The organism is Chitinophaga filiformis, from assembly GCF_021646545.1.
GTDB lineage: Bacteria > Bacteroidota > Bacteroidia > Chitinophagales > Chitinophagaceae > Chitinophaga > Chitinophaga filiformis_A.
In genome coordinates, this window is the sequence record NZ_JAKIRP010000025.1 from 1 (window position 1) to 56,893 (window position 56,893).

Genomic DNA, 56,893 nt, shown 5'->3' on the forward strand with positions numbered 1-56,893 from the left:
TGCAATAATCTGACGCCTAATCAGGCTCATTTAGCCAGTGGAGCATTAAAGCGAAGATGGATCGCTAAAAAGAAGGTAAAAACAACAGAAATAGCAGTGTAAAGCTTAATTTGCACATCTGTAAAGCTTAATTTGCGCATCTGTAAAGCAAATAATGAATTATTTCAATAACCTGTAAAGTCAATCCTGAAACTTCTTGCAAAAACTGTAAAGTTTTTCTGTACTAAGACAATCCTGGTTACATACCGGAAACATTCCCGTCTTGATACCGCTTTGATACCGCTAATCCTACGTTGATCCTACGTTCATGAACGTAGGATCAACGTAGGATTAGCGGTATCAAAGCGGTATCAAAGCGAACCAAAACCGGCATTCAGATGCTCAAAAAACAGGGGTTAAAATCCGTTTGAGATATGGTTGAGATTCGCTTATCCTCCCTTAATGCTCCCTTTTAAAGGGAAGATTAAGGGAGGATAAGCGAATCTCAACCATATCTCAAGTACATTCAAAGTACATTTGAAGCAGAATATACCAGGATTCCATAAAGTATAACTAAGCATTTTTCATCATCCGCAAACCCAGATTTCTGCAGTTCGTCCCCATGTTTTTGCAGTTCATGCACAGGATTTTGCAGTTTGTGGACATTCCTCAAAATCGCCTTCAAATCTTTCCTAACATTGCATCACGAAGTGCCTTAAAGTACTTCAATATGAAACACTTAAATATACGCCCAACAACCGTTCTTTGACATATAGCATCTTCTAAACAATAAAAAAAACCGCCTCATTCTTCAATGAGACGGTCTATTCTTTTTACAATTCATGCGTTTATTTCCGTTGGAACCAGGCATCAGGAACGGGCTGGATCTTACCGCCATTCACCCTGTATTCCAGCTTCAGCGTATAACCGCCACCGCCTTCAACGAACTGCAGTTCGAATGGATGGAGGCCTTTCTGCAAAGCCACCTGTCCGCTCTTCTGTACAGGTGCATGCCAGCCGTCGTTATCTACGACCTTATCCCCTTCTATCAAGAGGTTAGCGCCATCATCTGCTGTCAGGAAGAAGCTGTATATAGCTGTTTCGGGAACCTCAATATAACCGGTCAGTCGGGCGCCGAAGGCTTTACCACCTTTACCCATCCCTTCAGGAATGATCGCGTTGTTGACATTCACAACGCTATCTGCTGTTGCCGGCAGCTTAGCTGCGCTCTTATAGGAACCGTTGAAATACTGCAGCTGCAAACCGCTCTGTAAGCCGCTTACATTCGCTGGCGCGAAGAATGACTGCTGACGGTAGTTCAACGTATAAATATCGCTCATGCTGCCGGAAGGGCTGAAAGAAGCCAGTTTGATAGTACCCGGACCAGGAATGATATAAGCCTCCGGCAATGCGGGAGACTTCATTGTAGGCGCAGTACCATCGGTAGTGTAACGGATGGTAATTTCCGGCGCTGGTTTCTCCAGTTTGAGTACGGTTTTGCCTACCAGCACATTGTTGTCCGTGAAGCCGTCCAGGTCAGGCATACGGTAATGCACTTTCAGACGGTCGAGCCTTTTATACTGACTGTTTAATCTTTTCACATAGTTATCGTAATCCTGACGGTGTGTCCACAGTACTTCAGCAAGTGCTGTCATACGGGGCATGAACATGAAGTCAGCACGTTTTTCAGAAGGGATCCATTCCGTCCAGATGTTTGCCTGTGCACCGATGATCACCTTTGCCTCTTCCGGCGTCAGACCTTTAGGGATCGGATCGAAGTGGTACACATTGGAAACAGAGTTGCGGTCAGGGATACCATCGAAGTACAGCGGATTACCCGGCGTCATAATCACGGTATTACCGTTCTTCGCTGCTTTCACAGGAGCATCAGGCACCCAGCTACGCCAGTACATGAGAATAGCGGTAGGACTGATACCACCTTCCAGAATCTCATCCCAGCCGATCAGCTTCTTGCCTTTGGAATTGAAGAACTTCTCCATCCTCTTCACGAAATAGCTTTGCAGTTCTTCTACGGTCGACAGGTTATTAGCCTTCATCACTGCTTCGCAGGCAGGTGATTTTGCCCAGGTGCTCTTTTCTACTTCGTCAGCTCCCAGGTGAACATATTGTGATGGGAACAGTGCAAAGATCTCCGAGTATACATTCTCTGCAAATTCAAAAGTTGATTCATTACATGGGCAGATAGGTGTGGTGAACAAGGGGCCCCAGGTGGAACCGCCTACACAGCTCAGGTAAGGATAAGATTTGATAGCCGCCATCATATGCCCCGGCATATCAATTTCAGGGATGATGTCGATATGACGGGCTGCCGCATAGGCAATCACATCTTTCATCTGCGCCTGTGTATAGAAACCGCCATAGAGGGTTTTACCATTCTTCTGAATGATATGGGATTTGTCGATCGCCATATCCGGATTGGTTTTCGCCTTCTCCATACAAACAGAGTCCTGGTTGTTGAATTCACGCCAGGCGCCCTGTTCTGTCAGCAGCGGATATTTCTTAATCTCGATACGCCAGCCCTGATCGTCTGTCAGGTGCAGGTGGAACTTGTTCATCTTGTACAACGCCAGCAGGTCGATGAACTTCTTCAGGTAATCAACCGAAAAGAAGTGCCTGGATACATCCAGGTGCATACCACGCCAGGTATAAGAAGGATGATCGGTGATCTGTACTGCAGGTACGGTGATCTTCGCCAGTTTTCCGGCTTTAACGCCTTCGATAACGGCCGGCATCAGCTGGCGGACTGTCTGCACAGCGCGGAACATACCGGTAGGCGTCTTTGCAGAGATCACCAGTTGCTGTGGCGTTACATCCAGGATGTAATCCTCTTCACCTGTCAGTTGATCATTTTGCTTCAGCACGATAGTACCTGTACCCGCTTTAGCGGCAACAGGCAATGTCTTTCCCAGTCCCTGTTTTACCAGCGCCTGCAACTGTGCAGCTTCATTACTGAAAAAAGTTTTGTTGGCGGGTAATACCAGTTTGGTATTGGCGGTGATCACAAAATCTCCCTGCCTGGCCACCAGCTCCTGCGGATAGGGCACCAAAGCATAACGTGCAGGGTCTGCCTCCTGCGCCCGGGCAACAGATACGCCCAATAGTGCGCTGAGTGCCACGACGCCTGTAAGCCTGAATGATTTGAACATAATAAATTCTTTAAGCATGATAAGGAAGCAGGCAAAATAACAAGAGTCTTAACAGCAAACTAATACCATATTGCTCATTACTGCGGCAATATTGACGCCTCTGGCTGCCAGTTCTCGATCTTCAGCAGGCGGAAAAACTCCGTTTCTTCCATTTCCCTTACACCTCCCGGTGGAAGGTCACCCAGCTCCAGGTCCTCAATAGAAACACGTATCAGGCGGTCGCAATGGTGCCTGATGGCTGACGTCATCTTCCGTACCTGGTGATACTTGCCCTCGGTGAGTGTGATCAGCAGCCAGGAATGCGGCAGGAACTCCTTCAGCGGATATTGCTCCCTTGGTTTGATATACGCCGGCTTTTCTACAATCTCTGCCTGACAGGGAGTGGTTATCCAGTCTACACCTCCCTTGATGCGGATGCTTACACCCTGCTGCAATTGTTGTATTGTTTCCTGGCTCACGATGTTCTTTACCATGACCAGGTAAGTCCTTTTATGCGGTTGCTCACTTTCAAATAACAGGCGGGTGACTTTTTTGTTGGTAGTGAGAATGAGCAATCCTTCGGAATGGTTGTCCAGTCTTCCAACGGCATGCGTGCCTTCGGGGAAATCGAAGTCAAGATCGCCCAGCAGCCTGACCTTATCGGGGCTGATGAACTGGGAGACCATGTTGTATGGCTTATTGATGATAAAATAACGATGACCGCTGTTACTCATTTTTTATTTATTTCAGATAAAATCTGATCAATTCTGATTAATATATTTCCATTAGGCTGGCATAACTATCTATAATTTTAGCCATTGCCAAAATCGTCTTCATTGTATGAAATTATTTGCTTTCATTTTCGCAGCGTTCGCTGGTTGCAGCATAATGGCACAGGCCCAGTTAAAGAAGGACTATCCCATACAGCCTGTTGCCTTTACCCAGGTGCATGTGACCGACAACTTCTGGGCGCCAAAAATACGGGTTAATGCCGATGTCACAATACCCTATACGTTGGAACAATGCAAGCGCACCGGCAGGATCGATAATTTCAAACGGGCGGCACACGTATTACCGGCCGATACAATGACCGAATATACTTTCGACGATACTGACCTCTACAAGGTAATAGAAGGCGCCTCTTACGGCCTTCAAATGAAGAAAAACCCGGACCTCGAACGCTACCTGGATACCCTGATCGCTATTATCGGCGCGGCCCAGGAGAAAGACGGTTACTTATATACCTTCCGTACCATGAATGCCCCTAAACCACACCCCTGGATAGGGACCAGAAGGTGGGTGGAAGAAGAAGACCTCAGCCATGAACTCTATAATTCCGGTCACCTGTTTGAAGCGGCGGTAGCTCATTACCAGGCCACAGGCAAAAGGAACCTGCTGGATATTGCCATCAAAAATGCAGACCTCCTGGTAAAGACATTCGGTTTCGGAAAAGAAGAACGTTTTCCCGGTCACCAGATCGTGGAAACAGGACTGACAAAGATGTACCGGGTAACTGGCAACAAATCTTATCTGGACCTGGCAAAGTTCTTCCTGGATGTACGCGGGCCCGGCAAAAAATACAGTGGTGAATACAACCAGTCGTACAAAAAAGTGGTTGATCAGCACGAAGCCGTAGGCCATGCGGTGCGGGCCACCTACATGTACACCGGTATGGCAGACGTAGCGGCCCTGACAGGCGACGAACAGTACCTTCATGCCATTGACGATATCTGGCATGATGTGGTGGAAAAGAAACTGTACATCACCGGTGGTATTGGCGCTACCGGCAACGGCGAGGCTTTTGGTAAACCCTACGAATTGCCAAATATGTCTGCCTATGCGGAGACCTGCGCGGCGATCGCCAATGTGTATTGGAACAGCAGGATGTTCCTGTTGCACGGCGATGCGAAATATATAGACATCCTGGAGCGGACCCTGTACAACGGACTATTATCAGGCGTATCGCTGAGTGGGGACCGGTTCTTTTACCCTAATCCCCTGGCTTCTATGGGTCAGCACCAGCGCAGTGCCTGGTTCGGATGCGCCTGTTGTATCTCCAATATGACACGCTTCCTGCCGTCAATGCCGGGTTACATCTATGCACAGGATAAGAATGATCTCTATATAAACCTGTTTGCCGGGAACACAGCCGATATTCAACTGCCGGCCGGAAAAGTGACTATCACACAGCAAACAAATTATCCCTGGGATGGAAAACTGGGCATCACTGTTAAACCAGCCCGTACTACCGCTTTTGCGCTGCATATCCGGATACCGGAATGGGCAAAAGGTAAGCCTGTACCGGGAAGTCTTTATTTTGATGCAGACAGCTCCGCTAAAAAGCCGATCGATATCCTCCTGAATGGTAAATCCGTAAAATATGAGATGGTCAAAGGTTACGCTGTTATACAACGTAACTGGAAGGCGGGCGACAATATCAGCCTGGAATTCCCTATGGAGGTACAGAAAGTACTGGCCAATAGCGCCGTGAAGAGCGATACCAGCCGCTTTGCCCTGGAACGCGGTCCGCTGATGTACTGCCTGGAAGGCCCGGACAATAAAGACGCTGCCGTACAGAATATTGTAGTCGACAAAAACGCCGCTGTCAACGCTGTATATAAACCTGATCTGCTCAATGGTGTGACCGTTCTGGAAATGCAGGGCACATCCACCAGCAGGCAACTGAATTCCGACCAGTTGATCAGTTCAACACAGACAGTGACCGCCATCCCTTATTACTCCTGGGCTAACCGTGGTGCTTCGGAGATGACGGTATGGATACCTTACGAAGCTTCTGCTGCACGGCCTAAACCTGCTCCGACCATTGCTTCCAAAAGTAAGGTCAGCGCTTCCGTGGCAAATAAGCGGATGTACATTGCCCTGAATGATCAGTACCAGCCACTGGATTCACACGATAATAATTCCATGTACCTCCACTGGTGGCCTAAACACAATACGCTGGAATGGGTGCAATATGATTTTGACCAGGAATATACCGTGTCTGAGTCGCAGGTGTACTGGTATGATGACAGTCCTTTTGGCGGTTGCCGTATCCCGGCTTCCTGGCGTATCCTGTACAAACAGGGCGACCAATGGGTACCGGTGAAGAACGTTAGCCCCTACACGGTTACAAAAGATAAATATGACAGTGTGCGCTTTGAGCCGGTGAAAACCAAAGCCCTGAAGCTCGAAGTGCAGTTACCTGCAGAAAATGCATCAGGCATTCATGAATGGATTGTTAAATGACTAAAATTTTTAGCTAATATTGCAGTGCTATGTCACTGCAAATTACATCACTCAATTCGGGCAGCAACGGAAACTGTTATTATATCGGGAATGCAAGAGAAGCTGTCCTGATAGATGCAGGCATCTCCTGCAGGGAAACGGAAAGACGGATGAAACGCCTGGGATTGCGTATGGACAGTGTCAAAGCGATCTTCATCTCACATGAACATTCTGACCACATCCGGGGACTGGAAGTCTTGTCGAGAAAGTATAGCCTTCCGGTGTATATCACGGAAAACACCATGCAACATGGTAACCTGAACCTGGATGCCTTGCACGTGCGAAGATTCGATGAATATGCGCCTATCGCAGTAGGAGATCTCAGCGTAACCGCATTCCCTAAGTTTCATGACGCCATAGAGCCCCGCAGCTTTATGATCAGCTGTCAGGATGTAAGAATAGGCGTGTTTACAGATATCGGCGCTCCCTGCGATCATCTGATCAGGCACTTTCAGCAATGCCATGCCGCTTTCCTGGAAGCCAACTATGATGAACAGATGCTGGAAAAAGGCCGGTATCCTTTCTATCTGAAAAGACGCATCCGTGGCGGCAAAGGCCACCTGTCCAATACACAGGCACTGGAATTGTTCAAAGCGCATAAGCCTCCCTACATGAGCCATCTGCTCTTATCGCACCTTTCCAGAGATAATAATAATCCTGAGCTGGTACTCGAACTCTTCCGCCCACATGCAGGACGGACACAGGTAGTGGTAGCCTCCCGCGATGTGGAAACGGCTGTTTATCATATAAATGCAACTCATCAACCCGCTGTTCCTAAAATAGAATATGTACAGGGACAACTCGCTTTCTAACATATATCATATCTTCAACTAACGATTGTCATATTTCAGCACCGACAGCCTGGATAATTTTGTAGTATCATTTAAACATTATACTATGATCAACATGCCATATATCACAGCTGCAGAAGCTGTAAAATGTGTTCAATCCGGTAACCGTGTATTTATTCATGGTAGCGCTGCTACTCCCGTTCACGTTCTCAGGGCCTTACAGAACAGGCATGCAGAACTGAAAGATGTGGAGCTGGTAAGCATTACCACATTGGGAGATGTTGATTTTGATAATCCATTATATCGGGAGAGTTTCTTTGTCAATTCACTATTTGTTTCTGCTGCCAACCGGTCTGTAGTGAACAGTGATGACGGAGATTATGTACCCGTGTTCCTCAGCCAGATCCCGCAATTGTTCAAAAGAAATATCCTGCCACTTGATGTGGCCATCGTGCAGGTTTCTCCGCCTGATGATCATGGTTACTGTTCACTCGGTACTTCTGTTGACATTGCCCGCGCAGCGGTAGACACGGCTAAATATGTGATTGCACAGGTCAATCCGCTGATGCCGCGTACACACGGACAGGGCTTTATCCATATGTCTAAATTCCATGCTGCCGTATGGCAGAAAGCCATACTTCCGGAGATAGATTACTCTATGCAATCAGGCGCCATTACTGAAAAAATAGGCCATAACATCGCGCAGCTGGTGGAAGACGGCGCTACGCTGCAATTGGGTATTGGCGGTATTCCGGATCAGGTGTTGAAGAACCTGACCAACCACAAAAATCTTGGTTTACATACTGAAATGTTGTCTGACGGTGTAATACCGCTGATCGAAAGTGGCGTGATCAATAACAGTCAGAAGAAGCTGAACACCGGTAAATCAGTGACCTCCTTTATGGTGGGTACGCGTAAGTTGTATGATTTTGTAAATGATAATCCGGCCATACGGGTAATGGACATCAGTTATGTGAATGATACTTCTATCATCAGACAAAATCAGAAGGTTACGGCCATCAACAGTGCGATTGAGATAGACCTGACCGGCCAGGTGTGTGCGGATTCTATTGGTACTTTTCAGTATTCCGGTATCGGCGGACAAATGGACTTTATCAGAGGGGCGTCCCTGTCAGAGGGAGGTAAACCCATCATTGCCCTGCCCTCCGTTACGAATAAGGGCATTTCCCGCATCGTGCCATTCCTGAAAGAAGGCGCGGGTGTGGTTACCACGAGAGGGCATGTACATTGGGTGATCACCGAATATGGCATGACAGACCTCTTCGGGAAAAGCCTGAAACAACGCGCAAAAGCGTTGATAGAAATTGCCCATCCGGATCACAGAGAAGAACTGGAACGGGCTTATTTCGACCGTTTCATTAAAAACAAAACAGTAGTCCCGGCATTGATATAATAGTGTTAAAGATGGCTCAGTGCATCCTGTAGGTCTAACTGATTTACGGGATGCATGATCCTTTTACGGTGGGCGCGTCCCCAGTTGGCCATTTCATCTATGATGGTTTCCAGCGTCTTTCCATATGGCGTCAGCTCATATTCTACTGTCACCGGTTTAGTATCGTAAACAGTCCTTTTCACCAGTTCATTCAGTTCCAGCTCCCGCAATTCTTTGGAGAGCATTTTCGAACCTACCCCTTCCACTTCACGCTGTAACTCCATAAAACGCTTTTTTCCAAAGCGCAGAGAGCCGATGATGGCGATCTTCCACTTTCCATTTAACACGTCCAGGGTGTCATGGATGGCACGCAGATGCTCTGTACATGCTTCAGATTTCTCAGATGTTGCTGTTTTCTTGCTCATAATCAGTATAGTTTCCCTAGAGAAACCACTTTCTTCCAGGATACCACTTTCGAAAGTAAAGCATCTTTCGGAACTTTACAAATCAAACGAGCACTATTATGAGTATTACTAATAAGATGAAAGTAGAGATCTGGTCGGATATTATGTGCCCATGGTGTTATATCGGTAAGAGGAGATTTGAGGCTGCCATGGCCCGGTTTCCCGATGCCGGCGCTGTGGAGATCGAATGGCACAGTTTTCAGCTGGACCCGACCATACAGTCTGGCCATGGGGATAATCTGTATACCTATCTGTCGAAAAGAAAGGGCATTCCCTATGAGCAGGCAGAACAGATGAATAACCAGGTGACGGCCTTGGCAGATACCCTGGGATTGACCTATAACCTGGACCAGGCAGTGGTAGCCAATTCATTTGACGCGCACCGTCTGATCCAGCTGGCTAAAAAGCACCGTCTGGGAGATGCGGCTGAAGAGCGCCTTTTCAGGGCCTATTTCACCGAAGGAAAGGATTTCAGTGATCCGGCTACCCTGGTGGCCCTGGGTAAGGAGATCGGACTGGAGGAAAGTGTTTTACAGGAACTGGTGAACGGTCAGGCATATGCCGGTGAAGTGCGTCAGGACATTGCCGAAGCAGAAGCCCTGGGTATCAGGGGTGTTCCTTTCTTTGTATTTGACCGCAAATACGGTGTATCCGGCGCCCAGGCATCCGAAACCTTCCTGGAAGTGCTGAATAAGTCTGTCGGGGAATGGAAACAAACGCAGCCTGCCGGTCTGGATATAATTGAAGGACAATCTTGTGGTCCTGACGGAAACTGCTGACATACTGTTGTCATCTTCGTATCTTTCCTTTGTACTGTTAACTTAAACAGCGCTACGAATGACAGCAAAAGACCTCCTTCAGCAAAGACTGGCCAACCAGCAATTGATACATCCCGCCTTTGGTTCCGCACCTGAACTTGTACACTGGTGCGGGGCCGTGCAGGCACAGGACTATGAAATGTCTAAATGGGCAGTAGGTATGCGCCTGCCCGCGGCTACAACGGAACAGATAGAAGCTTCCATTAGCAAGGGGGAACTTGTTCGCACCCACGTTTTACGCCCCACCTGGCACCTTGTACATCCACAAGACATCCGCTGGATGATGACACTGACAGGGCCTCAGATAGCGCAGGCCATGGGCACTTATACCCGGAAACTTGAGCTCGACGACACCGTCTTCCGGAAAAGTAATAAAGCGTTCGAAAAAGCCCTCAGAGACGGCAAACAACTGACCCGGCCCGAACTGACGGAGATAATGGAGAAAGCGAAGATCCCCACCAATGAGCTCCGGATGAATTTCCTGCTTATAAAAGCGGAACTGGATATGGTGATCTGTAATGGAGGAAAACGGGATAAGCAGATCACATATGCCCTGTTTGACGAACGTGTGCCTGCTACAAAACCATTGACAAAAGAAGAATCCCTCGCGACATTGGCGCTCCGCTATTTCAAGAGCCATGGTCCTGCTACCCTCAAAGATTTCACCGGCTGGAGCGGCTTACCGATTACGGCTGCAAGACAGGGGCTCAACCTGGTGAAAGATCAGCTGACTAAGCATATCGTTTACGACCTCGAATACTGGGGACCAGCGCACGTACCGGATATTAAAACGACTGATCAGCAGGTCCAGCTGCTACCGAATTACGATGAATATCTCGTTGCCTATAAGGACCGGGATATCATCTACGACGGACAGCATGACGATCACCTGAGCAGGGAAGGCAATCCGCTGTTCAATAACATCATCCTCATCAAAGGACAGATTGCAGGGGTATGGAAACGTACTATCAAAAAGAAGGAAATCGTAATGGATCTGCAGACATTCACCCCACTCAATAAAACGGAGCAGGCTAAACTGGATAAGGCAGTTGCAAAATATAAGCAATTCATCCACTTACAATAATATGCGTTAAATTGGGTACATGTTTACCCGTTTGATCAAACTACTACCTGCTGCTGTCATCATCTGCAGTTCCCACTTCGTATCAGCGCAACGCGGTGATTCTCTGAAGGCTGACCTGCAGCTGCTGAAAACGAAACTGGAGACGATCCATCCGGCGTTATATGCATATACTTCACAAACACGGATGGAACAGCTGTTTGACAGTTGTTACAAAGAGCTGAACGACTATACGGACGACAGGCAGTTTTATGGCGTTATCAAGGTCATGTTAAGCGCTGTAAAGGATGGTCATCTGTCGTCAAGCCCTTCGCCCGGCTTTGCCCGGTTCATTCATACTGAAAACCGCTATTTGCCGCTGATGACCTATTTTAAAGGCGACAGCATCTTCATCGTTAACAGTATCGACAATAAGATACCTGCCGGCAGTCGTTTGATCCGTATTAACTCTCACCCTGCTGATGCGATGCGGCAAAAGATGTACGACTACCTGATGTCGGACGGGTACAGTACGAGTAAGAAAGCGCTGATCCTAAACCAGATCTTTTATTTCTACTATTATCTAGCCTACGGCTATTCGTCAGGATTTACCGTGGAGTATACCGCTCCCTCCGGGGAATATTCAACTGTGGCGCTGCCGGCAACCGAAGAAAAAGTCATCAATACGCTGAAGGTGAAGGAAGAAGAAAAGCCTTTGTTGTCCGCTACTTTTACGGAAGACAATATCTGTATACTTAGTATCAGGACCTTTGGTGCGGATGATCTTGCGGAAGCGAAGCTGGATTATCCTGCTTTTCTTGAAAAGACTTTCATGAGAATAAAAAATGACCGGGTGCAAAAACTGATTATCGACCTGCGTGATAATGGTGGTGGCAGAGACGGATATGGTGTGATGTTGTATTCCTATCTCACGAAACAGGCATTCCCATACTACAGCTACCTGGAAAAGAACAAAAAGAAGTTGTCAGGCAAACCGGGACTGGGCAAACAACAACCTGCAGCAATATCTTACAGCGGGGCTGTGTGGGTATTGACTGGTGGCAATACCTTTTCTGCGGCAGCGGAATTTTGTGCTGTTGCCTATAGTAATCACAGAGGTACGTTCATCGGTGAGGAAACCGGCGGAGGCTATGAAGGGAATCACTCCGGACAACTGATAAGCGTCGAATTACCGTCCAGTAAAGCTAATGTCTGGATACCGACTACCAAATATGTCATGAATGTGATTCCCGCAAAATATCCTGGTCGTGGCATTATCCCGCATCTGCAGGTACAGCCTTCTGCAGGGGAATACCTGCGCCATGAAGACACGGTACTGGAGAAGGCCCTGTCAGAAGCCCGTTCCCGTTAGTAAGCACTAGTGCTCGTCTTCTTCTCCTGTGTTCTTTAATTTGGAGAATAATGCAAAGGCGCCTTTTACAACCACATCCGCCCCCTTAATATCAAAGCCGGGAGGCATGATCACTTCTGTATAGCCCAATTCACTGTTCCCTTTTTCAATGGGTAACATCTCATAGAGATAATTCCCTTCTGCACCCGCTTCACGGCCTTTCGCGATGAAGATACAAGGCTTGCCTTCGAACTGGATGATTGCCTCATCCGGTAAGGCATTCACCATGGCATTGCCTGTCTCGATCCAGGCAGTCAGGTACATGCCGGGCAAGAGTTCCCGGTCTTCATTGTCCAGGTGACAGTGTACCTGCACGGTACGCTCATTGCTGATCGCGCGACCGATGAGATGCACCCTTGCAGTGCGTTGTGTGGTTTCATTTGCCAGTGTGAAACGGACACGCTGTTCCAGTTTCAGCTTGGGAATGTCCTTTTCAAAGACGGTCAGTTCCGCATGCAGGTGTTCTGTATTGACAATTTCAAATAGTTTGTCGGCCGGATTCACATAAGCACCGATGTTTGTATTCACGGCCGTTACATAACCTGTAATGGGGCTATATAACTGGATCGTGCTCTGGATATTTCCTGCATCCAGCCCTGCCAGGTCTATATTAAGCAGCTTCAGTTTTTCCTGCAATCCTTTGATGCGTGCGGCATTGGAAAGATAGTTGGCCTTCGCCTGCTGGAACACTTTCTGTGCATTGACGTTTTCTTTGGCGAGGGCTTCCTGCCGCTGGTATTCTGCCAGCAGGTATTCCTGCTGTCCTTTATTCTCCAGGTAGTCCTGCTGTAACTGGATGAGATCCGGATGTTGCAGGGAAACTACTACCTGTCCTTTGCGGATAAAGGTGCCCTGCAATAATTCTGTGTTCTTAACAAACGCGCCGAATGGCGCAGAAATGGTGATCATACTCTGCGGAGGCACATCCAGTTTACCGTTAGCGCGAATGTTGCTGCTGATCTGTTTGGGCTCTATCTTACCCGTTTTCACACCAACGGTGGCATACTGCGCAGGTGTTAGTTCTGCTATCATTCCTTCAGCAGCGGCATGTTGTTCTTCCTGCTCCGCTTTTTCCGTTTTATTGCCGCAGGCAGTTAAAGAAATGATAAGGGTACTATATATAAGATACTTCATGATTTCTGTTGATTATTGTTGTACGTTCAGCATTTGTAAGGACAATACCGCATTGTTATAGTCACGGATGGTTTTCAGGTAGGCTTCGCGGATGTTGAATACTTCCTGCAGACTTAAGAGATAAGTGGTATATCCTACATCTCCTTTTTCATATCCCAGCAATGCCTGCTTTTCGATGAGCATCGCATTGGGTATGGCCGTTTCCCGGTAATAATCCAGGCTGCTCTTATAACGGGAGAACTGCGCAACGGCCTGCTGCCACCTGCTTTTCAGTTCAACATTTGACTGCTGATAGTTGAGGTCTGCCTGTACCCTGCGTTGCTCAGCCGCCCTCACTCTTGCACGGAAGGGGCCCAGCCATAAAGGAATGGAAACACCGGCATGCCATCCCTGGAAACGATCGCCGCCTTTGGCAATAGCCGTCCCTGCGCTGTTGAGTGGAGTGCCCGTTAGCGACTGATTAAAATAGCCAAGGGAGAGATCAGGTAATAACGCATTTGCTTCCAGTTTCCTCTCTTTCTCCTGTATGACCACCTGCTGTTGTTGCCATTGTAATGCAGGATAATGCTGTAGCTGGGCCGAGTCGCCGACAGCTCCCGCAGGCAAAGGCTCTAACGTTTGTTTCGCGATAACTAATGGAGTGGTACTACCGGACAATCCCTGTAGTCCTGCCAGTAATAGCTGTTCCTCATTAAGACTCTGCCTCTTGAGATGTTGTATCTCCGCCAGTCTTGTCTCTGCGGAAGTCTTTTCCAATAGTCCTGATTCGCCCGTTCTGAATTTCAGGTCAGCGGCTTTCACGAAACGTTGATAGATACTATCCTGCTGCTCCAGTAGCTGCCGGTATGCATACAGGTACTGTAGCTGATACCAGCCTTGTTTTACCTGGAATATTAGTTCATGTTTAGTGGCAGCCTGTTGCAGTCTGCTACCCTGCAGCTGAGCATCGTATAGCGATGCTTTTGCCCCAAATACAGAAGGGAAAGGGATCTTCTGGGTGACCGTAATATTGTTATCGCTTTTGACATAGCTGTTATACTGGCCGTACTGCAGGCCGATGTCTGTTTTAGGCAATTCTCCCGCCGTACGTTTGAGTTGTCTGTAATAGTCCACACCAGCTCCAGCGGCCTGCAGGCCTCTATTCTGCTGTAGTGTAAGCTGTATCAGTCCGTCCAGTGTGAGCGGCTGCTGTGCATGTGAGAGCAAGGGAACACCTGTCAGCAGCAACAGGATCATTACTGTTTTACGCATGTTTCCGGCGCCTTTTATTTTTTCAGATAAGATATACAGGCAGGGCAATACAAATAAGGTAAGCAGCGTAGCGCTTATCAGTCCGCCGATAACCACTGTAGCCAGCGGCTTCTGTACTTCCGCACCACTGCCCTGCGACAATGCCATGGGCAGGAAGCCCAGGGAAGCAACTGTAGCTGTCATGATCACAGGGCGCAGACGGGTGCCTGTGCCCCGCATGACTATCTCCCGCAGATCAGTTAATCCTTCTTTACGCAGGCGGTTAAACTCAGCAATGAGCACAATACCATTCAGCACGGCCACACCGAAGAGCGCTATAAAACCGACAGCGGCTGAAATGCTGAACGCCATCCCCCGCAACCATAAAGCAACAATGCCGCCCACTGCCGATAAGGGAATGGCTGTGTAAATGAGCAGGCCCTGCTTAACAGAACCAAAAGAGAAATACAGCAGAATGAATATCAGCAGTAAGGCTACCGGCACAGCTACTTTCAGGCGTGATCTGGCTTGTTGCAGATTTTCAAAGGAGCCACCATATGTTACATAATAGCCGGGAGACATTTTTACTTTCTGACCTACTTTTTGCTGCAGCTCATTCACGATGCTCTCGACGTCTCTGCCACGTACATTGAAACCCACGGTGATACGCCGTTTGGCATCATCGCGCTGGATCTGGTTGGGGCCTACTTTGAGGCTGACATCAGCCACCTGGTTCAAAGGTACCTGATTGCCATTGGGAGCTGTGACGTATAAGGATGATACATCTTCCAGGCCAGCCCTGTTCTGTTTATCCAGGCGCACCACCAGGTCAAATCTTTTCTCTCCTTCATAAACGACACCTGCACGTTGACCAGCGAAGGCGGTATTGATAACCGTATTAATATCTTCTATATTCAGACCAAAGCGGGCGATCTGGTCACGGTGATATTGCACGACGATCTGCGGCAGGCCGGACGACTGCTCTACATAAAGGTCTGTGGCGCCGCGTATGCCACTTACTACGTTACCTACCTTATGGGCATAGGTAGCAAGCCTGTCCAGGTCTTCTCCGTAAATTTTTACCACCACATCCTGCCGGGCGCCGGTCATGAGTTCATTGAAACGCATCTGTATCGGCTGTTGAAAGCCAAAGCTGACACCGGGGATTGCCTCTAAGGCCTCGGTCATCTTATCAGCCAGTTCGTCTCTGTTCTCTGCTTTGGTCCACTCAGAACGCTCTGTCAGGGTAATGATCAGGTCACATGCTTCTACCGGCATTGGGTCCGTAGGAATCTCACTGCTCCCTACCTTACCCACCACTTCTTTTACTTCATCGGGGAACTGTTTCAGGAGAATATCTGCCGCCTTACCGGCAACATCTATTGTTTCATAAAGGCTGCTGCCCGTCAGCAATCTAGTCTCCACGGCGAAATCACCTTCATCCAGAGAAGGAATAAATTCCGCTCCTAACCGGGTGAAGAGCAACAGACTGGCGGCAAACAAAAGGATTGATATTACGATGACGGTCCGTTTGAAACGTAATACAAATGTTAAGGCCCTGGCATAAATGCGATGGAAATAATCCATGATCCTGTCAGACAGGGTACGTTTATGCACTGCCTTTTTACTTAAGAACAATGCACTGGCCATGGGCACGTAGGTCAATGAGAGAATGAAGGCCCCTAAGATGGCAAAAGAAACCGTCTGCGCCATGGGACGAAACATCTTTCCTTCCACACCTGAAAGCGCCAGAATTGGCAGATAAACGATTAATATGATGATCTCTCCGAAAGCGGCGGATGTTCTGATACGGCTGGCAGCTGTATAGACTTCGTCATCCATTTCGGCCTGCGTGAATGCAAGACCTGATTTCCGCAATCCCAGGTGGTGCATAGTAGCTTCCACGATGATCACTGTACCATCCACGATGAGCCCGAAGTCGATAGCCCCGAGGCTCATAAGGTTGCCAGATACATTGAAGAGCTGCATCATACAGATAGCAAACAACATGGCAAGGGGAATAACGGAAGCTACGATCAGACCCGCCCTCAGGTTACCCAATAGCAATACCAGCACAAAGATGACGATCAGCGCACCTTCAGCCAGGTTACGTACAACGGTTTCCACAGCATTGTTCACCAGTTTGGTCCTGTCCAGGAAAGGTTCTATCAGCACTCCTTCCGGTAAGGTCTTCTCTATCTGTTTAATCCTTTCCTTTACGTTCCTGATCACGGCCGAGGAGTTGGCCCCTTTCAGCATCAGTACGATGGCTCCTACCCTTTCGCCTTCCGTGTTGCGCGTCATAGCACCATAGCGGATAGCGTGTCCGTAACCTACTTTTCCTACATTATCGATCAACACGGGGATGCCGCTACTGTGGGTTTTCACCACTACATTCCCGATATCTTCAAGGCTGCCTATGAGTCCTTCGCTACGGATGAACCAGGCATTGGGTCTTTTATCAATGTAAGCACCGCCGGTATTCTGATTGTTCTTTGCCAGGGCATTGAACACATCAGTGATGCTGAGGTCCATGCTACGCAGCTTTTCAGGGTCAAGCGCGATCTCATATTGTTTGAGATAACCACCGAAGCTACTCACATCCGCCACGCCGGGTACGCCCAGCAATTGCCGGCGGATGATCCAGTCCTGTATACTGCGCAGCTCCATGGCATTGTATTTCTTCTCGTAGCCTGGCTTGGTATGGACAACGTACTGGTAAATTTCTCCCAGTCCTGTGGTAACGGGCGCCAGTTCGGGATTACCTACGCCTGCAGGTATTTGTTCTTTGATGGTGGTCAGTCGTTCACTAACCTGCTGCCGGGCCCAGTAAACATCTACATTCTCCTGAAAAACTACGGTGACTACACTGAGTCCGAAGCGGGAAAACGAACGGACCTCCGTAATGCCGGGAATGGTAGCAACGGATTGTTCCACCGGGAAAGTAACCAGTCGTTCAATGTCCTGTGCAGCCTGTGAAGGTGCAGTGGTGATAATCTGCACCTGGTTGTTGGTAATGTCGGGCAATGCGTCTATAGGCAATTTCGTGAGGGCGTAAATACCCCACGCAATCAGCCCGACAACAAAGAGTATAACGATCAGTTTATTCCGTACGGAAAAACCGATGATCTTATCGAGCATGGATATAGTTTAAATGAATGAATTAAAGGGATAATATGGACCTATTATGCCCTCGGCGGGTTCCAGCATTTCGCTGTATAACCGGGAAGAGAGATGACCCGGTATTCTGTATAATGGGTGTAAATAATATTCGTAACGGGTTCTATCTGTACTGTCTTTTCCAGTACTACCGGCACAGAGCAGTTATGACAGCTGAAGAAAGGAGAGCAGATACCTTGTGGTGCATCATGCCTGTCGCCTTCGCAATTATCGAAATTGCAACAGGGGATGACTGCCATCAGCAGCACATAGATCGATATGATCAATGTAATTACTTTCATAATGCCGGGTCAAATATAGGTCAATCATCAGATTTAATTGTAATGAAAGATTGCAACACTGTTGTCGACAGGAAGGAAAGGCGCACAGATGTTGCTGTCTGACAGCCATCTATGGCCTTTCTGTTCATTTTACCAGGTGCAGTACGGCCCACAGGGCCGCACCGGAAATGGCTACCCATAAAAGCACCCCTTGTATTAATGGTCTTACACCTACGCCTTTCAGCACCGCCCGGGACAATCCTGCACCGATCAGGAACAGCGTAAGGGTCAGGCCGGTCTTTGCTACCTGTACGATCACATCGCTGACAGGCTGCATCGGTACATACGTATGTACGATCATGGCAAGCACAAACAAGCCTATAAAGTAGGGCACTTTCATCTTCTGTTTGCCTGCGTTGAAGCAAAATGCCGTCAACAATGCAACCGGGATGATCCACAGTGCACGCGCCAGTTTAACGGTAGTTGCTATTTCGAGTGCTTCAGAGCCGTATTTACTGGCAGCACCTACAACAGAGCTGGTGTCGTGAATAGCAATGGCGCTCCACAGGCCGAATTGCGTCTGCGTCATATGCAGCAGGTGGCCAATAAAGGGAAACAGGAAGAGCGCTGCCGAGTTCAGGATAAAAACTGTCCCCAATGCTACTGACAGTTGTTTTTCTTCCGCCCTGATAACCGGGGAGATCGCAGCAATAGCGCTGCCACCACAGATGGCAGTACCACAGGAGATGAGGTGTGAAGTCTTACTTTCTATCTTCAGCAATTTTCCTGTAACGTAGCCGATTAACAGCGTGCCGGTGATGGAAGCCACGGTAAACAAAAAGCCTTCGCTACCGACCTTCACGGCACTGTGGATGTTCATGCCAAAGCCCAGTCCTACGACGGACACCTGCAACAATATATGTGTAGCCTTATGATTCAGATGAAGGAAGGGATGACCTATAAACTGAGCGATGACAAGCCCTATTACCAACGCCACAGGTGGAGATACCCAGGGCGTGAGGCAGGCAGTAAGCGCTAATACGAATATCACTTCGCGTGTAGTGATACTTCTGTCCAGGAAGTTCTTCTTTATTATCTCTTCCTGAAGTGTTTTTCCATTGTGCAATATTGTACTCATATACCGATCTTTTGATGGCACAAAGTTGCGTCACATCTTGTGCGAAAGGAAATCACCATTCGTAATATCCAATAACCTGAGGTTATGCATTCAGGGTCCTGAAAGTTATCCCACCAGTCGCCAGCAAAAGATTTATTTGGTTAATAATACCGATTGGTATATTTTTACATCGTCTTAATGAACGCAATATGAGTAAGGCAGAAAGAACGAAAGAGTTTATAGTGGAGAAAACGGCCCCCATCTTCAATAAGAAGGGATTTGCCGGTACTTCTCTTTCTGACATGACGGAGGCGACTGGTCTTACGAAAGGCAGCATTTATGGCAATTTTGCCAATAAAGACGAAGTGGCCCTGGCCTCATTTGATTACAATCTCCGGAAGCTGAGAACATATGTTTATGCAGAGGAGGAAAAGGCTAAAACCATCAAGGAAAAGCTGATGGTGCGCACCATGCTCTTTGGAAAAGAGCGTCCCCTGGCTTACCCAGAAGGTGGTTGTCCGCTGATAAACACTGGTCCGGAAGCCGACGATACGCATCCGGCCCTGAAGGCAAGAGTGGCAGACGCGATTGAAAACTGGAAGGACAGGACTGTCAGCATGATAGAAGAAGGGATCAGGAACAAAGAGATCTCTCCGGATACAAACCCCGAGCAGGCGGCGCTGACACTGATCTCTATGATCCAGGGGGCGATATTCGTTGCCAGGACCACCAGCAAACTGGAATACGGCAGAAGTGTCATGGAGGTGGCCAGAAAATATATAACATCACTCTGACTATTTTTTTAACTATAAATATACCAATCGGTATAATTCACAAAGCGTAAACAAAACATCATGAAAACGAGCAACAATACTGTCCTGATAACGGGCGGTGGAGCAGGTATTGGCTTTCAGACAGCCAAACTATTATCTGAAAAAGGCAATCATGTCATCATTACCGGCAGAAATGCAGGCACGCTGGAAAAAGCAGCCGCACAGCTGAAAAATGTAACGGCTATAGTATCTGATGTATCAAAAGAAGAAGATGTAAACGCGTTGGTAAAAAGACTTCAGGCAGAATTTCCAGCTTTAAACATTGTGATCAACAATGCTGCAGCAGCGGAAGTATACAAACTGGAAGCCGGTGTAAATGCTTATGCTAAAGCGTCTCATGAAATTCACACCAATTTCCTCTCCGTAATAAGGCTGAATGAATTATTGCTGCCATTACTGGAAAAACAAGCGGAATCGGCTATTGTAAATGTTTCTTCCATCGTGGCTATCTCTCCCGGAGCCCGACTCCCGGGTTATGCCGCCAGTAAAGCAGCTTTGCATTCTTATACTCAGGTACTGAGACATACATTATCTGCCACCAATGTGAAAGTATTTGAGCTGATGCCGCCTCTTGTCAATACAGAGTTTTCAAAAGAGATCGGTGGCGAAAATGGTATGCCTCCTGCAGCGGTAGCAGCAGCATTCGTGGAAGCACTCGCTACAGACAACTACGAAATACATGTAGGCAATACTGCTGATTTCTATAAATTGTTCCTTTCCTCTCCTGCAGAGGCTTTCAAAGTCTTAAACACCAGAGAATAATTCCCTGCTTTTTTTGACAGTTATTATACCGATTGGTATAATAACTGTCACTATACAACTTACATGAAAAGGACTATACTACTGATCACCGTTATTGCTGCTGCAGTAATGGAGCTGATAGACACCTCCATCGTCAACGTAGCATTGTCGCACATGAGCGGTAACCTTGGCGCTACGCTGGAAGATACGTCCTGGGTGATCACCGCCTATGCCATTGCCAATGTGATCATTATTCCCATTACCAGTTTCCTTTCGAATAAACTCGGCCGGCGCAATTATTATATTGGCTCTATCATCGCGTTCACGTTCTTTTCATTCATGTGTGGCCAGGCTTCCAATATCTGGGTACTGGTCATTTTCCGCTTCTTACAGGGTATCGGAGGTGGCGCCCTGCTGTCGGTTTCGCAGGTCATTGTGTTTGAATTGTTCCCTAAAGAGAAACAGAATGTAGCCAGCGCACTCTTTGGCGTCGGCGTATTTGTCGGTCCTACCATTGGCCCTACCCTGGGCGGGTACATCACGGAGTTCTATGACTGGCCATGGATCTTCTTCATTAACGTGCCTATTGGCATCGTTGCGGCAGCCATCTGTTATGCATTACTGAAGGAACCGGAAGTGAAAGGAACAACGGGTAAGATTGACTGGGCAGGCATTATACTACTGGCTATAGGTATCGGATCTCTGCAGACGGTATTGGAGCGGGGCGAGACAGACGACTGGTTTGAAGCAGGATACATCATATTTCTCAGTGTCACTGCTTTCTTCGGATTATTATTGTTCATATGGTGGGAATTGACTACACCGGCACCGGTAGTGAACCTCCGGGTACTGAAAAGCCGGAACCTGAGCCTGGCGGCCATACTGACGTTCGTATCGGGTGTTGGGCTATTCAGCTCTGTGTTTCTCACGCCTGTATTTGCGCAGCGATTATTGAACTTTACGCCAACGCAAACAGGCTTGTTATTGTTGCCGGGCGCTATACTGGCTATCGGAGGACTGGTCATTTCAGCCAGGTTGTTACAAAGAGGCGTCTCTCCTATCGTTATGATCTCTGCCGGCATGCTGATGTTTGTTGTTTTCAGCTGGCAGATGTCTGGTTATAATCTCGATGTCAGTGCCGGCAGTCTGACAACCACATTGATCTGGAGAGGAGTCGGACTGGCGATGACCACCGTGCCCTTGTCTGTATTGGCGGTATCGTCACTCGCTCCGGCCGACTTTGCACAGGGGGCTGCTTTGAATAATATGATGCGACAGCTGGGAGGCTCTTTTGGACTGGCAATGGTAAATACCTATCTGGCTAACCGTAACGCGGTACACAGGGCAGACCTGGTATCGAACATCACTGCCGACAATCCGCTGGCGGTAAAGCGGCTGGCCGACTATACACAATTCTTCATATCAAAAGGCGCAGGCGCGGCGGACGCCCATGCCAGGGCATTGCGACTCATAGATGCCGGTATTACCAAACAAACTTCAGTGCTGAGTTTCGATGATGCTTATCTGTTAGTAGGACTTGTGTTTTTGTGTTCATTGCCCTTATTACTCATGGCATCACGGAAGAAGAAAGGCGCTAAGGTACAGGTAGTACTTGCAGATCACTAGGCTGTTTTCGCTTTGTCAAGTATACCAGGGCCGGGGAAGCATTTTGCTTCCTGGCCCTTTTCGGCTAATTTACAGTCTATACTTGCCGGTGAATGAAGAACAACTATGACAATATTGCCAGATATTATGACTTCCTCAGCCGTATTGTATTTCGCACCGCCCAGCAGGATGCGCAGACTGCCCTGCTGCCCTACATAGCAGCAGACAGCAAAGTCCTTATTGCAGGTGGAGGGACAGGCTGGATACTGGAGGAAATGACGAAAATATGTCCGCCCGGCTTATATATCTATTATGTGGAGATCTCTGCGAATATGATAGCACTCGCTAAGCAGCGGAAATACCAGCATGCCGTAACTTTCGTCAATATGGCAATTGAAGATTTCAACAAAGACCGTTCCCACACTTTCGATGTCATTATTACTCCCTTCCTGTTTGATAACTTCTCCCGGGAAAGAATAAAGCCTGTTTTCCTGCATCTTCACGGTATGCTCTGTCCCGGCGGGAAATGGCTGTTCACCGACTTTCACTACCAACAACACGCGCCGCTGTGGCAACGGACACTACTCCGTAGTATGTATATATTCTTCAGGATATTGTGTCATGTGGAGGCGGATGCGCTGGCGGATATTGAGCCCTTGTTCAAAGAGCATCAATACAAGGGGCTTTTTGAGGCATTCTATTTCGGCAGGTTTATCCGGACAGCCGTTTATGGTAAAGGGACATGTTAATAATTGTTAAATAACAGCTACTGCGAAACCGTTTCATGGATGATTGATGAGATTTAATAAAAATTTCATGCATTCTATCCTGAACAACCACTAATAAAAAAGAGGGATAGGCTTATTGCCTATCTCTCTTTCAAATCTCCAGACTCCCTGCCGATAGATTCGCGTTCCTTGCGGGAAGCGCTATGGCTGGAAGCTGTTCTCCCATCTTCTTTCTCTGACGGCTCCATCAGTTTACGCATGTTGACGGCGTTTGCTTCATCACTCAATAAATTCGCCATATAAACATGCATCTTTGTTTTACCGCCGGATATCACACGACTTTCTCCACTCATTAGTGCTTCGTAACCGTCCTGGGCTACTTCTTCCGGTGTTTGCAACGACTCTTCACGATACGTTTTCGTGTACTCCATATTTGCCTTATGGAAAAAGTCTGTATCCGATGCACCTGGCAACAACACTGTAACATTTACACCGGTGTCCTCCAGTTCATTGCTGATAGCAGCGCTGAATGAGATCACAAAGGCTTTTGTAGCTGCATAAACTGACAATAATGGCATAGGCGCTTTACCAGCCTCGGAGCCCAATTGTAGTATATGTCCTTCGCCTCTCGCAGCCATATCAGTGGCAAAATATTTGGTCAATGCCACCAGTGAACAAATATTTAACTGGATTATATCAAGATTGCGCTGCAGATCAATGTCGATAAACCGGCCCCATTCTCCCTGTCCGGCGTCATTCACCAGGTAATTCACTACGATGCCTCTCGCCTGTACTTCATCATATATTTCCTTTGCTGCAGTGGGCTGGAACAGATCACAGGAAATAGGCGTTACTTCTATGTTGTATTGCTGCTTCAATTCATCTGTTACTTCCTGTAGTCTTTCCTTCGATCTGGCAACCAGCACCAGGCTGAAACCATCCTTTGCAAACAATTTTGCCAATTCATATCCGAATCCGCTCGTAGCGCCGGTGATCAATGCGTATTGGTTACGGTTGTTTACGTTAATTACTGGCATACATTTCAGTTTAAATATCAACGGGAATTCTTAAGACTGTGTGGCGCTTCCTTCAGTTCATCCTTTTGTTCTTTCGCTTCGGGAGTTACCTCTTTTGCACCTTTGTTATCACGTTCCCGTTCGGTTTGTTCTATAGATGATTGTGAAGATTCAGCTGCTTCTGATTGTTCAGCTTTACCGGTAAGGTCTTCTTTTTTCATCTTAGGTTTATCCTGTCCCATAACTTAAAATTTAAGCGTGAAGAATAATCTATATAGATCAAACAACAAGCCATGTATGCCACATATGGGAACAAGCGTAGTCAACCGGCATATTTGTATACATGCTGGTACAGCAGTGTGGAAATAATTACTGGGTAAACAAACTATGGCTGAACTCTCTTCAGTCGGCAGGCTGAACGGGAGCTTCTTTCTCTGTTCCGGCAATGAGACTTTCCCTTCCGAGCAGGTTCTGTTTTTCCAACGACAACTCATCTGTGCGTGTGGTTTGCAACCAGCCATTCCTGGAGCGTCTGAACACCTGTATGGCGAGGCCCATATCGCGGTAGAAGTCTCTTTCCACTTCCGCAACGGTTCGGTGTTCACCAATATCTATCCAGCCAAAACTATGGATCAGACGGATCTCCTCAATAGGAGTATCCGCGGGGAGTTTTTTGTTGTTGGCGGTGCCTTTTCCCTGATCATGAGGACAGAGATAAAATTCCAGTTTCAGGTAAGGATATACCTCATGAAATTTATTCTGGATGTTGCGCAAAACATCTTCTTCACTGATATATATTTCCATCGTGTTGCGTTTTAATGAGTTAATGATACGCCTGACATCCTTTCCTGTGCATTCCCTTTTTTGTAAAACAAACAGGTGAATTATTAGTTGCAGGAGTAACAAGATGTTTCAAAGGTAGCCTACCAGTGAAGGCTGGGCAATGATGAAAATTATGAGGGAGGATGTTTATGGTCAGGAGTATTACTCGCCCGGCAACAACGGAAGGATGCAATCCTGCAGGTAAGAGCCCCTCAGCTGACTGTAAAGGATACCGCGCGTAATACCGGTGGCTGTCCTGGAAACGGCCCGCCCGATGTCGGGACTTATCAGGTATTCACCGTTTGTCTGTCGCGTCAGCACTCCTTCAAATGAAGAAATACCAAAACCACATGCCACGGTTGCGCTGGCAAGAGGAGGCGTATTGCCTGATTGTCTTACTGTTACAGTGGTAAATACGATTACCAGTTGTTTGTCAGCATTTATCTTTTGTTCCTGCTGAACATTGAACTCATAAACAGCCTGATTTTCCTTATTTCCGGTCGATGGCTCCGGTGCAAGGGAAAACGAAAGCAGTTCAATGCCATGTAAGTGAAAGGTGGTTTCCAATTTGAATTTATTTATCTAAGAAAACTGCCTGTTCTCAGGCGTTAACAGGGGACGGCTTTAATTGGCTATTTTGTGCAATGGCTCGCGGATAGCACCCCTTAGAGAAGAAGGAGCTACCGGAACCGTAACATTGACATTCAGCGACAGCTGTGTGTCTGTCATGTCAGTGTCCAGCAACCTGATACCCAATACCCGCTGAATATCTACTAATGTATCCATGGTGAAATTGTGGGTACCACTCAACCATTTAGATACCAGGGACGGGCTCTTTAAATGGAGCTCTCTGGCCAGATCGAGGCTTTTCCACCCTTTGGCTTTGAGGCCTGCGTGAATTTTAGCAGCCATTTTCATTTTGTGATCTGTCTGGTCTTGCTCAGCGGGACTGATATGACTCAGTAAATTGTCTACCAGCTTGCTGGTATAGTTAGTGTTGGTTGCATCAAAGTTTTCCATCATTCTGTTTTTAACGTATAAGTAATAAGTCGCCTTCCAGTTTTAACCGGTTGAGGGATATCTTTAAAGCATTGTCCTTTAGCCGGGTACGGATTATTTTCGAATAATGCATCATCTCATTCACTTCACGGGTTAGTTTGGGATCATCCTGCCAGGCCCGGACTTTTTTGGGGCCTCCACCGCCGACAATGACTATCTGCTCACTCAAACGTATGCAATACAAGCGCAGATGCTTATCAGGAATGTCGTAGAGTGCACAAACCTGGTCGTCCCATTCGAGCCCCTCATCCAGCTTGAAATAAGTACTGACGGCCCCTGTTACATTGCCAATACTTTTAAGCCTACCCATGATACTCAGCAGATCCTGAAAGAACTCTTTTTGATATTCCATGACAAACCGGTCTAAAAAAGCATACTGACTTTCTTCAGTGATAATGCTGTAAACCGAAGCTTTCTTACCTGACAGATTAGTCAGGTAAACTAATTTTGATTTCACTTAAAGATGAACTTTTACGAAGTTAACAATATAAAATCACTTAAAAGTGATTTATTCACAATTATTTTTTACCTAAAAGTAAATTACAACATATATCGGTAATTTTATCATCATGGTACTCATACATTTTCGTTTTCTTCACCTTCCTGCTAAACCCGATGATGCGCTTTTCTTAAGGTAGGTTAATGAATTACTCCCCTTTTCCGGCGTATATTTGTTGCAACATATAAATACAATCTGATCATGGCAAAAAAGATATTACATAAGGCAGCAACACGTGGACATGCAGACCACGGATGGTTAGACAGCCATCATACCTTCAGTTTTGCCAACTACTACAATCCTGAAAGGATGCAGTTTGGTGCCCTGCGGGTATTGAATGACGATATAGTAGCTGGTGGAAGAGGTTTTGATGCTCATCCTCATGATAATATGGAAATCATCAGTATTCCCCTGGCAGGCGCCCTGGAACACAAGGATAACCTGGGTAACACGGTGATCACCAAAGCAGGCGAGATACAGGTAATGAGCACAGGCACCGGCGTGTTTCACAGTGAATACAACGCCAATACCGATATCCCCGCTCACTTCCTGCAGATCTGGTTGTTCCCCAACCAGTTGAACGTCACGCCAAGATATGACCAGGTAACAATAGATATTGATAAGGCCAACCACCTGCAACAGCTGATCTCCCCTGATCCAAACGGTGCAGGTACCTGGCTGTACCAGGACGCCTGGTTCCACATGGGACGTTTTGACAAGGGCGGCGAGACCAGCTACGATGTCAAAAAAACGGGCAATGGCGTGTATTTCTTTGTTATAAAAGGAAAGTTCACCATCAACGGACAGGAGCTGGACAATAGTGACGGTTACGGAGTGGAAGGTACCAGTCACTTTACCATCCTTTCCCAGGAAGAAGACGCCCGCTTACTGGTGATAGATGTACCATTATTCAGTTGAATTTGACAACTTATTGCTGAGAAAGCATGCGTTGTTACATATACCTTTGTTTAACGTAAACATTTAAATCATATGTCTCCTATTAAGATTGCCAACACACAGAATGAAGTAATAGATCTGATCAGAAACAGGTGGAGCCCCCGCTCATTTTCCAATAAAGACCTGAACACGGCAACAGTTGAGACCATCCTTGAAGCTGGATCATGGGCGCCAAGCGCAAACAATTCACAGCCCTGGCGTTTTATATATGCATTGCGTGGTACTCCCGGTTTTGAAAAGCTGCTTTCAACGCTGGCTCCCGGCAATGTACCCTGGGCAAAAAATGCAGCTGCACTGGTAGCCTCCATAGGCATCCGTGAACTGCCTGATACCCAGCAGAAAAATCATTATTACATGCATGATGTTGGCATGGCTACTTCTTTTATGCTCTTACAGGCTTTAAATATGGATGTATACGGACATGTGATGGGTGGATTCAACAAACAACATGCGGCGGAACTGCTTGGTTTATCACCCAATGAAGAATCAGTATCTATGATGGCACTGGGATATATAGATGACGCAGAAAAATTGGATGAGCCTTACAAAACAAGGGAACTAACTCCCAGAAGCCGTAATCCGATAGCTGCGATTGCTGCCCACCTGGACTAAATCATACAATATGGAACCAACGCAACTGCGTATACTCGCTATAGGTAGAAATGCCGAGATCATGACGGTGATGCAAAGATTGCTCAATGCTCCCGACAACTGGACGGGTCTGACCGTTACCACAGACGAAGCTGCCAAAGCAGCTTTTGAAAAAGAAACGTTTGATATTGTGCTGATCTGTGCCGGTGTCAGTCCTGAAGAAGAAGCAGCGCTGAAAGCCTGGTTTAAACAGCATTCCCCAGCCGTTATTGTCAAAAGACATTATGGCGGAGGCAGCGGCTTACTGAAAAATGAAATATTACACGCACTGGAGAACAGATAAAGCTCCGGCATTATAATAAGACCTGGTATGAAAAAGAACATTGCACACATCCTTGCGGGAAGAGCAAAGAACATCACCCCCACACAGACGGTGTTACAGCCGTTGCCACATGCAGACTTCCGTTTCGCCAATCCGTTCATAGTCCTGCATCATGGAGGCCCGGACACTGTACCTGCAGGATCGGATGACAGGATACATCCTCATCCGCACAGGGGCTTCGCTCCCGTTACCTTCCAGTTACAGGGACAGGCGCATCATAAAGACACTGCAGGCAACGATCAGTTACTGAATGCAGGTGACGCACAATGGATGTTTGCAGGGAAAGCTATCCTCCACAGTGAAGGGCCTTCAGCTCAGATGCATAAAGATGGCGGCATATCAGAGATCTTACAATTGTGGGTGAATGTACCTGCTGCGCATAAATGGGATGAGCCCCGCTACCAGTTTGTGCGGAAAGAGGACATGCCCCGAATAATTGAACAGGACGGTGTCAACCTCCGCCTCGTAAGCGGACAATTCGATGGTAAAACAGGGCCGGTGAACATTTCCTTTACACCGGTTATTTCCGCCGTAGGTGAAATTGCAGATGGTAAGGAAGTAGAGTTCAACGTGACAGAAGACTACTGGACCCTCTTGTATGTTGCACACGGCCGGGTAACCATAGACGATATCACGCCGGTACCCGAACACTCCCTGATCGTCTTCAAAAGAGAAGGCACTACTTTCTCTGTAGCTGCCAATGAAGACAGCCAGGTACTTTTCCTCTCAGCTGAAGTAATTGACGAACCGGTAGCAGCCAAAGACAATTTCGTCATGAACACCATGGCCGAAGTAGACCAGGCAATGGAGGATTACAAGAATGGCGCCTTCGGCACATTAGCTTACTAAACATTAAAAACTATTTTATGGAAGATAAAATCTTAGGCCTTCATCACATTACGGCCATCGCAGACAATGCTAAAAGAAACCTTCAGTTTTATACAGAAACCTTAGGTCTTCGCTTCGTGAAGAAGACTGTAAACTTCGACGATCCCGGTACCTATCATTTCTATTTCGGCGATGAACATGGTACTCCGGGCTCTATTCTGACCTTCTTCCCATGGGAAGGCATAGGCCGCGGTCGTACCGGAACAGGTATGGCTACAGAGATCGGTTATTCCGTACCTGCCGGCAGCCTGGATTTCTGGGCAGAACGCTTTGCAGCGCTTAACGTTACCCACGGCCCTGTGGCTGAAAGGTTTGGCGAGCTGTATCTCCCCTTCGAAGATCCTGATGGTTTGAAACTGAACCTGATCGTACCTAAAACTGCTGACAACCGCCAGGCTTGGGAAACTACAGAAGTAAAAGCTGCCCATGCTACCAAAGGGTTTCACAGCGTTGTGCTGAACCTGAGAAGCATAGGCCCTACCGCCAGCATCCTGACAGATGTATTAGGTTATAAATTCCTGGAACAGGAAGGCGACCGTCACCGCTTCATTACTGATGCCATTCCGGAAGCATCTATTGTAGACCTGATAGAATCTCCCAAAGAGTCTGCCGGCAAAGGTGGCGGTGGTACCAACCACCACGTGGCCTTCCGTGTGGCAAATGACGAGATCCTCATGAATTTCAGGGAAAAAGTGGCTAAGAAAGGGCTCAATATTACACCGAAGATCAACCGTGACTATTTCTTCTCCCTTTATTTCAGGGAACCAGGTGGCGTGCTGTTTGAACTGGCTACCGACAATCCCGGTTTTACTGTAGACGAACCACTGGATCAGCTGGGACAACACCTTAAACTGCCGGTACAGTATGAATCCATGCGCGCCGACATCGAAAAAGTATTACCTGCACTCTAATAGCAACCATACATGGACGAAGTAGTAATCAGGCTCAATGCCAAAAACCACGGTGCTTTCTACCTGATGCACGAAGGAGAACAGACCGGCGAAATGATCATCAGCATTGCTGATAATGTACTCACAGCGTATCACACAGAAATAGATCCAAAGTCTGAAGGCAAAGGTCTTGCAAGGGTACTCCTGAATGGAATGGTGGCTTATGCCCGTGAACATCAGCTGAAGGTAAAGCCACTATGTGCTTATGTGCATGCACAATTTAAGCGCCATCCGGAGGAGTTTGCCGACGTCTGGCTGAAACAGGAGGCAGAGCAATGACCACACAAACACAATTTATGCATAGCAAGAAGATAATAACAGCAGGGAAAAAGACGACAGAAGCTAAGAAGGCGCTGATTATGATCCATGGTCGGGGAGGGAGTGCGGAAGATATCCTCACCCTCTCCAGCTACCTGGAGGTCAAAGATTATGCACTGATAGGCCCACAGGCTACCGGCGGCACCTGGTACCCTTACTCATTCCTCATGCCTCCGGCACAGAATGAGCCCTGGCTCTCGTCTGCCCTCTCTGTGCTGAAAGAAATAGTAGCAGATGTGGTGGCAGATGGCATCTCCCACGAAAACATCTATTTCCTGGGATTCTCACAGGGAGCCTGCCTCACCCTGGAATTTGTTACCCGCAATGCGGACAAATACGGCGGAGTGGTGGCATTTACCGGAGGATTGATCGGCGATAAGATCTATCCGGAGAACTATAAGGGCAATTTCGGAAATACGCCCGTATTCATCGGTACCAGCAATCCCGATCCTCATGTGCCGGTAGAACGTGTAAAGACGAGCGAAAAGATCCTGAAGGAAATGGGGGCTGATATTCAGGTCAATATCTATAATAATATGGGTCACACCATCAGCCAGGAAGAGATTGACCTGGCTAATCAACTGGTGTTCAGTAAGTAATATTACAACACCGGCTGTAAACACCTTGTCTGGCTATATACATGGAACTGCAGATGCCAGGGATGTTTTTTTAATCTATTGATTGTGGTAATTGAACATGGCTTTGGGATTTTAAGTAATTAAGTTTACACTATCCCGAAGCCTTCGTGTTTTACAAACAGCGGTAGAGCAACTCCACCTAATCTTCGCGCTTCGCCGTCCCTTGTCCGTCCCTTCTCCGTCAATACGAGACGCTTAAAAAATATACCTCAATGCTTCCTGTACATGGTACTCCTCACCTTACTCAGGAATTCGGGCGACACCCCGATATACCTGGCTATATGATGCTGAGGGATGCGCTGTACAATGGCCGGATACTTCTCTATAAAGGCCAGGTACCGCTCCTCGGCCGTCTGGGAAATGGAGGCATATATCCTTTGCTGCAACACTGCGGCTGTGCGTTGTAGCAGCATACGGAAAACCCGCTCAAACTTAGGCACCTTTTCGTAAAGCGTTTTCTTGTCTTCAAAAGAGATCGTCAGCAGCTCACAATCCTCCAGCGTTTCTATGTTCTGCCGGGATGGCTGCTGCTCGTAAAAACTGGCTATATCCGCTACCCACCAGTCCTCCACAGCGAAAGTCAGGTTTGTTTCCACGCCCTGCTTATCCACATAAAAGGTACGCACACATCCTTTAAGTATATATGCTTCATAATCACATATTTCTCCCTCTTTCAGGAGAAAACTCTTTTTCTTTACCTTCCTGAACTGCAGGAGCGAATGGAAAATCTCCAGTTCCTCCGGGGTAAGCTGTATATACTTTGCAACGAATTGGTCAATTGGGCCGAACATAGTAAATTGATGGGCGGTTGTCTTAAATTTTGCTTAAAAGCTTACTTTCAACCGCAATAATAAGCAAAGCACGTATCTTTTGATAGTAAATTAGATAAGTATTAATAAATCGTCCCGCATGGAATTTTCATCTCTTAAAAAGTATCCCCGGCTGAAATGGCTCATCCCTGTCCTTTCAGCGGGCATGCTGACAGCATTCTCCCTGGTGCCGGCCGACGACTGGCAGGATAAGGTTACAAACGCTCTGGCTATTTTCGGCAAACGCTTCCCGCAGGAAAAGGTATACCTGCATTTTGACAAAGACCTCTATGCCTCTGGTGAAACGATCTGGTTTAAGGCATATATCATGATACAGAACCAGCCCTCCCTCACAGCCTCTAACCTGTATGTGGAGCTGCTGGACAAAGATGGCAACGTCGTAATGAAAAAACGCCTGCCTGCAGCCGGTGCTGCGGCAGCGGGCGACTTTGAACTACCTGAAACACTGAAAACCGGCCAGTACCAGATAAGGGCCTATACCGCCTGGATGCTAAACTATGATCCGGAATTCCTGTTTTATAAGAACATTGAGATCTTTGACCCGGCCAAAAAGAATACGCTCCCTTCCCGGGACACAGCCATAGCACGTGACTTTGCCGTGCAGTTCTTCCCCGAAGGCGGTTATATGCTGCAAAATGCCGCCGGTGTGGTAGCCTTCAAAGCCATTGACCAGAACGGGTATCCGATCGCCGTTGCAGGTACAGTGCAAAACAGTAAGAAAGAGACTGTTGCAGAGATCAAGACCGTACACGATGGTATGGGTACCTTCGAACTGACACCCGCTGCCGGTGAAAGCTACAAGGCTATTGTGAGAGTCGCTACCGGGCAGCAGAAAGAAATAACACTCCCGGAAACGCAGACACAGGGCGCTGCGCTGAAAGTCTATAACCGCGGCAGCCGTATATTCTACCAGGCCAGTCTTGCCAATCCTGATGATTCCGCCTACTACCGTATGATGGTGATTGCCCAGGTGCAGAACCAGATGGTATATAAAGCAGTGCTGGATGCCAGCGAAGGCAGGATCAGCGGGTTTATTCCCACACAGTCCCTTCCCTCCGGTATCATACAGCTAACGCTGTTCAGCGATAAAGGTCAGCCGCTCTCTGAAAGACTCGCATTTGTCAGGAAGGCGGACCAGATCGATATCAGCTTCATGAATGCGGAAATAAGCACGAACCCCAGAGGTAAGAGCTCTATCGAACTGTTTGCGCCGGACAGTGTGCAGACCAGCATGTCTATCTCTATTACGGACGCTGACCAGGTGCTGAAAGATCCGGATGAGCATAACATCATTTCCAATATGCTGCTCACCTCCGATCTGAAAGGCTACATCTATAATCCTGCCTGGTATTTTAAAGACACTACGAGAGACAAGCTCCAGGCACTTGACCTGGTGATGCTGACCAATGGATGGAGAAGATTCAGCTGGCAGAAGATCCTCAACAATGACATGCCGAAGATCAGGTTCCCGTATGAACAGGGCATGTCCCTGAAAGGAACGGCTGTGACCAATACCGGCCGTTATCCGCTGGTAGGAGGTAAAGTGGATTTCATCTTCAAACAACCGCTGGATAGCAGTACTTCTTTTGCCTCGGTGCCGACCAACGATAAAGGTGAATTTGAAGTACCCAATCTCCAGTTCATGGATACCGTATTGGTATTCTTCCAGGGCAATGACAAACAAAAAAGGTGGAAAGATGTACAGGTTACCTTCGAGCCTCACTTCTTCGATAAATCACCCCAGGTGGCACTCCCCTATCCTATGCGGGTACCGGAAGGCCTGGACAATGCAGCTATGACCCGTTTCCTGAACACGGCCAGTGAAAGCAATAAGGTGAACCGCTCCATGAGCAATAAGACGGTTTACCTGAAAGAGGTAAACATCCGCGACAAAAAGATCACCCCTCAGCAGACTACAGAGCAGCGTTATACTTCCGGTATGTTCTCTTCAGGCGATGGTTATACCTTCGACCTGACAAAGGAAACAGCGTACCAGACGAACGTGTTCCAGTACCTCCAGTCGAAAGTTGCCGGTTTGAACATCAGCGGCGATCTCAATAATCCAAGTATGTCATGGCGTGGTGCGAAACCCTCCCTCTACCTGAACGAGATGCCGGCAGATGTAAGCATGCTGGCCAATGTCAATATCAATGACATCGCCCTGGTGAAAGTATTCCGTCCGCCGTTCATGGGCGGCTTCGGTGGCGGCGCTGGTGGTGCTATTGCGGTATACACCAAAAAAGGTGGTGATAACAAAGGCGACGAAACGATCCGTGGCTTCGAGCGTATGAAGAAAGCGGGATATAGCCTGGTGAAGGAATTCTATTCTCCGGATTATGCGGTAAAGAAAGAAGTGCATGCTTTGCCTGACAAACGCCTGACGCTCTTCTGGAGCCCTTATATTACGGTAGACTCTATCACCCATGCCTCCACCATCCATTTCTATAACAATGACTTCTCCAAACATTTCCGTATTGTGGTAGAAGGTATTGCTGCAGATGGCCGTGTAGGACGGGCGGAACAGGTATACTAAGACTCAATCTCAGTTAGACAATACTGATTAAATAATTAGGAATTGGGCATAGCATTGGGAAGTATTCTTCCTGATTCTACACACTCAATTCCTAATTATTTTTAGCTTTGAGCTCTTATGAGCAAACCAAGATCTGCGCGTATAGCAACAGCGGTATTCTTTTTCATCTCCGGCTTCAGTTTCTCCAGCTGGGCATCCAGAATTCCGGACATCCAACGCCGGCTTGACCTGAATAAGGCAGAGTTGGGCTTCTTTCTCCTGGCTTTACCTACCGGATTGGTACTCACCCTTCCCATTACCGGTTACCTCTTACAACGATACAGCAGCCGGAATATCATGATGATAGGCGTATTGGTATTCAACCTCATGCTCAGTTTGATTGGGGTTGTTACGCTGCCATGGCAGCTGGGTCTGGTGCTTTTTTGCTTTGGTTCTTCCCGGAATCTGATGAATATTTCCGTAAATGCCCAATCTGTTGCTGTCCAGGCGTTGTATAACCGATCAATAATTACTACTTTTCATGGCGTATGGAGCCTGGCTGGTTTTGCAGCGGCGGCACTCGGAGCTATTATGGTGGATTTCAGGATGGCGCCTTCCCGGCATTTCTTTTTTGTATCCCTGGCTATGACCATTATGGCGATGCTTGCCTTTCGCGACACTCCTCACCTGCCTCCATCCCGGGAGGCCAATACCAAACGTTTTATATGGCCTGACAGGCATTTGCTGAAATATGGGTTGATATCATTTGCGGTGATGGCTTGTGAGGGTACTATGTACGACTGGAGCAATATTTACTTTCAGGAAGCGGTGCATCCGCCGGAAAAACTGATCGCTGCCGGATATGTTATCTACATGATCGCTATGACTACCGGGCGGTTTACCGGCGACAGTGTTGTAAACAGGTTGGGGGTTCCCGCAATGATCAAGTATAGCGGCATCCTCGTTCTCTGCGGATTTATGGTATCTGCACTGGTGCCTTATACAATATCCACCAGTATCGGCTTTATGATGATAGGGTTTGGCGTGTCCTGTGTAGTACCGTTGGTATTACGCATGGCTACGCAAACAACCAGCATGGGTAGCGGGCCTGCAATAGCAGCAGTATCTACCGTAGGATATATGGGCTTCCTGATAGTACCGCCATTAATAGGTTTTATAGCAGAAGCAGCAGGATTGCGCTGGGCTTTTGCCTTAATGGCCATGTTCGGCTTACTGATCACAGTTTTGATCTTACAAATAAAGGAATCGGCACAAACAACGACGATAAAAGAAAGTATAAAAGCATAAGTATGAAAAAGCCAGGATGTATCATTTTTGATTGTGACGGAGTATTGGTAGACAGTGAGGTTATTGGTGTAAAGGTGCTGCTTGACATGGCATCCGAGTATGGCGTTACCATGGACCTTCAGGAGGCCGTGGAGGAATTTAGCGGTATCCGCCTGAAGGAAGGCATCAAGATGCTGCAACAGAAAGCCAGCAGCCCTTTTCCCGAAGACTTCGAACAGGCTTTCCGCGCCCGCTCATATGAGATATTCAAAACAGAGATGCGTCCGGTAAATGGCATTAAAGAGATCCTCGACAGCCTGACTATTCCGTTTTGCGTAGCATCCAGCGGACCAGTGGAGAAGATGAAACTGAACCTGACCGTTACAGGACTGATCTCTTACTTTGAAGAAGGCAACAGGATATTCAGTGGTTACGAGATCAACAGCTGGAAACCAGACCCTGGTATTTTCCTGCATGCGGCGAATGTAATGGGCTTTTCGCCAGCGGAATGTGTGGTGATCGAAGATAGCAAAGCGGGAGTTATTGCCGCACATAGAGGAGGCTTCCGGGTATTTGGATATGCAAAGCCCTTTAACGGCGAAGAGCTCAGAAAAGAAGGCGCTACCGTTTTCTACGCTATGAAAGAACTTCCATCCCTTCTTGCCCTCAATGATATTATCAGCCTTTAACACTTCATTATCTTTCTAACTTTTAACCGACCGGCTTACAGGCATATAGATTGATATACTGACCAGAGGATTTTTCTTTTAGTCAACGTAACTGTATTTGTATGAGTCGTAAAGAACTAAAAATTTGTGCAGAAGCTTGTGTATCCTGTTCGTTGGAATGCAGTTACTGTGTTACCGCACTGCTTAAGAGCCAGCATGCTGAAAAACTAAAAAATTGTACTGCCATATTGCTTGAGTGCATTGCTATCTGTAAAGCTACAGTAGCTGTAGCAACCCTGGATGGCGTTTTCAGCGAGCAGCAGTGCCGGCTGTGCATAGATGTATGTAATAAATGCGCCGAAATATGTGAGGCACATATGCAATGGGAGTCGGAACATTGCAGAGCATGTGCAGACGCATGCAGACGTTGTGCTGACATTTGTGAGGAATCATTCAGTGCAATCGGAAAACCAGTGTTAACCAATAATGCATAGCGTACTTCGTGGCAACAAACACACTGCTATGGAATAATCTTTGGATTCACCTTATCTCAATACATCTATATGGGAAGAAGCCTGTTTTTGTTCTTAAGCGGGTTACTGCTTACGGCCAGCCTAAACAGCTGCTATAGTACGCGTGCTTCGAAAGGCGGAGGACAGACCAAAGCCCCACCCGTCCGGAAAATTGATGTGACTGATATTGTGTTGCCTGCCGGTTACCGCATTGAGCTCGTCGCACAGGGACTCACTTTCCCAACGGCGATGACTTTTGATGAAAAAGGCAGCCCTTATGTGATCGAATCAGGATATTCTTATGGAGAAGTGTGGACACACCCCCGGTTGCTGCGGATAGATAAAGGCAACCTGACGCCTGTTGCTACTGGTGAAAAGAATGGTCCATGGACAGGTGTTACCTGGCATAATGGTCAATTCTACGTTTCAGAAGGAGGACAGATGAGCGGAGGTAAGATATTAAAGATCTCACCTGAAGGTAAAATCACTGCCATCGCAGAGGGCTTGCCAGGCATGGCTGATCATCATACAAACGGGCCTGTCATCAAAGACAATTACATCTATTTTGGTGTGGGAACGGCGACTAATTCAGGGGTTGTAGGTCCTGACAATGCCGAGTTTGGCTGGCTGAAAAGACATCCGGACCTGCATGATATTCCCTGCGGAGATATCATACTCACCGGCGCCAATTTCGAAAGTGACAATCCTCTGTCAGGCAACACAGGAAAAGCCATTACAGGCCCATATAAGGCGTTTAATACTGCCGCTAAGGACAATGAGGTAGTGAAGGGAACCGTTCCCTGTACCGGCGCAATATTGCGCGTACCACTGGCCGGAGGGAAGCCCGAACTGGTAGCATGGGGACTCAGAAATCCATACGCCCTGGCACTCGATCAGAAAGAGCGGCTGTTTGCCACGGAGAACGGCGCGGATGACAGAGGCAGCAGACCGCTCTGGGGATGCGGAGATGTGTTGTGGGAAATAAAGCCCGGGGCCTGGTATGGGTGGCCCGACTACGCCGAAGGTAAACCTGTAAACTATTTTAAAGCGCCTGGTGGACCTGAGCTTCATCCCGTGCTGAAGCAGCAGCCAGGTACGGTTCCGAAACCCGTAGCTGTGCTGGCGGTACATTCTTCTTCCAACGGACTTGACTTTTCACGGAACAGCGATTTCGGGTTTACAGGAGAAGCTTTTATCGCCCAGTTCGGGGATATGGCCCCGAATGTAGGAAAAGTATTAAAGCCAGTCGGTTTCAAAGTAGTCAGAGTAAATACAGAAAGTGGTGTAGTTGAAACGTTTGCAGTCAATAAAGGCAGAAACAATGGCCCTGCCAGCCGGCTGGGCAACGGTGGTCTTGAACGTCCTGTTTCGGTTAAGTTCAGTCCCGACGGCAAAAGTCTCTATATAGTAGACTTCGGCATACTTAAAATGATCGATGGCGCAACGATACCCCAACCCAATACGGGCGTCATATGGAAGGTCTCAATCAATCAGTAAAGAGATGAAATCACGTATCATTTATATCGTATTACTGCTTATCGTGCTTGCCTGTACGCCCCGGCGTATGCCATTAACCTCAACTGAACGAACACGCGAAGAAAAGGTGAACAACGGACATCAGAAGTATATGCAGTATTGCCAGAAATGTCATCCTGCCGGAGAAGCGGGCCTGGGGCCTGCACTAAGCAATAATCCCGCGCCTGGCTTTATTAAGCGATTTCAGGTCAGGCACGGATTGGGAGTGATGCCGGCTTTTAAAGACGATGTTATCAGCAAAGAAGATGTTAAAGACATCATGCGTTATCTGCGCACGGTTAAACATGACCCGAAGTTACCAGGATAACAGATTGTTTTCATTGTTAAAAAGTAAATCAGTTGTTATGTCTCAATCATCCAATGTTACCACAGATCATGAAACCATAAAGAAATGGGTTGAAGAAAGAAACGGGAAACAGACGGCGAAATCAGCTATTTCAACAAACTTGTAAGCAGGCACGAGAAACAATGATCACAATTTCTACTGTGTATCGTCTGAAGAATGCTCCCGCACAGTTGCGGGAGCTTTTTATGATGAAAATCGTTACCATTATGGATACACAATCAATACAGTTTAACGACTGGCAAAGAATACTTTTCGGAAACGCACCTCCCATCTTTCTTCTTGAAGTACTGATCAGGGCATTATTTACCTATGCTGTTTTACTCGTTGTTATCCGCTTGCTGGGAAAGAGAATGAGCGGTCAGCTCACCATTACCGAGATGGCGGTTATGCTGACGCTTGGTGCGATCATCTCTGTGCCGATGCAGATGCCAGAGCGGGGCATATTACATGGCGTCGTGATGTTGTTCTTCGTACTCGCCTTTCAACGGGGGCTCACCTGGTTCATTTTTAAAAGTCACAGGGTAGAAGCGTTAACACAGGGACATATGATCACCCTTGTAAAAGATGGCATCCTGCAATTGCATGAACTGGCAAAAGTGAACATGTCGCGTGAGCAACTCTTTGCTATACTGCGAAGCGAAGGTATTGCTCACCTGGGGCAAGTGAAGCGTGTATACCAGGAGGCTAACGGGAGTTTCAGTATCTATAGGAACGAGCCCTCCGCTCCCGGTTATAGCATTCTTCCACAGATGGACCATCAACTGCAGCAGGAGGTACAACAACCTGTGGAAGGCAACCTTCATGCATGCAGGAACTGCGGTAATGTGAGTAAAGGAAACGTACAGGAAGCCTGCTCAGCGTGCGGGCATCTGGATTGGGAAAACGCTGTTCAACAAAAGTGAAATGGAAAAGTCAGAAATTTTTATCACCGATATAGGACGTATCCTGTCAGGCGACACACCCGCAGGATTTTTTATCGAGATCATTATCAGGGGAATTATTGTTTACCTTATCCTGATGGGCGCTTTACGGCTAATGGGCAAACGTATGGCAACAAGGCTTAACAGAAATGAGCTGGCCGCCATATCTACACTGGCAGCTGCTGTCGGTATTCCCCTGTTCTCGCCTGACAGAGGTGTGTTGCCCGGCATTATTATAGGCGGTATCGTTGTGCTGGTACAACGTCTCATCGCTTATCTCGGCCGGAAGAATGAACGCTTTGAACGGCTCTCACAGGGCAAAATCAGTACGTTGATCCACAATGGTTGCCTGCAGATGGATGAGATGAAGAAAACACGCGTTAGCAGGGAACAGCTGTTCGCGCAACTCAGGACCAATAAGGTGATACATCTGGGAGAGGTAAAACGTGTTTTCATGGAGGCCAATGGTGCATTCACAATTGTCCGGAACGTGGAGAAACAACCCGGTCTGACCGTATTGCCCACATTTGACAAGGAATTCATCGGAGAACAAGATACCACAAAGACAATCGTTTGCAATTATTGTGGAGACACCGCATCTCCCGGTCAACCCAGTTGTCGTAACTGTGGTTGGCAGGAAACAACTAATGCCGTTATGTAAATCCGTGTACACAACGAAACACTCCATGTAAATACTTCCCCCGGTAACTATAAAAAATGTCTGGATACTGACGGACAACATGTCCCTGTATCCAGACATTTCTTTTTTCCTGCGGCTTTTATCAGTCATGCCCCTCCACCTTAACAATTTTGTTGTAAATACCCATCAGCAGAAATGGAGCAGCCCATTGCCCAATGAACAAACTGATGTGCTTCTGCCGCAGGCATTGCAATGCCAGAGAGACTCCCATAGCTCCCACTGCTGCCCATAAATAAACATCCGAAGGTAGTTTTGACGTTTGTTCTTCTATTGCCTTCGCAACTGGTCCTTCTTCATGACCCTGATTAAGTATAGAATTCATACTACATGTTTTTTAGTGATACAATCTGATTCATTACTCTATTTACAGCCATAAAACTATGCCAGTAGCTGGGTGGTATTTTTTTTGTCATTCTTTTTACTATAATTCATGTCTTATGAAAAGAATACACTTAACATTGATCATGTCTGCCATACTCATCTACGGTTGCGGAGGTGATGGTACCAAAAGCAGGGAAGAAGCAAGCAAAGACAGCACTAAAGCCATGGCAGAGAGCATGGATCACGTCAGTAATGCGGCCGTTAATTTTGCTACTGCTGTCGCCGCCGGTAATATGAAAGAAATAGCACTGGGAAAACTGGCGCTTAAAAACGCCAATCATGGCCGCCTGAAGGTGTTTGCACAGAAGATGATAACCGCGCACGAAAACGCAAATAAAGACCTGCAAACAGCCTGTTATACCGCCGGCGTTACTCTTCCATCAGGACTTGCAACAGAAGACCAGGAAGAAGTGGATAAAATGGCCGGCAAAGACGGAAAAGACTTTGACAGGGACTACATCAAAAAAATGGTCAGCGAGCATCAGAAAATGATGGAAAGACTCGATGCTGCTGCGGCTAATATGAAAGACGTTTCGTTGCAGAATTATGCAAAGAAAACACTACCCATAGTAAAAGCACATCTTGCCGAGGCAAGAAATATCCTCGAAGATGTGCGTAAAGAATACGACCCTACCCAATTTGACGATGTGGAGTCTTATCAGTGATCACTTGTCAGGATATTTCTGCTTCCATTGCGCCAATAGTTGCTCTGCATTGTCAGGATCAAGCCTGCGGATGATAAAATCCAGCTTCTCTTCCTTCCGGTCATCGCCTTCCTTTGACTGTGGAGATCCGGTGTACCACAAGAATGCGAGACCAGCCACCTGCCATATCAGTTGCAGGAACTCTGACTGCCAGTTCTCCATCGTATCCCGCATCATTTCCATGATGTAATCACTCGTGAGGACAGGCTGTCCATGCTGTGCCTGTTCTTCAACAAATACCTGCCAGCCAAAATACCAATGCAGCACCACTGAAACAATAAAAAATAACAACGTGATCCATACATAGCCTTTCCTTTTGAAGATGGAATACTTCTGTGTACCTGTAGCCATAACACTTCTTTTTAGGGTTATTAAATATGAGGTAATACGTTCTCTCCAAAATCTTTGATAAAAACATCCTGTTGCCGGTTAACATTATGAAGTATGATACGGTCGATACCCATCCGAACATACTGCCTGATCATCGTGATACACTTTTCAGGATCGGCCGTGATGACCATTTTATCCATAAGATCCTCGCGTCTCACATAGTCGCCAATGCTATCAAACTGTGTGGGTTGGCCCAGATCGTTTAGTACTTCGGTAGCAAATAGATTTGTACGCCATTGTTCAAAGGCGGCATCCAGCGCCTCCGCTTCCGACCTGGCGTAAGAGAATGCGATCTGTACGTAAACAGGTTTACCTGCTCCACCATTGTCCCGGAAAGCGTTGATGATCTGTTGTAACTGTTCCTCTTCCCCACCTACGGTAATCAATCCATCGGCCCATGTTCCCGCCCATCCTGCTGTTGGCGCTGATAACGCTGCTGCCATTAACGGCGGTACAACCGATGGCAATGAGTACAATTTCGCATCCCTCACTCTCACGAGACCATTGTGCGTTACCCTTTCACCCTGTAACAGACGGCGCATCACCTGTACACATTCCAGCAGTCGTGCATTCCTTTCCTCCTTCTGTGGCCAGACATCACCGGTGATATTTTCATTCAGCGCTTCGCCGCTACCCAGCTCTACGGAGAACCTTCCGGGAAACATTTCTGCGAGTGTTGCAACTGCCTGCGCAACAATAGCCGGATGATATCTTTGTCCCGGTGCACACACCACACTGAAAGGCACTGTGGTTGCCTGCATGGCTGCTCCTATCCATGCAAAGGAAAAGCCACTCTGCCCCTGTCGCTCGCTCCAGGGATGAAAATGATCCGATGAGTGGATAGCCTGAAATCCTGCCTGCTCTGCAGCTATGGCATACCGCAGCAATGCAGAAGGCGGATGTTGTTCGTGCGATGCGTGATAAGCAATAACTGACATACAATTATCATTACCATCTCCGTACCAAACTCACCATATGATCATGTAGCCTTGCCTTTCAGCTCCCAATGATCTTTAATACGGTTACCTTCACGATCATATTTCAGGGTACGTGCATAACGTTCTCCGCGCACATTACCTTTGTCCGTTCTTTTCCCAATAAACAACAGTATCGGATTCCCTGCCTCATCCGTTTTAAAAGAGAGATCATAACCTTTGAACGCCATATCAACCATAGAGGAAGGGACATATTGCTGTGACAGTTTTTTTACAAGTGCCTCACTGAGCTTCATATGTAAATCTTTACATTACCTTGTTCAAAAACTACACCCTTAAAAAATGACTTTCTTTTGTACCCAGCCTACGTAATTTCCATGATGACTAATAGAAACAGGTACCGGGGAATAAGTGCAGCAATTCACGAGATAGGGTACGCCATCCTGGTTTTTCATCAGGCATTTATCTGAAAAGAGATGTACGGGTAAACTACTTCCTGTGTAGATCTCGAAATGATCGAGGAAGATGTTGTGAGAGACTGCCACGGTGTGAATACAACTATCGTGGCGATAACTGATAAATGGATAATCGCGGGCTTCATACGATACACTGCCACAGGCGGTGCCTTCTTTATTGCCTGACAATGTACAGCTGAACTTTGCGGGGTTATATGTTCTTACATTCGTAAGGCGGTTAACGATCTTGTAGGCAGCTTCTTTACAGCTCCAGAGCAGCCAAACCATATCTGATGGCATGGAAGCCTGACAGATCATGTCCTGCTCGGCAGCTGTAAAGATCTTGCTGAGGTATCCTTTTCTTTGCCAGTTGCTTTCCTGGCGTGCAAGATGGAGATCTATGACGTCGTTGCCGATCATTGTGCGCCTAATTTGGCTTCAATTATCTCTATTGCAGATTTTACATTGAGCATACGCTCCATTGATTCGTTGTCGATCACAATATTGAATTGTTCTTCCACATCCAGCACCACATCTACCAGGTTGGCAGAGTTGATCTTAAGATCATTGACGAAATCTGTGTTCTCATTGATGTTCAGCAAGGCCTCCTGATTCTTCGCATAGGGTGTTACAATTTCCTTTAGTTGTTTAATCAGCGTTTCTCTATCCATTGGTTTTATTTATACTTCTTTAATATCACACAGGCATTCACATCTCCAAAGCCAAAACTGGCTTTCGCTATCAAATTTAATTCTTTATAAAGCAACTGCTGAGGTATTTTTTCCGGATCAATGATCGCTGCTATATCCGGATGCAGGTCTTCGCAATTGATATTGGGGAACAGGAAGCCTTCGTGGAGCTGTAATACGGCAGCTACCAGCTCTATACTGCCAGAGGCGCTGAGGCAATGGCCAATCATACATTTCAGCGCATTGATATAAGGGAAGTCCTTCCTTTTTCTTCCCAGCGCTATGCTCCAGTTCTCAATTTCCAGTGCATCCTTTCCCGTAGCTGTGAGATGTCCGTTAATGGCGTCTATCTCCTCTGGCGCTACGCCTGCGGCTTTAATGGCCTCCTGTATGCAGCGCTGTACAGCTGTACTATTGGGCGCTGTCATAGAGCCATCTCCTCTTTGTGCACCGGCGTTGATATGTCCGCCCAGCACTTCTGCATAGATGATTGCACCGCGTTCCAGTGCACTGTCCAGCGATTCCAGTACCAATGCCCCGGCCCCGCTGCCCGGTACAAAGCCACTGGCGGATGCGCTCATAGGGCGGGAACCTGCCGCGGGATGGTCGTTATGTTTAAAAGTACAAACCTTGAGGCCATCGAAGCCACCCCAGATATAAGGGCCTGCATCGCTGGTACTACCTGCCAGCATCCGTTTTGCATGTCCGTTACGGATACGTTCATAAGCCATCAGCACACTTTCTGCCCCGGTGGCACAGGCGGAGGAATTGGTGGTGACCTGGTTGGCCAGCGCCAGTTTCCCTCCCAGCCAGGCACTGATGCCACTGGCCATGGTTTGCGGCACTACAGTACTGCCCAGGCGACGCACCTGCAGGGCGTCTACTTTATAGATGGCTTCCCGCAGTTTATCCACGCCGGCAGACCCTGCGCCGAAGATGGTACCACTATCCCAGTCCGGCGCCAGCTCAGCGCCTACCGGCAGCTGCGCATCCTTCCAGGCATCTATACCGGCAATTAGCCCGTACAGGATACCATTGCTGTTGAAATTCCTCAGCTCGAGGGCATCCAGGTATTGTAACTGCAATATTTCGGGCACTTCAGGTTTCCCCGCTATCTGACAGGAGAACTGTAAGGCCGCCAGCTCTGCATCATGACGGATACCCGAAGTACCTGCCTTAATAGCTTCTGCAAAAGCGGGAATGCCAACACCATTAGGAGCGGCTACGCCCAGGCCTGTCACAACTACTCTTTTATTCATGTGGTTTGCTAATGATCATTCCGGCAATAGTGCCACTGCACACATCGTCCTGTGCTTCGTTTTTCAGCGTGACCCTGCACTTTAATTTTCCAAAGCGGAAATATACCTTTTCTGCATAAACCGTTACTTTCTCTCCGGGAAAAACGGGGCGCAGGAATTCAATTTCTGTGGATGTCAGTCCGAAGGTCATATTTTTCGCCAATACTTCATCGCCCAGCAGATAGATGCCCAGGCAAACCAGTCCCACCTGTGCCATTACTTCTGTCAGTAATACCCCCGGGGTAACAGGGTATCCTTTGAAATGCCCCTTATAACATTCCATGTCTTCCCTGAAAGTAAAGTGTCCCTGTACCTTTTCACTGTCTATAGCGTCCAGGCCATCTACGAAGAGGAAGGGTGGCGCAAAGGGTAATTGCTGCAGAATGTCTTGTATTGTCATGCCTGACTGATATGTTCACCTCCATTCACCGGGATCACAGCCCCATTGATCCATGCTGCTTCGTCTTTACACAAAAGGTAGACAGCATTCGCTACATCTTCAGGAGTTGTGAGGCGATGAAAGGGATTACGCTGTTTTGTATATGTGATAATGTGTTCACTGCCGGGTATCTGCTGCATAGAGCGGGTGTCAGTTACGCCGGCCTGTATGCAGTTGGCCCTCAGGCCCAGTGGTGCAAATTCGAGGGCAATCTGACGGCTGATCGACTCCAGAGCCGCTTTCGCTGCCGCTACTGCGCCATAGTGTTTCCAGGCCTTGCTGCTGCCTTCACTGGTAAAAGAGAGCACCCTCGCATCGGGTGCAAAAAGCTGCTGCTCTACCAGCTCCTGGGTCCAGTCGTACAGACTGATAGCCATATTGCCGAGGGTAATGTGGAAATCGTCGGTGCTCAGCCGGGCGTTATCACTGTTCATGGCTTTGAGATTCCCTTTGGCAATACTATGCACCACCGTTCTTACGCGTCCCTTATCGCCCATAGCCACCTTCAATGCTGCCAGCACTTCCTGGCGCTTACCTGCATTCACAGCATCGGCATTGTATGCAAGTACCTGTACACCGTAAGCCCTGATGTCTTGAAAATCGCTGTTGATACGCTCCATGTCCACCCGGGTATCCCTATGTACGATGCAGATGTTCATGCCATGCATGGCGAGTTTCCGCGCTGCAGCCAGCCCTAAACCACTGCTGCCGCCGAGTATCAGTGCCCAGTAATGATGTGATGCAAATTCTTTTACCATTGTAACAATATTCGCTGTGCAGAAAAGCCCGGGCCAAAACTCAGCATCAGTCCCTTCTCACCTGCCGGCACTCCTCTGTCCATAAAACGCTCCAGTACATACAGCACGGTGGCGCTGGACATATTACCGTATAAACGTAGCACTTCCTTTGTATCGTCAATATTCTTTCCCATCTCGCCAAACAGTTCTTCAACCGTCTGAATGATCTTCTTTCCTCCGGGATGGAAGATCAGGTGGTGGATGTCTTCTATGCGGTAACCGTAATTGTCCAGGAAAGGGTGTATAATAGCCGGAAAATGGGCGGCAATGGTATTGGGCACCTCAACATCCAGCACCATCTGTAAACCGGTATTAGTGAGCTTAAAACCCATTAAATGTTCGGCTTCGTAGAAATGGTACATCCCTTCTCCAATTATCTGCGGACCATTATCCTCTTCATGGGAAGAAAGGATCGCACAGGCAGCACCATCGCCAAAAATAGCGGCACTTACAATATTGGGCATGGAGTAGTCTTCCAGCTGGAATGTAGCGGTAGGCGACTCTATAGCGATCACCGCGGCCCTTTTACCCGGATTAGCCTCCAGGAACCTTTTGGCGTAGATCATCCCGGATATCCCCGCAGCGCAACCCATCTCCGTTACCGGCAAACGCACAATATCCTGGCGTAATTGCAACAGGTTAATCAGGTATGCATCCAGTGAGGGGATCATAATACCGGTACAGCTGACGGTGATGATATAGTCCAGGTCCATCGCTTCAAGACCCGCTTTTTCCAATGCGTTCACCAGACACTGGCTGCCCAGCTTAATCACTTCTCTTACATAAATGTCGTTCTTTTCTTCAAAGGAAGTGTTGGTAAACACTTCTTCAGGGCTCATAATAGAGTAGCGTCTGTCAACAGCTGCATTCTCAAAGATCTTTTTAACTTTTCTCGCGAAACGGTCTTCCTGGCCGGACAACCAGATATCAAGAAAGGGCATAATCTCTTCCGTGCTTCTGGTATAAGGAGGTAAGGCTTTCGATACTGCTGTTATTTTAACGCTCATACATTAGTAATTATCCACTGGTAACGGAAAGCCCATTTCCATCTGAGTGTATATTGATTGAAATTCAATTTTCGTGACAGTTGCTGTATTTCTTTTCTTTTAAATCCCCGCAGGATGGATACCAACCCATCTTCCTTTGCCATCCTTCCCATTCCCGTAAGCCTGCTGAAAAGCTGGAACAGATGGTACGCCAGCGCGCTTCTGTGCAGGTCGTTAATAATGATCCCAATGGCGGCATTCCTGCGGAAGAGTGACATCAGTTTCATGATCTGGCGGTCTTCAAAGTGATGCAGTGTAAGCGTACATAGTACAATATCGTATTGCATTTCCCTGAATTCTTCACCCAGAATGTTCATACAATAGTAAGTGATTTCCGGGTATTGTGCAGATAAAACGGACGCATATTTAACAGTATACTCGTTGGCATCAATACCCACCAGTTTTACCCGCCAGCCCTTTTTATGGGCCATTCTGGACAGTGCCCGCAACATGTCGCCATTACCACAGCCAATATCCACTATCGTCACTTCCTTTCCGGGCCGCACATCTTCCATCAGCATGCTGACCCCTTCCAGCGTGATGCTGTTGCCTCCCAGCAGCTGATTAACCTGTGCAATCTGGTCGAGCGTGTCTCTCAGCTCCTGTCCTTCCATTTGGAAGTCATCCATGATCTCGGGTGCCAGGGTTCTCTGACTGGTATTAACGAACATACGTACTTTCCATTTTAAAAGGTTTTCCATGTGTCTGCCTGACAATGACAGGCAGCAGCGCCGGGAAGAGCACCAGGCCACTCATAATGCCTGCTGCCAGCTCCTGTTTCCGGAAAACCGCAGACAGTATCTTGCCTGCCTGCATCCGTTTATTAAACTCCTTTTTCCAGGCACTGGCATAGTGCAGCTCCAGTTCCTGTCTGGAAGACTGATGGCCTGAAAAGAAAGCCAGGATCTGTTCTGCGGCAATCTTTGCACTATGTATAGCCATTGCCATGCCGTTTCCGCAAAGCGGATGGATAAGGCCGGCAGTATCGCCTGTCATCAGGATATGGTTGTCCACTTTCTGTTTTTCTGCGAACGAAACCTGGCTGATAGTAAGCGGTCGCTCAAACAGCGGCCGGCTGTGTTCCAGTACTTCTTTCAGGTGCGGGTTGCGATAGAGCACTTCCTGCTGGTGTGCTGCTATATTTTTAAAGCGCCTGAAACTGTCGTAACTGACGAGGTAGCAGATATTGATGATATTATTCTCTACTTTAGATACACCGCAATAGCCCCCCATGAAATTGTGCAGCGCTACCAACCCGTCCGGAAAATCGCCTTCATAATGGCTCTTGACCGCCAGCCACGGCGACTTCTGAGAAGAAAAGCTACGCGACAGCTGCTGGTCCAGCCCGGATCTTTTGCCGTAAGCGCCAATCACAAAGCGGGCTGTTAGCTGCCGTTCCAGGGCTGTACTGACCGTAAACCGGTCATTGTCAAAGGAGATATCCGTCACTGTATCTTCCAGCAATATTCCGCCGGCTGCCACCATCTGCTGCATCAGGAACTGGTCCAGCAGATAACGGCTGACGCCGAAACCGCCCAGGGGTAATCCCGCTTCCACACTTTTACCTGAAACAGCCGAAATCCTTACCCGGTCAATCCTGGCAGGCTGCAGTACCGCAGGATCCGCTCCCAGCCATTGCAGGTAAGGCAATACCTCGTTGGAGATGTATTCTCCGCACACCTTATGTCTGGGAAAAGGGTATTTTTCAATAACAATAACCCGCAGCCCTGCACGTAGCAAGTGCAAGGCGCCGGTTAAACCGGCTAAGCCTCCTCCTACAATGATGACATCAGCCTCCGGCATTACTAACTAATTGATTTTGAGCATTCGAACATTAAAGACAAACTATATGTTGCAACAAGTGTACGCTATTTTCCTGAAATGAAGAACCAAATGTTATTCTTTGGGCAGACCGGGGCGGCATCCGTGCTGATTCCCGGAGATTCGGGCTACAAACACATAACGCCGGGTTATTACTACGATTTGAGCAATAGAAGGGCATAAGTATGTATTCGGTACCAACAGTATACCAATGGCCTCATCTTATGTTCATCTTACGTTCAAAAACGTAGGATGAACATAAGATGAGGCCATTGGTACACCGTTGGTACCGGATTGGTACCGGAGTAGATCGGATTACTTTTATGTGCCTGAGATATAGTTGAGATTCGGTCGAGGTAGCCTCATCCTCCCTTCATCTTCCGTTCCGGAACGGAAGATGAAGGGAGGATGAGGCTACCTCGACCGAACATCGACCGAACCTTAACCCTGGTTTCGGTCTACCTGAGACTCGCTTTGATACCGCTTTGAGACTTGTACCTGTTTAAAACCTTGAGTTACTATTTTTTTAGGTAGCAGGCATAGACACAAAAAAAAGCGGGGCCGGCTATTGCCGACCCCACTCCACCCTTATCTGATAAAACCATTGCCATCGTCATCGTAAGTACTCCATTGCGCCTCACCAGGTGCAGCGGCTGCGTTAATTTCCGTACTTCTCAGTTCACTCATACTCTGATCCAGTTCTTTCACTCCCTCCATGGTACGTGCCGTTCCTTCCGGCTGAATTCCTGAAAGACCATGGGTTTCGTGCACATACCCAACCGGGTTTTCGATATACTGCCATTGTTCGCCGAGTTGTGTACTTTCTCCTTTATTCCACGAACCTCTGACTTTGTTCGTATCTGACATATTGAAATACTGATTACTGTATCGCGGATCTCCCTGTAATACTCCCGGAGGGAAGTTTGGTTGAATAGTGTCGAGGGCCGCTTCAAACATCTGGAAGTGCGCGATCTCTCTGGTCATAAGGAACATGAGCGTTTCCTTCACGTATGGATCATCTGTGAACTTCATCAGGTATTCATAAGTGATCTTTGCCCGTGATTCTGCTGCCATATCTGAACGCAGGTCGACGGTCAGATCATTATTGGCATTTACATAAGCACCAGTCCATGGTACACCCTGACTATTGGTGAGCATAGGGCCACCACCGCTGTGGACGAGGAACTCAGGATGCATCATTGCATGATGAATATACTCTTCCTTCCTGGCAGTACCCTGCATTGTTTCCATGAGCTCAGAGTTGTCGGCTGCATTCTTTAGTTCGCCATTGATACCGGTTAACAACAACTGTATGGTAGCGCCCACTATTTCAAGGTGACTGAACTCCTCCGTTGCAATATCCATCAGCATATCGTATTTATCAGGATATGGCCTTCTGGCGCCGAAGGCCTGAACAAAATATTGCATGGCTGCCTTCAGTTCACCGTTGCCACCACCAAACTGTTCAAGCAAAAGCGCTGCAAAGCGCGGGTCCGGTTTAGATACACGGACATTAAATTGTAAATCCTTTACATGATGGAACATAGTTAAATCATTTTTATGGTAAACAAATCTCCAGATGATCGTCAGTTTTCTTCGGGCGATAAACATGCCATACAGCGCTTACCGTAAGCGCTGTACAGTAACTGTTTCTCATCTTACATAGGTGTGTGGACAAGTTTTCCCTTTCACCGGAGCGAACGGCATGTTACCGACATACAAGCGTCATGGCGTAATCTTTGAACGCCTTCATATGTACCCTTGATTTGTAATTTATTCATTTCACAAAACAGATCCGTATGCAAAAAACAAACATCAAACAACGGCCATCCGATGCAAAAGAACCATTGAATGCCAGGCTGGCGGAAGATCAGCAAGAAAGAGACGAAGTAAATGATGTAGACCGCGACGATGATCTGGCCGGCGATACGGAAGAAGAATCAGACGATACGCCGGAACTGGACGAAGAAGACCTGGAAGAAAACAATCTTTCCGAAGAAGACGCAGACGACATTCAATGGGAGCCTCCAAAAGGAAACTCATAAGTAGTGTTACAGGGTGGTTCGTGGCACTACAACAAACAGGGCAATAAGCGAGGGATCGTTTGTTGCCCTTCTTACTGATATTCACCATTACTGATAAACCCATTTATTATGTACACACTTGGTATCAATGCCGCTTTTCACGACTCAGCAGCATGCATTGTTAAAGACGGGCAACTGATTGCCGCGGCAGAAGATGAGCGCTTCACACATATCAAACATGGAAAAAGACCCATTCCCTTTTCTGCTTATGAGCTGCCTTATCATGCCATCGATTATTGCCTTCAGACCGCCAACATTCATCTCGGAGATGTCGATCACATTTCTTATTCCTTTGATCCGTTTATTCTGCTGACCGAGGAAGATGCCAACAAGCATGAGATAGATATTCCGTTGAGGCAACCATCGCAATTTGTACCGGAAAAATGGATATCCCCCTGGGATCCGCTGTTCCTTTCTGCGATCATTAATGCACCGGGCCAGCTTACTGACGGTTATCCGCATCACCTGCAGAAACGTTTTCATGGCGCCCGTTTTCATAACGATCAATGGCATTTTGTAGAACATCATCTATGCCATGCCGCCAGTGCTTTCCTGCCCTCTCCCTTCGACGAGGCGGCAGTCATGACGATGGACGGACGCGGAGAAAAAGCAACCACTACGTTCAGTCTCGGCAAGGGCAACAGCCTCGATCGCATCAGTCAGGTGAACATGCCACATTCTCTTGGATTACTGTATGAAAAAGTCACTACACATCTTGGCTTCCTGCATTCTTCCGATGAATACAAAGTGATGGCACTGGCATCTTATGGTAAACCGGTTTTTGTCAATGCTTTCAGGTCTATGATCAGCTTATCCGATCATGGCGAATATAGTATTGATGATGAACAGATGGTAGAACTGCTGGGCCCTCCGAGAAAGAAAGGTGATGAGTTTACTGCGCATCACTTTAACATTGCCCACTCGTTGCAGGCGGTACTACAGGAGTCTGTACTGCAGATCAGCGACTGGTTGCAGAAGAAAACAGGCGCCGACAATCTCTGCTTTGCCGGTGGTGTAGCTTTAAACTGTGTGCTCAATGCAAAAATCAGGGATGCCGGCATCTTTAAAGATATATGGGTACAACCAGCATCCGGTGATGCAGGCACTGCACTGGGAGCTGCGTTGTGGACAGACGCTACGCTGCGCAACAGCCAGGAAAAAACTTTCCATATGGACCACGCCTATTGGGGACCTGAGTATAACGATGATGAGATCAAAACATTCCTGGACTGGACAAAAACTCCTTACCGCAAGCTTGGCAATGTAGCAGAAGAAACAGCTGAACTGCTGGCGCAGGATAAGATCATTGGCTGGTACCAGGGCAGAATGGAATTTGGGCCGCGTGCATTAGGCAGCCGATCTATTCTCGCGTCTCCCATCTCTGCAAATATGCAGGCAAGGCTGAACGAAGTAAAAGACCGTGAAGACTTCCGTCCGGTAGCGCCCGTAGTCCTGGAAGAAGTGGCCGGCGACTGGTTTGAAGGCGCGCACTTCTCTCCTTTCATGCTGTTTGTATATGATGTAAAACCCGATAAGAAAGATAAAATACCTGCAGTTACACATGTGGATGGTACCGCGCGCATACAGACGATTAACAGAAGCCAGCATAGCCGTTATTATGATTTGCTGCAGGCCTTCTACAAGAAAACAGGTGTACCTGTGCTGATCAACACATCATTCAACACACTCGGCAAACCCATTGTTTGTACGCCGCGCGATGCTGTTGAATGTTTCTGGTCATCCCCGTTTGACGCTTTAGTAATTGGTTCATTCCTCATTCAAAAATAACCCGCCAATGGAGAAGAAAATCACCGTGGTTATACCCACCTACAAACGTCCGGAGTTACTGTCCCGTTGCCTGAGGGCTTTAGAGGAACAGGAGTTTGACAAGAGCGATTTCGATGTAATTGTGGTCAGTGATGGTCCGGATAAGTATACCCGGCAACTGGCCTGCAGCTGGAAATATGCCAGTCTGATAGAGGTAAAATATTTGCCACTGCCACAAAAAGGAGGTCCTGCTGCTGCAAGAAACGCAGGATGGCGCGCGTCCGATGCACCTATCATCGCATTTACCGACGATGATACTATTCCAGACCCCAACTGGCTGCAGAGCATCTGGCAGGCATGGAAGGGAGAACGCGCGGCCGTTTACACGGGGCGCGTGGTAGTGCCCATAAAAGGACGCCCTACTGATTATGAATGGAATACAGCCCAACTTGAGAAAGCAGATTTTGTAACGGCAAATTGTGCCTGTACAAGACAGGCATTGGAAATGGTGAATGGTTTTGATGAATCTTTTAAAACGGCCTGGCGCGAAGACAGTGATCTTGAGTTCAGGTTATTACAACAAAACATTCCCATTTATCACCTTCAAAACGCCATAGTACTCCACCCCGCACGGAAAGCCCGCTGGGGGATCAGTGTAGGTGAACAGCGTAAGAACATTTTCAATGCACTGTTATATAAAAAATTTCCCAAATTGTACAGGGAAAGGATCCAGCGGAGACCTGCCTGGAATTATTACCTGATGATCTGCTTTTTCCTGCTCGGCGCTTTTTTTGCATTCGATGGAGCATACACTGCATCAGCAGTATTATTTGGCGCATGGTTATTGATGATTGGATTATTTGCAGGTAAGCGGCTGAAACATACTTCGCATACTGCGTCACATATACTTGAAATGATCGTCACATCGGCAGCCATTCCATTTGCGGCAACTTACTGGAGCCTCTATGGAGCCTGGCGCTATAAAGTACTTTACCTGTAGAATGATGCCTGATTCAATTCATAAGATAGCGGTCTTCCGCGCATTACAATTAGGAGATATGTTGTGTACTGTTCCGGCATTGCGTGCCTTACGCACGGCATTTCCGGAAGCACACATTACCCTGCTGGGATTACCATGGGCTGTTTCGTTTGTAGAAAGGTTTTCCAGATACCTGGATGCTTTTGTCCATTTTCCGGGTTATCCCGGATTGCCGGAACAGCCCGTGATTCCCGAGCAGTTCCCTCCCTTTCTGACTGCCATGCAGGAACAACGGTTTGACCTGGTGTTGCAGATGCAGGGCAATGGTTCTATTGTGAACCCGATGGTTGCGCTAATGGGTGGACGATATACGGCCGGCTACTGGCGACAGGAAGATGGTTGCCCCGATGCCGGCCTTTTTCTGGAATATCCTGAAGATGTATCAGAAATAGAACGTCACCTGCTGCTGCTGGAATATCTTGATATTCCCCGGCAGGGTACTTACCTGGAGTTTCCCATTACGGCAAAAGACATGGAGGACTTCAATCAGCTGGACCTTCCACTGGAAGCACAGGAATATCTCTGTGTACATCCCGGATCGAGAGGTAGCTGGCGACAATGGCCGCCACATATGTTTGCCGCGATGGCAGATGAATTTGCAGAGAAGGGATGGAAAATAGTACTCACCGGTACACCGGAGGAACGTCCGCTTACTGAAGCCGTAGCGGGACTGATGAAGCACAAATCCATCAATACTGCGGGACAGACCACACTGGGCAGCCTGGGAGTGCTCATTAAAAATGCACGCGCCCTGCTGTCCAATTGTACAGGTGTATCACACATGGCGGCAGCATTTGAAACACCCAGCGTTATTATCAGTATGGATGGAGAACCCGTTCGCTGGGCGCCGTTGAATAAACAACTGCACTATACAATTGACTGGACTACTGAACCGGATTATGAGATCGTTTTAAGAAAGGGCATGCGGCTCCTCGAAACTACCTGAAGAAGCGGTAGTGAGCTCCAGCATGGCCAGGGTCATTTTGGCAATATTATCAGGCGTTGCTAACGGTAGCTTTTCTGCGGAGAAAGAGCGGTATACGTGTTTCACCACTTCGTTCTTACTCTGCAGCGGCGCCGGTACATCGAAGTAAAGCACCTTGCTGGTAACACGCCAGGGAGTGTGCTGCGGATTGGTTAGTGCATATAGTACAAGTACAGGTGTGTGTACTGCAGCGGCAATATGTATAGTGCCTGTATTAACAGAGAGTAACAGCGGTGCATGTTTTATCAATATGATTAATTCTTCCAGGTCAAACAGTCCTGCCGCTGAAAATGCGCGGCTGCCTATCCCTGCGGCTATCTCACGTGCTTCCGCAGCATTGTTCTTTCCTGTTATCAGTAACTGGTAATTCGTTGCTGCGCAGATCTTTCTTCCTGCTGCGATCCAATCCTTCACAGGATACTTGCGTTTCTGTTCCGATACTTCAGGATGCAGAACGATCCATGGTTGTTGTGGATCGAGCCCTGTCAACAACAGTTTTTCACACACCACCGGCCAGAGTATTTCCTTCGCACGCACACTCAGTTGTTCCTTATCGGTAACGGCACCGATCCGTGCTACCAGCTCAAGGTCACGCGCTACCTGGTGCCTGATGAAAGTATATGGTTCTTCATCGGGTATCCAATGCGTCAGCAACTGATATGGATTTTCGCGGCAATAGGCCAGTCTGAGAGGTATCTCTGCCAGGTATGCCAGCATAATCGAAGGCATGGGGTTCTGACTGTACACGGTGAAGATGACAGCAGCGTCAAAGCGGCCGTCCTTCAGCTGATTCACCAGTTGGCTGAACTGAGCAGGATCGGGCGTACCTGTTGTCTGCACCCAGGGAACATCAAATACAATGGCATCGTCTATCTCCGGTACTTCCGGAACTACTGCTGCACCCAGGGACGAAACAAGTACTGTAATGTGACAGTTGAATGTTTGTTTTAACGCCCTGATGGCAGGTGTGCTCATTAACAGGTCTCCTATATTATCCGGCCGTATACAGAGTATGCGGCGGCATTTCTTCCATTCATTTTTCATTATCCCTCCGCTACTTTTAAAGCAGGTGTTGTGTAAATTCTTTTGATGATCAAAGTAGTTGAACGGTCGGGCACCAGTGGCAGCAATACCACTTCTCCTCCGAATTCCTCTACTGCTGCTGCCTCCGGCAGGGATTCCCTGCTATAGTCACCACCTTTAGCAAATACAGAAGGCTTTATGATGCGGATAAGTGATTCCGGGGTATCGTCCTGCTCACTTCCGAACGCAATCAGATGGCTCACAGCGCCCAGGCCTGCAAGTACCTGCACCCGGTCGCTCAGGCTGTTAATGGGCCTCTCAGGCCCCTTTAAACGCTTAATACTCTCATCTGTATTGACGCCTACGATTAGCACATCTCCCAGTGAAGCTGCCCTCTCCAGGTAGCTTACATGACCGCTGTGCAGTATATCGAA

59 protein-coding genes (1 of these 59 cut by a window edge) are annotated in these 56,893 nt (G+C 47.6%); 30 read left to right on the forward strand and 29 right to left on the reverse strand.

What is annotated here, in order from left to right; all coding sequences use genetic code 11:
- Positions 1–827: 827 nt before the first annotated feature.
- Together L3C95_RS33340 and L3C95_RS33345 are read right to left on the reverse strand one after the other, a co-directional pair.
- Entirely contained in the window at positions 828–3,146 is a 2,319-nt protein-coding gene (locus tag L3C95_RS33340) for a family 20 glycosylhydrolase (protein WP_236394997.1), read from the reverse strand.
- A 77-nt stretch (positions 3,147–3,223) separates the two neighbouring features.
- The gene (locus L3C95_RS33345) at positions 3,224–3,859 is read right to left on the reverse strand and encodes a pseudouridine synthase (protein ID WP_236394998.1); all 636 of its coding nucleotides are present in this window, start codon (positions 3,857–3,859) and stop codon (positions 3,224–3,226) included.
- A 106-nt stretch (positions 3,860–3,965) separates the two neighbouring features.
- Between L3C95_RS33345 and L3C95_RS33350 the strand changes: the two genes are divergently transcribed.
- The 3 genes from L3C95_RS33350 to L3C95_RS33360 all read left to right on the forward strand — a co-directional run bounded on the left by L3C95_RS33350 (position 3,966) and on the right by L3C95_RS33360 (position 8,615).
- A complete protein-coding gene (locus L3C95_RS33350; RefSeq protein ID WP_236394999.1) occupies positions 3,966–6,371 on the forward strand; it encodes a glycoside hydrolase family 127 protein in 2,406 nt (801 codons plus the stop codon).
- Between the two features lie 29 nt (positions 6,372–6,400).
- The gene (locus L3C95_RS33355; RefSeq protein ID WP_236395000.1) at positions 6,401–7,222 is read left to right on the forward strand and encodes an MBL fold metallo-hydrolase; all 822 of its coding nucleotides are present in this window, start codon (positions 6,401–6,403) and stop codon (positions 7,220–7,222) included.
- Positions 7,223–7,307: 85 nt separating this feature from the next.
- Positions 7,308–8,615, forward strand: coding sequence for an acetyl-CoA hydrolase/transferase family protein (locus L3C95_RS33360; protein WP_236395001.1), 1,308 nt, complete (start codon positions 7,308–7,310; stop codon positions 8,613–8,615).
- Between the two features lie 5 nt (positions 8,616–8,620).
- Here L3C95_RS33360 and L3C95_RS33365 read toward each other — a convergent pair whose 3' ends face one another.
- The gene (locus L3C95_RS33365; protein ID WP_236395002.1) at positions 8,621–9,019 is read right to left on the reverse strand and encodes a winged helix-turn-helix transcriptional regulator; all 399 of its coding nucleotides are present in this window, start codon (positions 9,017–9,019) and stop codon (positions 8,621–8,623) included.
- Between the two features lie 98 nt (positions 9,020–9,117).
- Here L3C95_RS33365 and L3C95_RS33370 point away from each other — a divergent pair, with 98 nt between their 5' ends.
- Genes L3C95_RS33370 through L3C95_RS33380 form a run of 3 tightly spaced genes read left to right on the forward strand, consistent with a single transcriptional unit; the run spans position 9,118 to position 12,308 of the window.
- The gene (locus tag L3C95_RS33370) at positions 9,118–9,837 is read left to right on the forward strand and encodes a DsbA family oxidoreductase (protein ID WP_236395003.1); all 720 of its coding nucleotides are present in this window, start codon (positions 9,118–9,120) and stop codon (positions 9,835–9,837) included.
- A gap of 58 nt (positions 9,838–9,895) precedes the next feature.
- Positions 9,896–10,960 carry a winged helix DNA-binding domain-containing protein gene (locus L3C95_RS33375; RefSeq protein ID WP_236395004.1) on the forward strand — a complete coding sequence of 355 codons (1,065 nt, stop codon included), beginning with the start codon at positions 9,896–9,898 and terminating at the stop codon, positions 10,958–10,960.
- A gap of 19 nt (positions 10,961–10,979) precedes the next feature.
- Entirely contained in the window at positions 10,980–12,308 is a 1,329-nt protein-coding gene (locus L3C95_RS33380) for a S41 family peptidase (protein ID WP_236395005.1), read from the forward strand.
- Positions 12,309–12,314: 6 nt separating this feature from the next.
- On the opposite strand, the gene L3C95_RS33385 is transcribed toward L3C95_RS33380, so the two are convergent.
- The 4 genes from L3C95_RS33385 to L3C95_RS33400 all read right to left on the reverse strand — a co-directional run bounded on the left by L3C95_RS33385 (position 12,315) and on the right by L3C95_RS33400 (position 19,289).
- Positions 12,315–13,481: an efflux RND transporter periplasmic adaptor subunit gene (locus L3C95_RS33385; protein WP_236395006.1), complete on the reverse strand. Its 1,167-nt coding sequence runs from the start codon at positions 13,479–13,481 to the stop codon at positions 12,315–12,317.
- A 12-nt stretch (positions 13,482–13,493) separates the two neighbouring features.
- Positions 13,494–17,852: a CusA/CzcA family heavy metal efflux RND transporter gene (locus tag L3C95_RS33390; protein WP_236395007.1), complete on the reverse strand. Its 4,359-nt coding sequence runs from the start codon at positions 17,850–17,852 to the stop codon at positions 13,494–13,496.
- A 44-nt stretch (positions 17,853–17,896) separates the two neighbouring features.
- Complete coding sequence (locus L3C95_RS33395) at positions 17,897–18,172, reverse strand: hypothetical protein (RefSeq protein WP_236395008.1); 276 nt, start codon at positions 18,170–18,172, stop codon at positions 17,897–17,899.
- A 124-nt stretch (positions 18,173–18,296) separates the two neighbouring features.
- Entirely contained in the window at positions 18,297–19,289 is a 993-nt protein-coding gene (locus tag L3C95_RS33400; protein ID WP_236395009.1) for a YeiH family protein, read from the reverse strand.
- A 188-nt stretch (positions 19,290–19,477) separates the two neighbouring features.
- Here L3C95_RS33400 and L3C95_RS33405 point away from each other — a divergent pair, with 188 nt between their 5' ends.
- The 4 genes from L3C95_RS33405 (at position 19,478) to L3C95_RS33420 (ending at position 23,196) form a co-directional block, all read left to right on the forward strand.
- A complete protein-coding gene (locus L3C95_RS33405; protein WP_236395010.1) occupies positions 19,478–20,062 on the forward strand; it encodes a TetR/AcrR family transcriptional regulator in 585 nt (194 codons plus the stop codon).
- 60 nt (positions 20,063–20,122) lie between these two features.
- Positions 20,123–20,863 carry an SDR family oxidoreductase gene (locus L3C95_RS33410; protein WP_236395011.1) on the forward strand — a complete coding sequence of 247 codons (741 nt, stop codon included), beginning with the start codon at positions 20,123–20,125 and terminating at the stop codon, positions 20,861–20,863.
- Positions 20,864–20,926: 63 nt separating this feature from the next.
- Positions 20,927–22,468: a DHA2 family efflux MFS transporter permease subunit gene (locus L3C95_RS33415; protein WP_236395012.1), complete on the forward strand. Its 1,542-nt coding sequence runs from the start codon at positions 20,927–20,929 to the stop codon at positions 22,466–22,468.
- 92 nt (positions 22,469–22,560) lie between these two features.
- The gene (locus L3C95_RS33420; RefSeq protein WP_236395013.1) at positions 22,561–23,196 is read left to right on the forward strand and encodes a class I SAM-dependent methyltransferase; all 636 of its coding nucleotides are present in this window, start codon (positions 22,561–22,563) and stop codon (positions 23,194–23,196) included.
- A 119-nt stretch (positions 23,197–23,315) separates the two neighbouring features.
- Here the strand turns inward: L3C95_RS33420 and L3C95_RS33425 are convergent, their stop codons facing one another.
- The 6 genes from L3C95_RS33425 to L3C95_RS33450 form a co-directional block, all read right to left on the reverse strand.
- Positions 23,316–24,212 (reverse strand): SDR family NAD(P)-dependent oxidoreductase, encoded by an 897-nt coding sequence (locus tag L3C95_RS33425; RefSeq protein ID WP_236395014.1) that lies wholly within the window; start codon positions 24,210–24,212, stop codon positions 23,316–23,318.
- A 17-nt stretch (positions 24,213–24,229) separates the two neighbouring features.
- Positions 24,230–24,433, reverse strand: a complete 204-nt coding sequence (locus tag L3C95_RS33430; protein ID WP_236395015.1) for a hypothetical protein — start codon at positions 24,431–24,433, stop codon at positions 24,230–24,232.
- A gap of 160 nt (positions 24,434–24,593) precedes the next feature.
- Positions 24,594–24,995, reverse strand: a complete 402-nt coding sequence (locus L3C95_RS33435; protein ID WP_236395016.1) for a hypothetical protein — start codon at positions 24,993–24,995, stop codon at positions 24,594–24,596.
- A gap of 180 nt (positions 24,996–25,175) precedes the next feature.
- Entirely contained in the window at positions 25,176–25,580 is a 405-nt protein-coding gene (locus L3C95_RS33440) for a hypothetical protein (protein WP_236395017.1), read from the reverse strand.
- 57 nt (positions 25,581–25,637) lie between these two features.
- Entirely contained in the window at positions 25,638–26,033 is a 396-nt protein-coding gene (locus L3C95_RS33445) for a multiprotein-bridging factor 1 family protein (RefSeq protein ID WP_236395018.1), read from the reverse strand.
- Positions 26,034–26,043: 10 nt separating this feature from the next.
- A complete protein-coding gene (locus L3C95_RS33450; protein ID WP_236395019.1) occupies positions 26,044–26,529 on the reverse strand; it encodes a hypothetical protein in 486 nt (161 codons plus the stop codon).
- A gap of 243 nt (positions 26,530–26,772) precedes the next feature.
- Between L3C95_RS33450 and L3C95_RS33455 the strand changes: the two genes are divergently transcribed.
- The 7 genes from L3C95_RS33455 to L3C95_RS33485 all read left to right on the forward strand — a co-directional run bounded on the left by L3C95_RS33455 (position 26,773) and on the right by L3C95_RS33485 (position 31,256).
- A complete protein-coding gene (locus L3C95_RS33455) occupies positions 26,773–27,489 on the forward strand; it encodes a pirin family protein (RefSeq protein WP_236395020.1) in 717 nt (238 codons plus the stop codon).
- 72 nt (positions 27,490–27,561) lie between these two features.
- Complete coding sequence (locus L3C95_RS33460; protein WP_236395021.1) at positions 27,562–28,140, forward strand: nitroreductase family protein; 579 nt, start codon at positions 27,562–27,564, stop codon at positions 28,138–28,140.
- A 10-nt stretch (positions 28,141–28,150) separates the two neighbouring features.
- Complete coding sequence (locus L3C95_RS33465) at positions 28,151–28,462, forward strand: hypothetical protein (RefSeq protein WP_236395022.1); 312 nt, start codon at positions 28,151–28,153, stop codon at positions 28,460–28,462.
- A gap of 27 nt (positions 28,463–28,489) precedes the next feature.
- A complete protein-coding gene (locus tag L3C95_RS33470; RefSeq protein WP_236395023.1) occupies positions 28,490–29,350 on the forward strand; it encodes a pirin family protein in 861 nt (286 codons plus the stop codon).
- A 17-nt stretch (positions 29,351–29,367) separates the two neighbouring features.
- Positions 29,368–30,300, forward strand: coding sequence for a ring-cleaving dioxygenase (locus L3C95_RS33475; RefSeq protein ID WP_236395024.1), 933 nt, complete (start codon positions 29,368–29,370; stop codon positions 30,298–30,300).
- Between the two features lie 12 nt (positions 30,301–30,312).
- Complete coding sequence (locus L3C95_RS33480; RefSeq protein WP_236395025.1) at positions 30,313–30,618, forward strand: GNAT family N-acetyltransferase; 306 nt, start codon at positions 30,313–30,315, stop codon at positions 30,616–30,618.
- A gap of 17 nt (positions 30,619–30,635) precedes the next feature.
- Positions 30,636–31,256: an alpha/beta hydrolase gene (locus tag L3C95_RS33485; RefSeq protein WP_236395026.1), complete on the forward strand. Its 621-nt coding sequence runs from the start codon at positions 30,636–30,638 to the stop codon at positions 31,254–31,256.
- A gap of 248 nt (positions 31,257–31,504) precedes the next feature.
- Here L3C95_RS33485 and L3C95_RS33490 read toward each other — a convergent pair whose 3' ends face one another.
- Entirely contained in the window at positions 31,505–32,086 is a 582-nt protein-coding gene (locus tag L3C95_RS33490) for a Crp/Fnr family transcriptional regulator (RefSeq protein WP_236395027.1), read from the reverse strand.
- A 118-nt stretch (positions 32,087–32,204) separates the two neighbouring features.
- Here L3C95_RS33490 and L3C95_RS33495 point away from each other — a divergent pair, with 118 nt between their 5' ends.
- The 8 genes from L3C95_RS33495 to L3C95_RS33525 all read left to right on the forward strand — a co-directional run bounded on the left by L3C95_RS33495 (position 32,205) and on the right by L3C95_RS33525 (position 40,567).
- A complete protein-coding gene (locus L3C95_RS33495; RefSeq protein WP_236395028.1) occupies positions 32,205–34,658 on the forward strand; it encodes an MG2 domain-containing protein in 2,454 nt (817 codons plus the stop codon).
- A gap of 117 nt (positions 34,659–34,775) precedes the next feature.
- Positions 34,776–35,945, forward strand: coding sequence for an MFS transporter (locus L3C95_RS33500; RefSeq protein ID WP_236395029.1), 1,170 nt, complete (start codon positions 34,776–34,778; stop codon positions 35,943–35,945).
- A 2-nt stretch (positions 35,946–35,947) separates the two neighbouring features.
- Positions 35,948–36,613 carry an HAD-IA family hydrolase gene (locus tag L3C95_RS33505; protein ID WP_236395030.1) on the forward strand — a complete coding sequence of 222 codons (666 nt, stop codon included), beginning with the start codon at positions 35,948–35,950 and terminating at the stop codon, positions 36,611–36,613.
- A gap of 101 nt (positions 36,614–36,714) precedes the next feature.
- Positions 36,715–37,086 carry a four-helix bundle copper-binding protein gene (locus L3C95_RS35320; protein WP_410683906.1) on the forward strand — a complete coding sequence of 124 codons (372 nt, stop codon included), beginning with the start codon at positions 36,715–36,717 and terminating at the stop codon, positions 37,084–37,086.
- A gap of 69 nt (positions 37,087–37,155) precedes the next feature.
- Positions 37,156–38,601: a PQQ-dependent sugar dehydrogenase gene (locus L3C95_RS33510; RefSeq protein ID WP_236395031.1), complete on the forward strand. Its 1,446-nt coding sequence runs from the start codon at positions 37,156–37,158 to the stop codon at positions 38,599–38,601.
- 4 nt (positions 38,602–38,605) lie between these two features.
- Positions 38,606–38,947 (forward strand): c-type cytochrome, encoded by a 342-nt coding sequence (locus L3C95_RS33515; protein WP_236395032.1) that lies wholly within the window; start codon positions 38,606–38,608, stop codon positions 38,945–38,947.
- A 245-nt stretch (positions 38,948–39,192) separates the two neighbouring features.
- Positions 39,193–39,888, forward strand: a complete 696-nt coding sequence (locus tag L3C95_RS33520) for a DUF421 domain-containing protein (protein ID WP_236395033.1) — start codon at positions 39,193–39,195, stop codon at positions 39,886–39,888.
- 1 nt (position 39,889) lies between these two features.
- Positions 39,890–40,567: a YetF domain-containing protein gene (locus L3C95_RS33525; protein ID WP_236395034.1), complete on the forward strand. Its 678-nt coding sequence runs from the start codon at positions 39,890–39,892 to the stop codon at positions 40,565–40,567.
- Positions 40,568–40,688: 121 nt separating this feature from the next.
- On the opposite strand, the gene L3C95_RS33530 is transcribed toward L3C95_RS33525, so the two are convergent.
- Positions 40,689–40,928, reverse strand: coding sequence for a hypothetical protein (locus tag L3C95_RS33530; RefSeq protein ID WP_236395035.1), 240 nt, complete (start codon positions 40,926–40,928; stop codon positions 40,689–40,691).
- Between the two features lie 115 nt (positions 40,929–41,043).
- Here L3C95_RS33530 and L3C95_RS33535 point away from each other — a divergent pair, with 115 nt between their 5' ends.
- The gene (locus L3C95_RS33535; RefSeq protein ID WP_236395036.1) at positions 41,044–41,652 is read left to right on the forward strand and encodes a DUF4142 domain-containing protein; all 609 of its coding nucleotides are present in this window, start codon (positions 41,044–41,046) and stop codon (positions 41,650–41,652) included.
- Here the strand turns inward: L3C95_RS33535 and L3C95_RS33540 are convergent, their stop codons facing one another.
- From L3C95_RS33540 to L3C95_RS33595, 12 genes are all read right to left on the reverse strand, one after another.
- The gene (locus tag L3C95_RS33540; RefSeq protein WP_236395037.1) at positions 41,653–42,042 is read right to left on the reverse strand and encodes a DUF6766 family protein; all 390 of its coding nucleotides are present in this window, start codon (positions 42,040–42,042) and stop codon (positions 41,653–41,655) included.
- 20 nt (positions 42,043–42,062) lie between these two features.
- Positions 42,063–43,019, reverse strand: coding sequence for a TIGR03885 family FMN-dependent LLM class oxidoreductase (locus L3C95_RS33545; RefSeq protein WP_236395038.1), 957 nt, complete (start codon positions 43,017–43,019; stop codon positions 42,063–42,065).
- Positions 43,020–43,060: 41 nt separating this feature from the next.
- Positions 43,061–43,312, reverse strand: coding sequence for a hypothetical protein (locus L3C95_RS33550; RefSeq protein ID WP_236395039.1), 252 nt, complete (start codon positions 43,310–43,312; stop codon positions 43,061–43,063).
- Positions 43,313–43,351: 39 nt separating this feature from the next.
- The gene (locus L3C95_RS33555) at positions 43,352–43,891 is read right to left on the reverse strand and encodes a 4'-phosphopantetheinyl transferase superfamily protein (protein ID WP_236395040.1); all 540 of its coding nucleotides are present in this window, start codon (positions 43,889–43,891) and stop codon (positions 43,352–43,354) included.
- Positions 43,888–44,142 (reverse strand): acyl carrier protein, encoded by a 255-nt coding sequence (locus L3C95_RS33560; RefSeq protein WP_236395041.1) that lies wholly within the window; start codon positions 44,140–44,142, stop codon positions 43,888–43,890. Before L3C95_RS33560 ends, L3C95_RS33555 begins: the two co-directional genes overlap by 4 nt.
- A 5-nt stretch (positions 44,143–44,147) precedes the next feature.
- Positions 44,148–45,419: a beta-ketoacyl-[acyl-carrier-protein] synthase family protein gene (locus L3C95_RS33565; RefSeq protein WP_236395042.1), complete on the reverse strand. Its 1,272-nt coding sequence runs from the start codon at positions 45,417–45,419 to the stop codon at positions 44,148–44,150.
- Positions 45,412–45,858: a 3-hydroxyacyl-ACP dehydratase FabZ family protein gene (locus L3C95_RS33570; RefSeq protein ID WP_236395043.1), complete on the reverse strand. Its 447-nt coding sequence runs from the start codon at positions 45,856–45,858 to the stop codon at positions 45,412–45,414. The genes L3C95_RS33565 and L3C95_RS33570 overlap by 8 nt, the downstream gene beginning before the upstream one ends.
- Positions 45,855–46,655, reverse strand: a complete 801-nt coding sequence (locus tag L3C95_RS33575) for an SDR family oxidoreductase (protein WP_236395044.1) — start codon at positions 46,653–46,655, stop codon at positions 45,855–45,857. The genes L3C95_RS33570 and L3C95_RS33575 overlap by 4 nt, the downstream gene beginning before the upstream one ends.
- On the reverse strand, positions 46,649–47,701 hold the full coding sequence (locus tag L3C95_RS33580; RefSeq protein WP_236395045.1) for a type III polyketide synthase: 1,053 nt from the start codon (positions 47,699–47,701) through the stop codon (positions 46,649–46,651). The genes L3C95_RS33575 and L3C95_RS33580 overlap by 7 nt, the downstream gene beginning before the upstream one ends.
- Positions 47,698–48,411, reverse strand: coding sequence for a methyltransferase domain-containing protein (locus L3C95_RS33585; protein WP_236395046.1), 714 nt, complete (start codon positions 48,409–48,411; stop codon positions 47,698–47,700). The genes L3C95_RS33580 and L3C95_RS33585 overlap by 4 nt, the downstream gene beginning before the upstream one ends.
- Positions 48,401–49,543 (reverse strand): NAD(P)/FAD-dependent oxidoreductase, encoded by a 1,143-nt coding sequence (locus L3C95_RS33590; RefSeq protein ID WP_236395047.1) that lies wholly within the window; start codon positions 49,541–49,543, stop codon positions 48,401–48,403. Before L3C95_RS33590 ends, L3C95_RS33585 begins: the two co-directional genes overlap by 11 nt.
- Positions 49,544–50,149: 606 nt before the next feature.
- Positions 50,150–51,106: a manganese catalase family protein gene (locus tag L3C95_RS33595; protein WP_236395048.1), complete on the reverse strand. Its 957-nt coding sequence runs from the start codon at positions 51,104–51,106 to the stop codon at positions 50,150–50,152.
- Between the two features lie 254 nt (positions 51,107–51,360).
- Here L3C95_RS33595 and L3C95_RS33600 point away from each other — a divergent pair, with 254 nt between their 5' ends.
- The 4 genes from L3C95_RS33600 (at position 51,361) to L3C95_RS33615 (ending at position 55,397) form a co-directional block, all read left to right on the forward strand.
- Entirely contained in the window at positions 51,361–51,606 is a 246-nt protein-coding gene (locus tag L3C95_RS33600; protein ID WP_236395049.1) for a hypothetical protein, read from the forward strand.
- Positions 51,607–51,714: 108 nt separating this feature from the next.
- Positions 51,715–53,433 carry a carbamoyltransferase gene (locus tag L3C95_RS33605; RefSeq protein WP_236395050.1) on the forward strand — a complete coding sequence of 573 codons (1,719 nt, stop codon included), beginning with the start codon at positions 51,715–51,717 and terminating at the stop codon, positions 53,431–53,433.
- A gap of 7 nt (positions 53,434–53,440) precedes the next feature.
- Positions 53,441–54,412, forward strand: a complete 972-nt coding sequence (locus L3C95_RS33610; protein WP_236395051.1) for a glycosyltransferase family 2 protein — start codon at positions 53,441–53,443, stop codon at positions 54,410–54,412.
- 4 nt (positions 54,413–54,416) lie between these two features.
- Positions 54,417–55,397: a glycosyltransferase family 9 protein gene (locus tag L3C95_RS33615; protein WP_236395052.1), complete on the forward strand. Its 981-nt coding sequence runs from the start codon at positions 54,417–54,419 to the stop codon at positions 55,395–55,397.
- Here L3C95_RS33615 and L3C95_RS33620 read toward each other — a convergent pair.
- On the reverse strand, positions 55,362–56,480 hold the full coding sequence (locus tag L3C95_RS33620; protein WP_236395053.1) for a glycosyltransferase family 9 protein: 1,119 nt from the start codon (positions 56,478–56,480) through the stop codon (positions 55,362–55,364). The two genes, L3C95_RS33615 and L3C95_RS33620, sit on opposite strands and share 36 nt — an antisense overlap.
- Positions 56,480–56,893, reverse strand: partial view of a D-glycero-beta-D-manno-heptose 1-phosphate adenylyltransferase gene (gene rfaE2, locus L3C95_RS33625; RefSeq protein ID WP_236395054.1) — the 3' portion only. 1,071 nt of this gene lie beyond the right edge of the window; only the last 414 of its 1,485 coding nucleotides appear in the window; the start codon falls outside the window, past its right edge — the gene reads right to left on this strand; the stop codon is at positions 56,480–56,482. The genes L3C95_RS33620 and rfaE2 overlap by 1 nt, the downstream gene beginning before the upstream one ends.

What these genes read in the sequence shown, in the direction of transcription:
- L3C95_RS33340 (WP_236394997.1), bottom strand. Translation starts at nt 3,146, where the DNA reads ATGTTCAAATCATTCAGGCTTACAGGCGTCGTGGCACTCAGCGCACTA.
- L3C95_RS33345 (WP_236394998.1), bottom strand. Translation starts at nt 3,859, where the DNA reads ATGAGTAACAGCGGTCATCGTTATTTTATCATCAATAAGCCATACAAC.
- L3C95_RS33350 (WP_236394999.1), top strand. Translation starts at nt 3,966, where the DNA reads ATGAAATTATTTGCTTTCATTTTCGCAGCGTTCGCTGGTTGCAGCATA.
- L3C95_RS33355 (WP_236395000.1), top strand. Translation starts at nt 6,401, where the DNA reads ATGTCACTGCAAATTACATCACTCAATTCGGGCAGCAACGGAAACTGT.
- L3C95_RS33360 (WP_236395001.1), top strand. Translation starts at nt 7,308, where the DNA reads ATGATCAACATGCCATATATCACAGCTGCAGAAGCTGTAAAATGTGTT.
- L3C95_RS33365 (WP_236395002.1), bottom strand. Translation starts at nt 9,019, where the DNA reads ATGAGCAAGAAAACAGCAACATCTGAGAAATCTGAAGCATGTACAGAG.
- L3C95_RS33370 (WP_236395003.1), top strand. Translation starts at nt 9,118, where the DNA reads ATGAGTATTACTAATAAGATGAAAGTAGAGATCTGGTCGGATATTATG.
- L3C95_RS33375 (WP_236395004.1), top strand. Translation starts at nt 9,896, where the DNA reads ATGACAGCAAAAGACCTCCTTCAGCAAAGACTGGCCAACCAGCAATTG.
- L3C95_RS33380 (WP_236395005.1), top strand. Translation starts at nt 10,980, where the DNA reads ATGTTTACCCGTTTGATCAAACTACTACCTGCTGCTGTCATCATCTGC.
- L3C95_RS33385 (WP_236395006.1), bottom strand. Translation starts at nt 13,481, where the DNA reads ATGAAGTATCTTATATATAGTACCCTTATCATTTCTTTAACTGCCTGC.
- L3C95_RS33390 (WP_236395007.1), bottom strand. Translation starts at nt 17,852, where the DNA reads ATGCTCGATAAGATCATCGGTTTTTCCGTACGGAATAAACTGATCGTT.
- L3C95_RS33395 (WP_236395008.1), bottom strand. Translation starts at nt 18,172, where the DNA reads ATGAAAGTAATTACATTGATCATATCGATCTATGTGCTGCTGATGGCA.
- L3C95_RS33400 (WP_236395009.1), bottom strand. Translation starts at nt 19,289, where the DNA reads ATGAGTACAATATTGCACAATGGAAAAACACTTCAGGAAGAGATAATA.
- L3C95_RS33405 (WP_236395010.1), top strand. Translation starts at nt 19,478, where the DNA reads ATGAGTAAGGCAGAAAGAACGAAAGAGTTTATAGTGGAGAAAACGGCC.
- L3C95_RS33410 (WP_236395011.1), top strand. Translation starts at nt 20,123, where the DNA reads ATGAAAACGAGCAACAATACTGTCCTGATAACGGGCGGTGGAGCAGGT.
- L3C95_RS33415 (WP_236395012.1), top strand. Translation starts at nt 20,927, where the DNA reads ATGAAAAGGACTATACTACTGATCACCGTTATTGCTGCTGCAGTAATG.
- L3C95_RS33420 (WP_236395013.1), top strand. Translation starts at nt 22,561, where the DNA reads ATGAAGAACAACTATGACAATATTGCCAGATATTATGACTTCCTCAGC.
- L3C95_RS33425 (WP_236395014.1), bottom strand. Translation starts at nt 24,212, where the DNA reads ATGCCAGTAATTAACGTAAACAACCGTAACCAATACGCATTGATCACC.
- L3C95_RS33430 (WP_236395015.1), bottom strand. Translation starts at nt 24,433, where the DNA reads ATGGGACAGGATAAACCTAAGATGAAAAAAGAAGACCTTACCGGTAAA.
- L3C95_RS33435 (WP_236395016.1), bottom strand. Translation starts at nt 24,995, where the DNA reads ATGGAAATATATATCAGTGAAGAAGATGTTTTGCGCAACATCCAGAAT.
- L3C95_RS33445 (WP_236395018.1), bottom strand. Translation starts at nt 26,033, where the DNA reads ATGGAAAACTTTGATGCAACCAACACTAACTATACCAGCAAGCTGGTA.
- L3C95_RS33455 (WP_236395020.1), top strand. Translation starts at nt 26,773, where the DNA reads ATGGCAAAAAAGATATTACATAAGGCAGCAACACGTGGACATGCAGAC.
- L3C95_RS33460 (WP_236395021.1), top strand. Translation starts at nt 27,562, where the DNA reads ATGTCTCCTATTAAGATTGCCAACACACAGAATGAAGTAATAGATCTG.
- L3C95_RS33465 (WP_236395022.1), top strand. Translation starts at nt 28,151, where the DNA reads ATGGAACCAACGCAACTGCGTATACTCGCTATAGGTAGAAATGCCGAG.
- L3C95_RS33470 (WP_236395023.1), top strand. Translation starts at nt 28,490, where the DNA reads ATGAAAAAGAACATTGCACACATCCTTGCGGGAAGAGCAAAGAACATC.
- L3C95_RS33475 (WP_236395024.1), top strand. Translation starts at nt 29,368, where the DNA reads ATGGAAGATAAAATCTTAGGCCTTCATCACATTACGGCCATCGCAGAC.
- L3C95_RS33480 (WP_236395025.1), top strand. Translation starts at nt 30,313, where the DNA reads ATGGACGAAGTAGTAATCAGGCTCAATGCCAAAAACCACGGTGCTTTC.
- L3C95_RS33485 (WP_236395026.1), top strand. Translation starts at nt 30,636, where the DNA reads ATGCATAGCAAGAAGATAATAACAGCAGGGAAAAAGACGACAGAAGCT.
- L3C95_RS33490 (WP_236395027.1), bottom strand. Translation starts at nt 32,086, where the DNA reads ATGTTCGGCCCAATTGACCAATTCGTTGCAAAGTATATACAGCTTACC.
- L3C95_RS33495 (WP_236395028.1), top strand. Translation starts at nt 32,205, where the DNA reads ATGGAATTTTCATCTCTTAAAAAGTATCCCCGGCTGAAATGGCTCATC.
- L3C95_RS33500 (WP_236395029.1), top strand. Translation starts at nt 34,776, where the DNA reads ATGAGCAAACCAAGATCTGCGCGTATAGCAACAGCGGTATTCTTTTTC.
- L3C95_RS33505 (WP_236395030.1), top strand. Translation starts at nt 35,948, where the DNA reads ATGAAAAAGCCAGGATGTATCATTTTTGATTGTGACGGAGTATTGGTA.
- L3C95_RS35320 (WP_410683906.1), top strand. Translation starts at nt 36,715, where the DNA reads ATGAGTCGTAAAGAACTAAAAATTTGTGCAGAAGCTTGTGTATCCTGT.
- L3C95_RS33510 (WP_236395031.1), top strand. Translation starts at nt 37,156, where the DNA reads ATGGGAAGAAGCCTGTTTTTGTTCTTAAGCGGGTTACTGCTTACGGCC.
- L3C95_RS33515 (WP_236395032.1), top strand. Translation starts at nt 38,606, where the DNA reads ATGAAATCACGTATCATTTATATCGTATTACTGCTTATCGTGCTTGCC.
- L3C95_RS33520 (WP_236395033.1), top strand. Translation starts at nt 39,193, where the DNA reads ATGGATACACAATCAATACAGTTTAACGACTGGCAAAGAATACTTTTC.
- L3C95_RS33525 (WP_236395034.1), top strand. Translation starts at nt 39,890, where the DNA reads ATGGAAAAGTCAGAAATTTTTATCACCGATATAGGACGTATCCTGTCA.
- L3C95_RS33530 (WP_236395035.1), bottom strand. Translation starts at nt 40,928, where the DNA reads ATGAATTCTATACTTAATCAGGGTCATGAAGAAGGACCAGTTGCGAAG.
- L3C95_RS33535 (WP_236395036.1), top strand. Translation starts at nt 41,044, where the DNA reads ATGAAAAGAATACACTTAACATTGATCATGTCTGCCATACTCATCTAC.
- L3C95_RS33540 (WP_236395037.1), bottom strand. Translation starts at nt 42,042, where the DNA reads ATGGCTACAGGTACACAGAAGTATTCCATCTTCAAAAGGAAAGGCTAT.
- L3C95_RS33545 (WP_236395038.1), bottom strand. Translation starts at nt 43,019, where the DNA reads ATGTCAGTTATTGCTTATCACGCATCGCACGAACAACATCCGCCTTCT.
- L3C95_RS33550 (WP_236395039.1), bottom strand. Translation starts at nt 43,312, where the DNA reads ATGAAGCTCAGTGAGGCACTTGTAAAAAAACTGTCACAGCAATATGTC.
- L3C95_RS33555 (WP_236395040.1), bottom strand. Translation starts at nt 43,891, where the DNA reads ATGATCGGCAACGACGTCATAGATCTCCATCTTGCACGCCAGGAAAGC.
- L3C95_RS33560 (WP_236395041.1), bottom strand. Translation starts at nt 44,142, where the DNA reads ATGGATAGAGAAACGCTGATTAAACAACTAAAGGAAATTGTAACACCC.
- L3C95_RS33565 (WP_236395042.1), bottom strand. Translation starts at nt 45,419, where the DNA reads ATGAATAAAAGAGTAGTTGTGACAGGCCTGGGCGTAGCCGCTCCTAAT.
- L3C95_RS33570 (WP_236395043.1), bottom strand. Translation starts at nt 45,858, where the DNA reads ATGACAATACAAGACATTCTGCAGCAATTACCCTTTGCGCCACCCTTC.
- L3C95_RS33575 (WP_236395044.1), bottom strand. Translation starts at nt 46,655, where the DNA reads ATGGTAAAAGAATTTGCATCACATCATTACTGGGCACTGATACTCGGC.
- L3C95_RS33580 (WP_236395045.1), bottom strand. Translation starts at nt 47,701, where the DNA reads ATGAGCGTTAAAATAACAGCAGTATCGAAAGCCTTACCTCCTTATACC.
- L3C95_RS33585 (WP_236395046.1), bottom strand. Translation starts at nt 48,411, where the DNA reads ATGTTCGTTAATACCAGTCAGAGAACCCTGGCACCCGAGATCATGGAT.
- L3C95_RS33590 (WP_236395047.1), bottom strand. Translation starts at nt 49,543, where the DNA reads ATGCCGGAGGCTGATGTCATCATTGTAGGAGGAGGCTTAGCCGGTTTA.
- L3C95_RS33595 (WP_236395048.1), bottom strand. Translation starts at nt 51,106, where the DNA reads ATGTTCCATCATGTAAAGGATTTACAATTTAATGTCCGTGTATCTAAA.
- L3C95_RS33600 (WP_236395049.1), top strand. Translation starts at nt 51,361, where the DNA reads ATGCAAAAAACAAACATCAAACAACGGCCATCCGATGCAAAAGAACCA.
- L3C95_RS33605 (WP_236395050.1), top strand. Translation starts at nt 51,715, where the DNA reads ATGTACACACTTGGTATCAATGCCGCTTTTCACGACTCAGCAGCATGC.
- L3C95_RS33610 (WP_236395051.1), top strand. Translation starts at nt 53,441, where the DNA reads ATGGAGAAGAAAATCACCGTGGTTATACCCACCTACAAACGTCCGGAG.
- L3C95_RS33615 (WP_236395052.1), top strand. Translation starts at nt 54,417, where the DNA reads ATGCCTGATTCAATTCATAAGATAGCGGTCTTCCGCGCATTACAATTA.
- L3C95_RS33620 (WP_236395053.1), bottom strand. Translation starts at nt 56,480, where the DNA reads ATGAAAAATGAATGGAAGAAATGCCGCCGCATACTCTGTATACGGCCG.